Origin of the sequence: Coprococcus hominis (ex Arizal et al. 2022), assembly GCF_040094675.1 — a bacterium.
Taxonomy (GTDB): domain Bacteria; phylum Bacillota; class Clostridia; order Lachnospirales; family Lachnospiraceae; genus Coprococcus_C; species Coprococcus_C hominis.
The window spans coordinates 1-57,671 of record NZ_JBBNHG010000027.1; the positions used below are offsets into that span (position 1 = coordinate 1).

Here is a 57,671-nt window from a genome sequence, read left to right on the forward strand (position 1 = left end):
TTTCTACCCAACCTGCTTGCTTCTCTTTACCTTCCGGTTGGGGATTTTCTCCCGCTCTGCCATTTTCTACCCAACCTACTTGCTTCTCGGCAACTTCCGATTGGGGATTTTCTCCCGCTCTGCCATTTTCTACCCAACCTGCTTGCTTCTTCTCAGCTTCCGGTTGGGGACTTTCTCCCGTTCTGCCATTTTCTACCCAATCCACCCCAATATCCACAGAGACAAGATGCGCTCTGCGCATCTTGCTCTGATTAGCGGTCATCAAATGCACCGCATAAATGCGGGAGTTTTCCCACTCCACCACATTCTACCCATTCCACCCCAATGTACTCCAAAAAAGGCTGCCACCAAACAGTGACAGCCCTCTCCCATATAACCGGCATATGCACGCACAGCCGCTCATATATTCCTATCTATAAAATTACAAAAATTACAATGTAACTTCTACTTTCTCAAGCTTCCAGATCTCCTGTGCATACTCTTCGATTGTTCTATCAGAAGAGAACTTACCTGCACAAGCAGTGTTGAGCATAACCATCTTAGCCCAGTTAGCCTTATCCTTGTATGCCTTATTTACACGCTTCTGTGCATCTGCATAAGAATCGAAATCCTTCAATGTGAAGTATACGTCCTTCATTACAAGAGAATCATATAAGTCACGGAACAATTCCTTATCGCCATTTGAGTAAGTGCCATCTACCAGCTGGTCAAGAACCTTCTTAACCTTTGGATTTGAATTGTAGATGTCCATTGGATAGTAACCGCCATCCTTCTCGTACTTCATTACTTCCTCAGCTGAAAGTCCAAAGATAAATGCGTTCTCCTTACCAACTTCCTCTACGATCTCTACGTTTGCACCATCCATCGTACCAAGTGTAACAGCACCGTTCAACATGAACTTCATGTTACCTGTACCGGAAGCCTCACGGGAAGCTGTTGAGATCTGCTCCGATACATCTGCTGCAGCGAAGATAATCTCTGCGTTTGATACACGGTAGTTCTCGATGAATACAACTTTGATCTTGCCCTTGATAGACTTATCATTATTGATCACGTCTGCTACAGAGTTGATCAACTTAATTGTAAGCTTTGCTGTCTTGTAACCGGCAGCTGCCTTTGCACCGAAGATGAATGTTGTTGGCTCAAAATCCATATCCGGATTTGCCTTCAACTCATTGTACAGATGCATAACATGAAGGATGTTAAGCTGCTGTCTCTTGTACTCATGAAGTCTCTTAACCTGAACATCGAAGATAGAGTTCGGATCTACATCGATACCATTGTGCTCCTTGATGTACTCAGCCAGACGAACCTTATTCTTGTACTTAATGTCCATGAACTCCTTCTGAGCCTTCTTGTCTGTTGCGTACTTCTTCAGACCTTCAAGCACCGGAAGATCCGTGATCCAGCCGTCGCCGACCTTCTTTGTAGCCCAGTCAGCAAGCAATGGGTTTGCATGGAGAAGGAATCTTCTCTGTGTAATACCGTTTGTCTTGTTGTTGAACTGCTCCGGACGCATCTCGTAGAAATCACGAAGCTCACGCTTCTTCAAGATCTCTGTATGAAGTTTAGCAACACCATTTACGGAGTAAGATCCGGCGATCGCAAGGTGTGCCATCTTAACCTGACCATCATAGAGGATAGCCATGCTGCGTACCTTATCCTGGTTGCCCGGATACATATCTTCGATCTTAAGAACGAATCTACGGTTGATCTCATCTACGATCTGATATACTCTAGGAAGAAGCTTCTGGAAGAGGTCGATTGGCCACTTCTCAAGTGCCTCAGCCATGATTGTATGGTTTGTATATGCGCATGTTCTGCATGTGATATCCCAAGCATCATCCCACTCAAGATTCTCCTCATCAACAAGGATTCTCATAAGCTCTGCTACTGTTACAGTTGGATGTGTATCATTCAGCTGGAATGTAACCTTGTTTGGAAGATCATGGATATCTGCGTTGTTCTCCTTGAACTTCAGGATGGCTCTCTGTACAGAAGCAGATACGAAGAAGTACTGCTGCTTCAGACGAAGCTCCTTACCTGAATAATGGTTATCGTTTGGATAAAGTACCTCAACGATGTTACGGGCAAGGTTTGCCTGCTCCACTGCGTTCTGATACTCACCCTTATCAAATGAATTAAGATTGAACTCCTGTACCGGCTCTGCATCCCAGATACGGAGTGTATTTACAACATTATTGCCATATCCAATGATTGGAAGATCATATGGAATCGCACGAACTGCCTGATAATCCTTGTGTACGAAGTAATTCTTTCCCTCTCTGCATTCTGTCGCTACATAGCCACCGAACTTAACCTCTACTTCATACTCCGGACGCTTTACCTCAAATGGATTGCCGTTCTTCAACCAGTTATCCGGCTTCTCAATCTGATAACCATTCTCGATTGCCTGCTTGAACATACCGTAACGATAACGGATACCACAGCCATATGCCGGGTAGTTTAATGTAGCAAGGGAATCCAGGAAACATGCAGCCAGTCTGCCAAGACCACCATTACCAAGTGCTGCATCCGGCTCCTGATCCTCGATCACATTCAAGTCAAAGCCAAGCTCTGCCAATGCTTCCTTCACCTGCTCATAGCATGTGAGGTTGATCATATTATTACCAAGTGCACGGCCCATAAGGAACTCCATAGACAGGTAGTAAACAGTCTTTGCATTCTTCTCCTCGTATGCCTTCTGCGTAGCGATCCAGCGATCAATGATATGATCCTTCACTGCGTAGGACACTGCCTGAAATACCTGTTCCTGTGTTGCTTCATCGATAGTCTTACGGAAAAGGTTTTTGACGTTGTTAATGACGTCCTTCTTGAAGCTTTCCTTATCGAAATCAGCCATCTTCTTCATAGAATTAATCCTCCTTGTTTATGTGCGTATGTGCATCCGAAAATGCCCACACTTATCTTACGTAACATGTCCATATCATCCCCGTTGCTAATCCTCTCATTACCGTTATCGTAGCTTATCCGGCAGCACACCATCATCCGGCATACAATCCTAATTCTCTACGCGATACTCTCCCGTCGCAGACATGTCATTTCAGGGCATCCCAGCCCCATTCCAACACATTCAGTGTAGCAGACATAATTACACGATACAATGAAAAATGTATTTTTCGTTACATCTGCCCATGAATGTGTGAATTAACAAAAAATTTTATACAATTTGCTTGCAAATCCTCTGTTTGATTTGCAGAACTTTACTTATTATTTTATTTACTTACTTCCACGCCGATCGTAACTTTCTCGCCGTTGATGTTCCACTCTTTTGAGTTGTCACACGCTGCATCCATCACAAATGCATCGCCAAGTACGACTCGCTTGATCTCATCTGCGTTCTTCTCCATAACCTCTGCGATCTTCGCATTGCCGGTTACATAGACCTTGATGCGGTCTGTTACCTGGAAGTCAGAATCCTTACGCATCGTCTGGATCTTGGAGATCACCTCACGCACATAGCCTTCCTCGATCAGCTCCGGTGTCAGGGTTGTGTCGATAACAACCGTTACATAGTTATCGCCCTCTGTCACATATCCGTCCATCTTCGCTACTTCGATCAGCAGATCTTCCTCAGCGAGTGCAATCTCTGTATCATCGGCTGTGAACTTGATCACACCGTCTGCCTTGAGCTCGCTCATCGCTTTGTTGCCATCGACATTTGCAAGGTACTCCTTGATTGCATTCAGATGCTTGCCATACTTTGGTCCGACTGTACGAAGCTGTGGCTTGAACGAGTATGCGGTAAATGCAGACAGGTCTTCCTTGAACTCTACATTCTTCACATTCAGCTCGTCACGCAGGATATCTACGAAATAATCATCCAGTGTCTTTGCAGCCTTGATGTACATATTTGCAATCGGCTGACGGGACTTGATGTTCGCAGTATTTCTTGCGGCACGACCAAATACAACGACCTTCAGTACTTCATCCATGCTTGCTTCAAGCTCCGGATCGATCATGGACTCATTTACCTCCGGGAAGTCACACAGGTGGATAGATTCCGGTGCATTCTTATCTACCGTGCGAACTAAGTTCTGATAGATATCCTCTGTCAAAAACGGAATCATCGGTGCTGCAGCCTTGCAGAGTGTCACAAGTGCTGTATACAGTGTCATGTACGCATTGATCTTATCCTGTGGCATATCCTTTGCCCAGTAACGCTCACGACAACGTCTGACATACCAGTTACTCATATCATCGACAAACTCAGCAAGTGCCTTGGTTGCCTCCGGAATACGGTAGTTGCCCAGATTATCATCTACGGACTTCACCATAGAATTAAGCTTGGAGAGCAGCCACTTGTCCATCACGGACAGCTTGTCATACTCCAATGTATACTTCGTTGGATCAAACTCGTCAATATTTGCATACAGTACATAGAATGCATATGTGTTCCAGAGCGTACCCATGAACTTTCTCTGGCCTTCGACCACTGCATCCTCATGGAAGCGGTTTGGAAGCCAAGGTGCGGAGTTGCTGTAGAAGTACCAGCGGATTGCATCTGCGCCGTATTTGTTCAGGGCATCCATCGGATCAACCGCGTTACCCTTGGACTTACTCATCTTCTGTCCGTCCTTATCCTGTACGTGACCAAGCACGATAACATTCTTGTAAGGCGCCTTGTCAAAGAGCAATGTGGAGATTGCCATCAGGGAATAGAACCATCCTCTTGTCTGGTCAACCGCCTCACTGATGAAGTCAGCCGGGAAGTTGTCCTCGAAGATATCCTGATTCTCAAACGGATAATGCCACTGTGCAAATGGCATCGCACCGGAATCGAACCAGCAGTCGATAACCTCCGGCACACGCTTCATCTCGCCGCCACAGTCCGGACACTTGATCGTCACTGCATCAATGTATGGACGATGCAGCTCGATATCATCCGGGCAGTTGTCGCTCATGGATTTCAGTTCCTCGATCGAACCGATCGCGTGACGCTTGCCACACGAGCACTCCCAGATATTCAGTGGAGTTCCCCAGTAACGGTTACGGGACAGCCCCCAGTCCTGAACATTTTCCAGCCATGCGCCGAAACGTCCCTTACCGATACCTTCCGGAATCCAGTTTACGGTGTTATTATTCTTCACCAGTCTGTCCTTCACTGCGGACATCTTGATGAACCATGTATCTCTTGCATAGTAGATAAGCGGTGTGTCACATCTCCAGCAGTGTGGATACTCATGCTCAAACTTCGGAGCGTCGAACAGAAGTCCTGCCTTCTCCAGATCAACGAGTACCGGCTTATCTGCATCCTTTACGAACAATCCTGCGTAAGGTGTTTCCTTTGTCATATCACCCTTGCCATCGACAAACTGAACGAATGGAAGGTCGTATTTTCTTCCGACGTTTGCATCGTCCTCACCAAATGCCGGTGCGATATGAACGATACCGGTACCATCGGACATCGTTACATAGGAATCGCATGTAATGTAATGTCCTTTCTGTGGAAGCTTTGCCACATACGCCTTTGTGCACTCAAAAAGCGGCTCGTATTCCTTGCCCTCTAATTCCTTACCCTTGTAGGTCTCAAGGATTTCATATGCAGGTGTTCCCTCTGTAATCTTCTCTTCCTTGACAAGCTTCTCTGCCATGCCGCCAAGTACCTTGTCAAGCAGAGCCTCTGCCATGTAGTAAGTATAGCCGTCTGCTGCCTTTACCTTGCAGTAGTTCTCATCCGGATTCACACAGAGTGCCACATTACTTGGAAGTGTCCAAGGTGTTGTCGTCCATGCAAGGAAATACGCATCCTCGCCGATTACCTTGAAACGTACCACAGCGGAACGTTCCTTGACTGTCTTATAGCCCTGTGCTACCTCATGTGACGAAAGCGGTGTTCCACAACGTGGACAATAAGGCACGATCTTGAATCCCTTGTAGAGAAGTCCGTCGTCCCAGATCTTCTTCAATGCCCACCATTCGGACTCGATAAATGTATTGTGATATGTGACATACGGATTATCCATATCTGCCCAGAATCCTACCTTGTTGGAGAATTCTTCCCACATACCTTTGTATTTCCATACGGACTCTTTACATTTGCGGATAAACGGATCTAAGCCATACGCCTCGATCTGCTCCTTGCCATCGATACCAAGCTCCTTCTCGATTTCAAGCTCAACCGGAAGACCATGTGTATCCCATCCAGCCTTACGAATGATCTTATGTCCCTTCATTGTCTGATAACGTGGAATCATATCCTTGATCACACGTGTCAGCACATGGCCGATATGCGGCTTGCCGTTTGCAGTTGGAGGGCCGTCATAAAATGTATAAGTCGGCAGGTCTTTCTTCTCTTCGATACTCTTCTCGAAGATCTCGTTCTCTTTCCAGAACTTGAGTACTTTTTCTTCCCGGCTGGTGAAGTCCAGCTTTGTAGAAACCTTTTCGTACATACTTCTATATTTCCTTTCTTATTATGTTTGATTTTCATGCATATCTGTATCTGTCATAAAAATAGATTTCCGTCTGATTCACAGACCTATCCAAGTTTTCAGTATAACGCATAACCCAAGGAAATGTCAATAAAACCCTGCCATGTCACTTTCGCCAGTTATAAATATATTTTGTTATCCATTCCGTGAAAACTTGCTCCTTCATTTTTGTAAAAAGGAAATGACATACGACTGTAATTTTGGTATAATAGACGCAGATTGTCAAAAGCTGACACGGAAGGAGTTTCATATGATTAATTTTAAAGTTGGAATTATGGGTGCCGGAAAGATTGCCGGTGTGATTGCAGATACACTCAGAGATTTAGATGCATTTGAAGCATATGCCATTGCATCCCGTGATACAGAGAAAGCAGAAGCTTTTGCCAAAGAGCATGGTGTTACAAAATATTATGGTTCTTATGAGGAACTAGTGGCAGATCCGGATGTCGAACTCATCTACATCGCAACCCCGCATTCCCATCACGCAGAACATGCAAAGCTTTGTTTAAATGCCGGAAAGCCGGTGCTTGTCGAGAAAGCATTTTCTTATAATGCAGCTACTACCGAAGAAGTCCTGAAGCTTGCCAGAGAGAAGAATCTGTTCTGCGGCGAAGCAATGTGGATCCGTTTCATGCCGATGTACCGTCTGATGGCAGAGTACATCCAGAAGGGTGCAATCGGGCGTGTCAATAATATCACCTGTTCCCTTGGCTACTCTCTTCTGAAGGAAGAACGACTGACCAAGCCGGAGCTTGCCGGTGGTGCACTGCTTGATCTTGGTGTATATCCGCTCAATCTGATCTCCATGATCTATGGCAGCGAACCTCCGATGATCGGTTCTACCTGTGCCAAGCTTGACACAGGCGTGGATGCGCAGGAAGCATTGCAGATTTCATACAAAGGTGGCAGATGTGCAAACGCATTTGTCACAATGATGTACCAGCCTGACAACAATGCAAAAATCTATGGTGACCGCGGATATATCGAGATTGACAACATCAACTGTCCGGAGACATTCCGTATTTACAATCAGGATCACAAGCTTGTGCTTGAGACAAAGAAACCGGACAAGCAGACAACCGGTTATGAATTCGAGTTTATCGCTGCCAGAGATGCCATCATCGTTGGTCAGACCGAATGCCCGGAGATGCCGCATGCAGAGACACTCCGCATCATGCAGATCTGCGACTCACTGAGAAATACATGGCAGATCAAATATCCGATGGAATAATCATTTCCGTTAGTAACGCACGCTGCCAGGCGCACATTTAACAAACACCGGACAGAGAGAACGCTTCTCCTTGTCCGGTGTTTTAATTTCCATTCATATATATGTTTGCCGGTTCATTCAAAAAACATACAACGATTCTGTCTCCGCTGCCATAACTCCTGCATCGTCGGAAACTGTTCATGCAGCGACCTCACATACGTCGATCCAATTGCAATCTGATCCGAATTGCACATCGTAATAACGCGGTTTGTATAATCAATATTGCGTACATAGTTTGCATTAATGATTCCACTGCGGGAACATTGCAGGAAATACCATACATCGGCAGCCTCCAGAAGCTGTTGCAGGGTAACATATCTCACAGGATATTTCCCACCATTATTCAGACAGACCTCCATCGATCGGTTAGATGCCAGTATATGACTGACCTTGGCACATTGGATCGGGTATATCACATTCTGGTTCTGGATATACAGCATGCGTGCCTCTATTTTATCCTGCCGCAGCATCGGACATGTGTGCGGACTCGTGCACCAGAGTTCCTCCAGAGCCTGTACAAGTGTTTCACACAACCGATGTTCGAGCGACAAAGTATCAATTACCGCAAAACAACACAGTACCCGATCACAATAACCATTCGGATCTTCCACGTCAGATATCAATATCATAGGCGTATCCCGATAACGCTTCAACCTGCGCGCGGACTCCATAAACCGGTATGCATCTACAATATTCTGGTGAAACTGCTCCTCCGCTGGCCCGCACACCATTACATCAACCTGATGCTCTACAATAATCTTATAGGCCGCACTATAATTTCTGACAATCTTCACAGAATATTCCAGCGCTAACTGACTTACAACCATACGACTACGTTCTAATATCTCTTCATCCCCCATGACAAACAACACAATTTTTCTTTCCCTCAACACATTCTCCCCCTCGTAAATAAAAAGCAGAAAAACCTCCTCCTGTCTTTCTGCTTTCTTGTCCCCTAGTTACAATATTTCTCTATCAATGTAAGTGCTTCGTCCATCTTGTCAACCGGAATCTGCCCGGGTGCCGATGCCTCCGCAAAGCTTGCAAATGTGATTGCACTGCCGAACACCTGACCGCTGATCCGGCTGATTGCCCCCATCTTCCCCATCGACATCGTGACAACCGGTACCTCTGCATACGCTTCCTGCATCATAGCCGTTGCAGCAAGCAGATTCACCACATGCATTTTATTCTCCGGCATCACAGCAATCTTTGCAACATCCGCGCCAAGATCCTGCATACTGCGCAGCCGGTTCACGATCGTGGATGCATCCGGTGTGGTCTGGAAATCATGATTTGACATGATGATCTTTACCCCTTTTTCCTTTGCGATCCCGATCATTTCCTCTGCCTGCTCTGCCCCGGAGAATAATTCGATGTCTACCATATCCGCCAGATGCCCTTCGATCACGTGCCGGTTGATCTCGTAGATCGTCGGCGTGGTAAAGGCAAGCTTCTCGCCGCCCTCCGCTTCACTCCGGATCGTAAATAACAACACTTTTTCTGGCAGAATCTCTGCTACCTTCGCAAGCAATCTATCTAACACTTCATAGTCAGGCAAAATATCCAGATAATCGCCACGAAGCTCCACCATATCAATGGCAGAGCTTCTCTGTGACTGTCTTATCTGATCCGCCTGCGCTATGATCTCCTCCGCCGACCGTCCGACCAGCGGCACACAGATCTTCGGCCGGTCAAAGCCGATGATACAATGTTTGATCTTACAATAACGAATCATATAATTTTCCTCTATTTTTACTGTATCTTCTCATAGTACTTGGATTCCAGTGCCTGCAACAGCTGCTCCACAGTATAGTCATCGTCATCCAGATAGATGCTTGCTTCCATACTCAGGAACACACCCGGTTCTACTTCGATCACGGCTGTAACATCCATACATTTCATCTGGAATGCGTTATAAGTCTGTACGTTATAAAGCACATCCTTGTCTTCTACTTTCGCTGTCTGGTTTAACTGTGTATCCAGAATCTCGTAGCTGTCGATGTTGGACATATCATAATAGACAGAATCCAATGCGTCGGATGCAGATTCTGCAGTATATAACCCATACTGTATCGTAGATACCTGCTCTGTCTCAAACATAACACCATACTCATTCGCATACTCGAAGTTAAATCCATCGATACATCCCTTGATCTTGTATTTCGCACTTCCATCATAGGTCATAACTGATGCATTATCGAGGGTAATCTCATCTGTATTATCGTCGCTGAAATCTGCATCGCTATAGGTAGCTGTGTCTTCGTCGATATCCTCTTCCACCTGATTAAGCAGATCGGAATTTGTTCCAAACAGACTGTTCAATGCATCTATCAGATTTACAAATGCTGTATTGTCAGATAAACGCTCTACCCAAGCACCCATCAGCTTCTGGCTTTCTTCACCAAATGTCTGCAAATCGTCCTCTGTCATGGTTGCAAGATCATACACCTTTTTGCTTGCATCCATCTCCTGTACAGAAATCTTCGATGTATCGATCGTTGTATCAATACTTCCATTGCAGAGCGTCTGGTTGGCTGCCTTCAGCTCGAACGAATCAATCGCCACAGTATAGCCGACACCCTTGTTGATGTCTTTGTAAGCACCCTTGTAATTAAACACATAGGTATCTGCGCCTACAATATTGGCATTAACCGTATTCTCAAATGTATTGTCCGCCTTGTTAAATGTCTTCTCCCAGTCAACAGACAGGTACGAAGAAGCGGAGATCTTTACCTTTGTCGTAACTGTATCACCAGACTCTACAACATCCTTTGTGAAATCCAGTCCAATCTCCTTGTCACCGGCAAATGCCTTTACATTTCCATATGTATTTCCGCTGATATCATGTGCCTCGAACTTCACGCCAACGGAAGTGTCTGACACATCAAAACTTAAGTTTCCTGACAGATCATCCTTACCAGCATCCAGCCAAAAATCATAATCGATCTTCACCATATTCAAGATGTTGATCTTATCGCTACATGTGATCTTAACAGCTCTCTTGCCCTTCACATATACTTTCACACACAGATCATGCTTAATGACACTTGGCACAGCCGCTTTCAACTGATCCATATAATATGTATAGTCGTCTGCACTCATACCAAGCTGATCAAGCGTATCCTGCGAACCTGTTACCGCTTCTGTCAAACCATCGATCGCAGATACACACGCATCCTGCAGATCTTCCTTTGCCCATGTCACATAATATTCCTTGGCTGTTACATTCTCGCCATTGACTGTGATCTTGGCACTTCCCTGCTTCTTAAATTCTGCAGCATCCCAGATTGTCTCCAGCGCACTCACATATCCACTTGTAAGACCTGATCCATCAGAACCAGATGCAAATGCGTTTAAACTGTATCCGGCAAGTGCCGATGCGTCCAGACCAAGTGACTGTCCAGCTGGTGAATTCGCAAGCGCGCCCATCGGATCGTCCGCCGGGTATACAAGATAACCTGCAAGCAACTCCGGTATACCGACTGTCATCGTATCTTCATCGCCAAAAACCTCATACGACAGAAGATCATCGCCTCCGATCGTTATCGCGCCATCTGCAGAAAGCTTCTTATTTTTCTGATCCACTGCGTTATTCTGATTCCAACCGATTGCGTAAGCATTTTCACCTTCACCAGCGTTAAATGTCAGGTTGAGACTGCTATCTCCACCTTTCTCATTATACGCCTTCATCACCTCATCGAATCCGACTACATCGTTTCTCTCTCCGCCAGTGCTGTAGGAAGAAAATGTCTCTTCCATCGCATCTAATACGACTTCCTTGTCCGACTTAAAAAGCTTTGGAAGGAAAATGACGCCACATACAACCAGTGCAACGATTGCAACGCCAGCACCGATCAATGCGCCCAGCTTGCCCTTTGTCATTGGCTTCTTCGGTTTCTTACCGCCTGTCTGTGGTTGCATCGGCTGCTGTCCGTAATATCCAGTCATGTCCGGCTGTCCCGGCTGCTGCCCGTAATATCCAGTCATGTCCGGCTGTCCCGGCTGCTGTCCGTAGTATCCAGTCATGTCCGGCTGTCCCGGCTGCTGTCCGTAGTATCCAGTCATGTCCGGCTGTCCCGGCTGTTGTCCGTAATATCCAGTCATATCCGGCTGTCGCGGATTTGCATATCCAGTCATGTCTGACTGTGGTGGATTCGTATATCCGGTCGTATCCGGCTGCTGTGGATTCACATATCCAGTCGTATCCGGGAATCCCCCCGGCTGCTGTGTGTTATTTTCGTCCATTCTATCCCTCCAACTATATGTCTACGCTTAGTAAACCTTTGCTTCTTCCTCGCCATTTAATACACGAAGTGCGCCCTGTGCCAGAGCAAGAAGCTCGTCCTCGCCACCGTATACGGTAACCGGTGCGATGAACTGTACTCTCTTTGTGATCTCTTCGGTTGCATACTTGCCATATGCGATACCACCTGTCAGGATGATCTGATCAACCTTACCAGAAAGAACCGCTGCCTGTGCTCCGATATCCTTCGATACCTGATATAAGAATGCATCAAATACAAGCTGTGCATGCTTGTCACCATTCTTTGCCATAGCCTCGATATCTCTTGCATCGTTGGAACCGCAGTATGCATTGAAGCCTGCTTTACCGACGAGCTGCTTGATCATTTCCTTCTCTGTGTACTTTCCTGAATAGCACAGACGAACCAACTCACCATTTGGAACACCACCGGCACGCTCCGGAGAGAATGCCCCATCGCCATCCAATGCATTGAATACATCTACAACCTTACCGCCTGTATGGGCACCTACGGAAACACCGCCACCCATATGAACAACGATGAGGTTCAAATCCTCGTACTTCTTACCAACTTCCTTTGCATAACGCTTTGCAACTGCCTTCTGATTTAATGCATGGAAGATACTTGTTCTAGGAAGCTCCGGATGTCCGGAAAGTCTTGCAACATCCTGTAACTCGTCAACAACAACCGGGTCTACGATATAAGCAGGGATTCCAAGCTCATCAGCGAAATCCTTTGCCAGGATACCACCGAGGTTTGATGCATGCTCACCACGCTTTGCCTCTACTAAGTCCTTTACCAGCTCATCGGTAACTGTGTATGTACCACCCGGAATTGGCTTAAGCAGACCACCACGGCCTACAACAACATCCAGTGTCTTAATATCGAAATTATTCTCAGCTAAAACCTTAGCGATGACATCCTTACGGAAATCCTTCTGTGCAACGATCGAATCGTACTGTGCAATCTCCTCAGTCGAATGACGCAGTGTCTCCTCGAACAACAATGTCTCATCCTCAAATACACCAATCTTTGTAGATGTAGAACCTGGATTGATGATCAATGACTTATAACTCATTTTATTATCCTCCTGCTTATTTATGCTTATAATTTATTTGTTTTTCTTTAAGTTCTCAGCTACGATTGCTGCAAGGGCAATCGAATTTACCTTTGTCTCAAATGTATCGGAACGGGATGTCAGGATAACCGGTGCCTTTGTACCTGTTAAGATACAGCCATTCTTAACCTTTGCTGTGTGAACCAGTGTCTTGTATGTGATATTACCTGCGTGAATGTCCGGGAACAGTAAGATATCTGCATCACCGACAATCTTACGGTTCGTTGCTCCCTTATGCTTTGCAGCTTCCGGATCAATTGCAAGGTCCATGGAAAGCGGTCCGTCCACGATACAGCCTGTAATCTTACCCTCTTCATTCATCTTTGTAAGCTCAGCTGCGTCTACTGTAACAGGCATCTTCGGATTTACTACCTCTACCGCTGCAAGCGGAGCTACCTTTGGACACTCGATACCACATGCATGTGCAACTGCAACTGTGTTGCTGATAATATCCACCTTGTCCTCCAATGTTGGGTATGGAATAAATGCAACATCAGTCAGGAAGAACATCTTCTCGAAGCCTTCAATCTCAAACAGACATACATGTGACAAAGCCTTACCGGTTCTAAGTCCCACTTCCTTATTGAGTACACTCTTCAGGAATCCCTTTGTGTCAATGAGACCCTTCATGTACATATCTGCCTCTCCATCATGTACAAGCTTGACTGCTGTCAGGGCTGCTTCTGTCGGATCCTTCACGTCAATAATCTCAAAACCCTCTAAACTCATATCCATGCTTGCAGCGATTTCCTTGATCTTATCAGCATCTCCGACCAGAATCGCATCTGCAATATCCTTGTCCTTCGCTGCCTTTACTGCTTCAAGAACTGCATCATCCTGTGCAACTGCAACGGCAAGCTTCTTCTTGCTGCATGATTTAATCTGCTCAAGTAATCCTTCAAAATTCTTCATTGTTCTGTTCTCTTCCTTTCCTCTTCCATCCTCTTTTTATGAGTCTTTGTTGTTCTTTACGTCCAAGATTGCTGAAACGGTGCATAAAGCAATTGCTATAAATCCCATAGCATGATCAATATGCTTATTTATCTGCTTTCTTCGTTTTTCCTTAAGCTTCCGCTCTTTGCGCGACATACGCTTTGCAGGTTCTCTGTAAAGTGATTTCGCAGGCTTTGCCTTCTTCGGTTTTTTCGGAGTCTTCAGTCTTGACATCTGTTTCACCTTCTTTGACGAATTTATAATGTGTTTTCCGCATTATTCCGGCTTGTGTGAACACAGCCTATATAATGCTTATTATACCATTTTAAGCGGACTTTCGCAACATCTGTTCCGGCGGCTTCGCGAAATAAGCCACCGTCAGCAGAATCGTCATGCAGACCCAGCTGATCGGTTCCGTAAGTGCCACACCGAAATAAGCAAGCCGCGGCACCAGAATCGTTGCAGAAAGTACCTTGATTGTCATCTCAACAACGCTCGAGCACACCGGTATTACCTTCCGCCCCATCCCCTGCAGACTGCACCGCAGAATAAATAGCGGTCCGAGCACATAGAAAAACACAATACTGATCCGGGAATACATCACCGCAGAATCTACAATTGTCGGATTATCGGTAGACGCAAGCCATGTAAATACCGGTCTGCCAAATGCAAAGCAGATAATTACAAGTACCGTTGTTATTCCCGTTGCTATAACAACGGCATGACGAATCCCTCTGCGAATACGTGCCGGTTCCCCGGCTCCCATATTCTGACTTACAAAGGTTGTCATTGCATTTCCCAGACAATAAAGTGATACCGTAAATATATCGAACACTTTTCTTGCCGCTGTATGCGCCGCAACGATTGCCGTTCCCAATCCATTGATTGCGCCTTGCAGCACAATCGTTCCGAAATTCACAACAAGCGACATAAATCCCATTGCAAGCCCCGTCGTAAGAAGCTCACTGTACTGTCCTTCCACCGGTTTCCACTCGTCCTTCTCCGGTATAATATCCCGGAACTTAAGCAGGATATAACCAAGGCAAAGCACTGCCGAAAGTGCCTGCGAGATGATTGTCGCCCAGGCAGCACCCTGAATCCCCATATGAAATCCATTCACAAACAGCAGATCCAGTCCAATATTCACGAACACGGAAATAATCAGACAATAAAGCGGCGTCCGGCTGTCGCCAACCGCGCGCAGTACATTTGCACACATGTTATAAACAGACACAAATATAATGCCATATAAAATGATTCGCACATACGCAAGTGCCGGGCTCATAATATCTTCCGGTGTTGCCAGAAGTTTCAGGATCGCAGGAATCAAAAGCAAGATTAACACGGTAAGCACAACTGCCCCTGCCAGCGTCAGCAACACAGTACCTGCCACCATGCGGCGCATCCGCTTATAATCCTTTCCTCCAAAACTGTTCGCAATCGGAATCGCAAATCCAAGTGTCAGGGAATTCAAAAATCCGATTAAAGTGTTCGATACAACACTTGTGGCACCGACAGCCGCAAACGCTTCGGTGCCAACAAATGTACTTACAATCTTACTGTCCGCAATATTATATAATTGTTGAAATATGCTGCCGAATATCATCGGGATGGCAAATAAAATTATCACCTTTGCCGGGTAGCCTTTTGTCAAATCTTTCATCCTGTTTCTTCATTCCTTACAATACAAATATTCTCTGGTATAAACACAACACCCCATTCTGCACAAGAAGTACGAATGGGGGTTGTATATATGTAGCATTAATTACTCTACCGTTACAGACTTCGCCAGATTTCTCGGTTTATCCACATCCAGTCCCTTTGCCTCGGATGTATAATATGCAACTAACTGCAATACAACCGCTGTTGCAAAGGATGTAAACTCACTATCCATCTTCGGAAGGCGGATATGCTGGTCACAGATACTTGGATCATTCACTTCCTCATCCATGCTGACAAGCACAACATACGCACCTCTTGCCTTTACCTCACGGATATTCGAGATGACCTTCGCATAGACATCCTCCTGGGTCGCCAGCGCGATAACCGGAACATTCTCAGAGATTAATGCGATTGTTCCATGCTTGAGCTCTCCTGCCGCATATGCTTCGGCGTGCACATAAGAAATCTCCTTTAACTTCAATGCCGCCTCTAAGCTCATCGTGTAGTCCAAACCTCTTCCGATATAGAACGTATCGGTTGCAAACTTGATATGATCTGCCACTCGCTTGATATCATCCGCGCATTTCAGAGTTTCCTCAACAATATTCGATGCATTTGTAAGCTTTGTCATAAAGCGTTTTGCATCATGCTCTGTGATAAGTCCCTTCACCAATCCGATCCGGCATGCGATCAGATACATCGCTGCGACCTGTACCGTATATGCCTTCGTCGATGCAACCGCAATCTCCGGACCTGCATGTGTATATAATACATAATCGCTTTCTCTTGCGATTGTGCTTCCCTTCACATTGACGATAGAAAGCACCTTGGAACCGCGATTTTTCGCAAGCTTCAATGCCTCTAACGTATCAATCGTCTCGCCCGACTGGGAAAGCACGATTGTCAAAGTCTCCTCATCGATAATCGGATCTTTATACCGGAACTCGGAAGCACAATCTACATGCACCGGAATCCGAAGCTTCTTCTCGATCAGATGCTTTCCTACCATACCTGCATGCATCGCTGTACCACATGCCACAATAGAAATACGCTTGCAATCCTTAAATATTGCATCGTCAATTCCATCCTCTGTGAAATCCGGAAGTTCCTGATTGATACGTGGTGCAATCGTATTGCGGATTGCATCCGGCTGCTCATAGATTTCCTTGAGCATAAAGAATGGGTAACCACCCTTCTGTGCACTTGTGATATCCCAGTTTACAGTCAACATCTGTGGGGTTACTTTGTTTCCCTTCAGATCCTGAATATCAATACCGTCCTTTTTGAGTGTCAGAATGTGATACTCCGGTACTACGAAATACTCCTTCGAGAACTCGATCAGCGCAGTCAGATCGGAAGCGATAACCGAACCTCTCTCACAGGACGTTGCAACCATCGGGCTGACGTTCCGGATCGCGTAGATTGTATCCGGGATATCCTGGAACATAATACAAAGTGCAAATGCACCGGAAAGTACCTTCACTGTCTTCTTGATTGCCTTGACCGGATCACCCTCATAAAACTTGTTCAAAAGCGCCGCAACGACCTCAGAATCTGTCTCTGATACAAGCTGGTCAGCCAGTCCGTACTCTGTCACAATCTGACGGTAATTCTCGATGATACCATTGTGAATCAGTACGACCTTTCCGACACGGTGTGGGTGTGCATTCACGTCCGTTACCCCGCCGTGGGTTGCCCATCTTGTATGACCGATTCCGCAGGTAGCAGGCATTTTCTCTGCCTCGCAGAGCTTCCGTAACTCCTCTACCTTGCCGGTACGCTTGCGCACCTGAATCTGATCGTTCGACAATAGTGCTAATCCTGCGCTGTCATATCCGCGGTACTCCAACCGTTCCAGACCGCCGATGATAATATCCTTCGCTGGTTCATTCCCCGTAAAACCAATAATTCCACACATAATATCTACCTCTATTCTATTTTTAATTTTCTATGATTCCATTACTGATTACAGAACTTTGTTTTGCAGTTACCCGCATATTTTTTTCTGTATACGCACTCAGCTTGTGCGGAAACGCATCCGCCGAATCTTTCGATCACGTTTCTCCTCGTCATCCTGAGTTTTTTCCGTCCCCTCAGGACCAGGCGCTAAGGTTCTTACCTTTCGAGTTCTGTGTCCTCCCATATCACACAGTTGCCTTATTCTATCATACCAATATTTAAAATGCAAACGAAAAGAAAGGGCAGATGCACCTGAACATCTACCCTTTCTTCTCTGCGTGCTTCTTACTTAGAAGCTTCCTTGAGCAGGCTTGCGCGTGCGGCTGCCGGCTCCTTTACCTGATGGCTGTGCCATGCAGATGCGCTATTTACAGTCTTCTTTGCAGTGTTGTAACCGATCTTTGCTACAAGTTTCTCAATCTTCTTCATACCTTGTACCTACCTTTCTTTTTCCTATCATTGCCAACACTGCTACAAAGGTTACAGTTCCAATATACACAGTGCCAACAATCACACATGATCTCCAAAGAAATGCCAGCAAAGAGCCAATCCCTAAAACGAGAAATCCGTTTCGTTTGTTCCGCTTTTTCTGCACTGCGGTCAGTGGCTTATTGGCATGTGCAACCGGACCGAGTATCGCAAATACACACAGATCTGCGGCGAGCACAATCCAAAGCACGAGTGGTACTTCCGCATATGCTTCCATGTACCGTGAAAGTATCATGACCGCACCCCAGCCACCATAGCTGACGAGCATGCAGACCAGCGACGTCTCCGCATGATACCCACCGAATGCACTGCGAATCAGGTAAAATGTTCCCAAAAAAAGAGCGGTCTGTAACAGGTTCTTCGTGACTATCCCAAGCAGAATAAATCCGATTACCTGACACATCTGTTCAAGAAACACTGCGTATCCATATACATAGATATCGTAGTCCTCTTTCTGGATCACATCTCTTCGCAGCAGATGATCTGTGATTGCATATGCAAGACGTTCCATGGACTTCCTCCTCACTTCATTTCCTGCTACTACAATACCTGATTTTTGACATTTTACAACCTGTCTGGCAAAGTTGGTTGTTTTTTGAGCATACTTTTTACTTTTTCGACGTTATACGACAATGTTCGAGATGAAGAACCCGTTTCGTTCTTCCTCATAGAAAGAACCTTCCATATCCCGGATCAGCTTCTTTACACTCTTTCTTCCAAGTCCGTGCAGACTTGCATCTGCCTTCCGCGTGCGAAGCTCCGGGTTGTTCTCCATAACCGACTGACTGATCCGGTTCCGGACAGTTACCAACAGCAAGCCCGCACTCTCGTAGATCTGCAGCTCAATCAGTTTGTCTTCCTCCAGCTCCTCTGCTTCAATCGCATTTTCCAACAGATTCAGCAGTGCAATCGCAAACTCCATCTGTCCTTCCGGCAAATGTGCACTGATTTCTGTCCGAAACGTGATCTGTTTCTGCCGGCAGATTCCATCGCAATGATTGAGCACAGCATCTAAGATTTCATCGCCTGTCATATAGACACCTTCTGGCTGGAGCTTCGTGTTTAAGACGTCCTCCACATATTTCTGTGCTTCTTCCACATTTCCATTCGCAAGCATTTCCTGAAAGAGCGTGAAATAATGGCGCAGGTCATGCCGGAGCATCCGGTTCTTCTCCTGCAGACGCATCATGCGCTCCATTCCCTCTTTCTGCTCTTCCTGCGACATACGGAGAAGCTGATTTTCCATCAGCAGCTTCTGGCTTTTATTTAATTGATAGGTTGCCACGTACACAAACACATTGATCGCCAGAATTCCGACCATCGCGATACCGATCGCAATCTTTCCCTTTTTGTCAAGATACGGGTAATCCAGCATAATATCTAAGATAATACCGATCAAAATACTGATTACGAACACGACAGCATTCATGACCGGCATCGCGGATTTCATCTTCGTTTTCTTCAGGATCACCATGACCAGAAGCGTGCACAGGATCAGATTCAGCTTCGAACCCATGATGTAATGCAGCCGATGTATCGCATCCATCTCCCATTCCATGCCATTTGTCCCGCGCACGACATACCCGTAAACTGACGCAAAGATCAGTCCACATGCCATAAGCAGGATATTCCAGATTGCGACATAGATGATCTTCTCTGAGATTTTTCCATTCGTGCATACAAAACCAAAGAATATGGTAAGTAAAATATAGACAATATTATTCTCCGGACTATCCGGAAATACTTTCTGCAACACAACATTTGCCACAGGGACGATCAACGCCAGAACGACAAACAACCAGTTCGGCATGCTCTTCTTTTTCCCAAGTATCATCGTCAGAAACACGATACCTAATATAGCATCCAATGTATTTGCAAATATTTCAACGAGATTCTCCATACCTGATCCTCTCCAATAACATCTTATAATTCTTCATCGTCTCTTCCTTATAGCTTCCACTGATCGGCAATACAGTTTCATCTCTCAGAATCAGTTCCTTTTTGCCAATCTGCTTGATGTACCGTATGTTTACCACATACGCGACATGCACGCGTATAAAGCCATATTCCCACAGCTCTTTTACGATCTTTGCCATGCTCCCCTTCGAGACGATCGCTTCATCCTCCGTATGATAGATGATCTGATGTTTGGCTGCCTCTATGTACATAATCTCTTCCACCGAAGCATCCATCACTTCATTCTTTGCTTTTTCGATCAGAACGTGTCCATCCGTCATCCGCTGTTTTGACAGATTCATCAATGCCGTATCAATCTTCCACGGTTCCGCCTTCTGAATAAACCGGAATGGTTTGTATTTGAGCATATCATAAACCATCTCGCCCCGGTTCGTAAAAAATATAATCTGGATTGACGGATACTTTTCCGTCAGTGCACTGGCAATCGCATCACCCGATATATGTGGCATGTCGATATCCAGAAATGCGACATCCATCTCATGTTTTTCCGCCATTGCCATTATCTCCGCCGAAGATTTTGGATTCCACAGCGTATAAATACTCACATCGATCTGCTGATCTTTGCCAAACTGCTCCACATGCAGTCGGACCATCTGCAGGTCGCGTCTTTCATCATCACATATCAATACATTCATATCGTTTCTCCTGTCTCATCATTCATCCCCCTGTTTTCTAAATGCCCCGGATATGCAGCCCTGCTGCTTGATATGCGCAAAGCTTCTCCACGGTCTCTGCCGTAATGATCTCCCCGGTATTCACGATGTAACTTCCGGGCGGATATACATAGATTGGTGCTCTTGCCAGCGTTCCCGCCAGTTTTTGCAATTCCTCCTGCCCGGCACATCGCTCCTTCTCATGATCCCCTTCTTTCGTCAGAGCGACATCGCACATCTGCAGTGTCCGGTATAACTGTTCAAAATCTTCCTGCCCGTCCCGCACCGTCGAGATCAGTACCACATGTTTTCTGCCTGCCATCTCACAGACGACATCCCCTTTATCCGCAAGCATCGCAAGCAGCTCCGGTCCCGGCACAGCTGCATAATATACAAGCCGTGTCTCGTCATATCCATATGCACCTGCTGCACATACGGCTTCTTTCTCTATCATTGTGATCTGCGGAAGCTTCGCACAATTCTCCCGGAATTCCCGCAGATTGTTTTCATATTCCGTAAAATCATGGTCTGCCATATAGCAGATTGCCGCTTCCATATTCATCATGAAAATATACGACGGCGAAGAACTTAAGAATATCTCCAATGCCTGCTCCACCGGTTTCACCAGTTCTTCTGTACAGACATGAATCACCGCTGTCTGCGTCATCGCTGGAAGTGTCTTGTGCAGACTCTGTACAACGACATCGGCACCCATGCGGATCGCAGAATATTCCGGTTTTAAAAATGGCAGATGTGCCCCATGTGCTTCGTCCACGATCACCCGAACATGATGTGCATGTGCCACACGTGCAATCTGCGCAATGTCGGATATGACGCCCTCGTATGTCGGCGATGTCACTACAACCGCCGCGATCTCCGGATGAGACTCACACAGCCTTTCAACATCATCGGCATCGACATACCCATCAATAAATGATGTAAATGCAAAGGCATCTTCTGCCTCTTTCTTCCATGTCGGCTCCACATAAATCGTCTGTCGCTGCAGCATCGCCGCCGCATTGTAGACCGATTTGTGGCAGTTTTTTGCAATCAGGATCGCATCGCCCGGCTTCGTGCATGCCGCGATTGCCGTAAAAATCCCTCCCGTCGCACCATTTACCACGTAATACGTGCCACAGGTCTGGTAGATTTCCTTCAGCATGGCAAGTGAATCCCCGATAAATCCCTCCGGCAGATACAGATCATCTGTCCCCGGCACCTCCGTCACATCCCATGCGAGAAATGCGTCCTGAAAATTTCCATAGCAGGCTTTCCGCTTATGCCCCGGCATATGCCACACCGCATGCGCATCACTCAGATATTCACTTAGCCCATCCTTGATCCATTGTTTATGCATGTTATTCCAGCGTCTCTGACTGCACATCCGCAAGCGTGAGCTTCGTCAGATCTTCCTCTTTAAAATTATTCTCCGCGATCAGGCGGTTAGCCTGATTGTGAATCACGCGATCCAGATAATTACGCACCGAACGCGCATTACCGAAATTCTCCGGCGGACATGCAAGTATCCTAGTAAATGTATCCTGCACATACTGCACCGCGTCGTCCGTCAATGTATAATCGAGTGATTTTGCCCGGTTGGTCATGATCTCCAACAACTCTGCCGCATCATAATTCGGAAATTCAATCGTCCGGTTGAAACGGGAACGAAGTCCCGGATTTGCATCCAAGAAATCCTGCATCTCATCATGATATCCTGCCGCAATGACGATCAGATCTTCCCGGTTATCTTCCATCGCTTTATTCAGGATGTCGATTGCCTCCTGTCCGAAATCACCCTGCTGTCCATTTGCAAGGGCATACGCCTCATCAATAAATAAGATGCCACCCTTGGCTTTCTCGATTACTTCCGTAACCTTCTCACTCGTCTGTCCCATATATCCAGCGACCAGACCAGACCGGTCTACCTCCACCAGATGTCCTTTGGAAAGCACGCCCAGCCCATGATAGATCTTCGCAAGGATTCTTGCCACGGTCGTCTTACCAGTTCCGGGATTGCCAAGGAACACCATGTGATTTGTAACCGGCGGCGTCTGCAATCCATTCTCCTGACGGATCTTACAGATCTTCAACAGATTGATCATATTGTTGATCTCCGTCTTCACGCTCTGCATGCCGGTCAGCTCGTTCAACTGCTTAAGTAATGCCTGTATATCCATCTCCGTATTAAATTCTTTTTTACGCTCTTTCTGATCCGGCAGCGTCTGTGCATCCGGTTGTTCCACCCGCATACGGAATGGCTTTCCAGTTTCTTCTGTATCTGCTGCCCGTACATACTCCGGTGTGTCCATATCTCTCCGGCTGTCTGTATCACTTACTGCCGGCGAATCTTCCTCCTTACGCTCCGGTGTAGAGATCTTCGTCCGCCGCATCTCAAGCGTATCGGACCAATACGAATAATCCGGCTTATCCTCCTGCTTAACCTTGCTTCCGGGCTTAAATGCGATCGTCGGCTTGTAATCCTCCATATCCCCACGTACACGATTGATTTCCTCTGTGATCAATTCAATATACGAGGACAATGCCTGAACCTCTGATGACGCAACCTCCTCGTTGCATGCAATCAGATCATTTCCAATATAATTAAAGGTTGTAACATACAACTGTAACAGATCATAATAACCGTCTGATATCTCCCCGGTTTCTGCTCCGATATTTGAGCGCACAAACGAATTTAACGACCGTGGCGCATGATCCCGGATGCTCTCACTCCGAAGTCCCCAACGGTCTGCATAATCACGGATCATCTTCTCATCAAACTGTGTTCCGAATAACAGATTGATATATTTGATTTCTTCTTTGTTGACGGAACCATCCGAATATGCGAGATATATCAGGAAATGCAGCATATCTGTACGGAAGGTATGTGCCAGATCCATCCGTCCATTTGTCCGTACATAATCCGCACGCCCGATACTCTGTGCCCGACGCATACATAGATCAAACATGCGTCGACTATTATCTTTCACTTTTACGGTATGAAAACTCCACATTTCTACATCCTTACCCTCTCTGTCAATTTCACCATACTTATCTATATTATACGCACAGATTCTTTTCTCTGCAAGAAAAAAGAGGCTGCCAAGCAACCTCTTTTCGTAACCACCTTGGATGATATTCCCTTATGTAACACCCTCTCTTTTGTCACATAAGGAAATACCACTGCTACACGTAACAAGACCTTCACATAACTTCGAGCTCTGATGCTCACGTGTATATTACAACATCACACTCCGTATCCCTTCCCCCTGTACGAAGCTATGACGCTGATATGCAAAAATCAAGCAACAACCCAACTTGTTGCTACATGTATTAGTGTAGCACTTTTAAATATTTTTTCAATGGCAAAATAGACAAATTTTATCTCTGTTTTTAGTCATAATGACAGTTTTTTCGTCTAATTTCTTTATTTCCGTTTATTTTCATTCAGTTTCAATCACATTTTTATTGTGAGATTTATTAATTTCTCACGCAAAACGTGATAAATTTTTGACAACGGCAATCCAACCACGTTCAGGTAATCGCCTTCGATGCCCTGGATATACTTCGCGGCTCCGCTCTGGATACCATAGGCACCTGCCTTGTCCATACAGTCACCCGTAGCGACATAGTTGTCAATTTCTTCCTCCGTCATCGGATAAAATGTCACCTTCGTATGACAGTGGAAGGTATTTCCATGTATCTCTTCCTGCGTATCGGAATCTGTCCACAGAATACACACACCGGTGAATACATCATGCGTCCGCCCGGACAATCGTGCGAGCATCTGCTTCGCCTCATCCTCTGTCTTTGGTTTTCCAAGCACACATCCATCGACAGCAACGACAGTATCCGCACCGATCACCGTGATTTCTTCCACGGAATCTGCTGCCTGATTATCTGTCGTTGATTTTTCCATATTCTTACTGCAGTTTCTGCGGTACACATCTTCCGCTTTCACACGCGCCAGTTTTTCAACCAGCTCCTGCGGTGTCAGATTCTCCAATTCTTCTGGTGGAATCTGTTCCTCTGCCGAAGATACGCACACTTCATATTCATATCCACCCAGCGACAGAATCTCCTGTCTGCGTGGAGACTGTGATGCTAAAATGATTTTCTCCATTGGTTCTCCCCTTTAAATTTCATTATCAACAAGGCGTGCAGCAATTACAGAGCAAATTTAACAGGCACATATCCATGCACCAGTTATCGGAACGCACATCCGGCATTCCATATCCCATGCCACGCTGCACATACCAGTTGCTGCCACCCTGCATACGCTGCTTCATCTGTTTGTATTCCATGTTGTTCGGCTCCATCGCGATTGCACGATCGATATGTTCCATCGCTGTTGCCTGATTGCCAGCACCTAAGTTCGCAGCCGCACTCAGATAATACCATCTGCCCGTCCGGTCGTCTATATCCTCCAGCGTGCGAAGTGCCTCTGTAAACATCCGGTTCATAATAAAATTCTGTGCCGCGGCCAGATGGGACTCATCCTGACTCATGCCACCACCTTCATTTCTGGCACGACGGAATGCATCCGCTCCAAATCCGCCGAATCCATCGAACCCGCCATAGCTGTTGCTACCATACGAGGAACCTGTATTTCCGTCCATGATGCTCTTATATGCCGCCTGCACTTCCTTGAATTTTTCTTCTGCCTGCGCTGCGTTTGGGTTGTTGATATTTGCATCCGGGTGGTATTTCCGGCTCAGATTTCGATATGCTTTTTTCACTTCTTCTTCCGAGGCACCATGTGGAAGCCCCAGAACTTCATAAGGATCTTTCATGCTAATTCCTTTCTTTCTCCCATAATTACGAAACAACCAATTCATAGTAAACGTATATTTCCATATCTATTCATTCTATATACAATGTATTGAAACTAAGAAGTTCTAAATATTCTGATTTACGTGCTCATATTTTACGCCACCGTCGCCAATTCGCCGTCCCTGGCTCACTGGCGACTTGTTTGAACATCGTGTTCAAACATGGCTGGTGTTCTTGCAGAATATTAAGAACTTCTAAGTCTCAAACATATCGTATATATTCATGAATAAATATGGAAATATACGATTTACCATTGAAACTTGTTTCGCAATTATTGTTTACCGTTTTCTGTGTCATTTTGTTTCGTCATAAACCTTACCCAGATCCCGGAATAGATAATGTTGCGGAGGATGGCTGTCTCTTCGACGATTGGCAGGCATTCATAGATTTTCGCCATATCGGTGGCGATCATCATAAGGATTTCCTTCACGTAACAGTCGAACTGCTCTTTCGATAATTTATGGTATAACTCCTTCAAGGGATTGAACCGGTTCTTCTCGATATCCTCCTGCACATCATCATATGCGTCGAGAATATAAATGAATTTGCCAAGCTGGTAACCGAGTCTCCGCAGTTCCTCCGACCAGTCAATCCCGCGTGTCGACTTATATGCAAGGATCTCTGCCATGATATCACCAAAGGTTCCGGCAAGCAAATCCAGGTTCGTCACATTCTTTCTCTCACAGGCAGATAATGTCCGCAGAGATTCCCGGATCTTCGCCAGCTTCTCCGGATAGACCTGACCGATCTTGCGCACACGCTTCCGTATAAAACTGCTGTAACAAAGTCTGGTAAATTTGCGGTCATCCTCCCAGTCATCAAGGCATTTGTAATAGGTCAGAATAAGATTCATATCCGCGATATACTGTATGACCTCATTCTCCAGATATTTTTTCTTCCCAACCGGATGCACCATGCACGTTGCTTCCTTCATCTTCGTATCCGGTTCATATAAAGCGGTCAGAAGCACCGCGGCAAACGTCGAATCATACGTAAGTGACATCTGTCCCATCGCACCGTCCGTATTTCGGAGTGCATGGCAGACGCCGCAATAATACATGCGATACCGCTCATAATCTTTGACTTTCATTTCCGGCTTGTTCACCGTCACATATCCAAACATCGTTCCACCTCCGAGTTAAACGGCTTTCTTATTTCTATTTTATACATTAGCTGTTCTTTATAAACCGTGCGCTACACTTCGGACAACGTATCTCGATCTTTCCTTTTCCCTTTGGGATACGAATTTTCTGCTTACACTCCGGGCAACGGTAGATGTGATGCGTCTTACGCATCGTCATGTGGTTTCTCTCTTTCCGTCCCCACATGCGTAGTTTATACGTCTTATTTAGGAACCATGTATTTTCATCCCGACGCTTGCCAATATTTCTGGAGAACACACGGAAATATGCAAATGCAAAGGTCACAAATGCAATCGTGCTGAGTATATTGCTTCTTACAAACATATCGATAAAAACCAAGATACACGCTGCCCACATCATACACATGGAAAGCTGATCCGTTCCATTTCTACCGCGCATAAAATCCATCAATTTCTGTCTCATAAACATCCTCCATAACTATATCCAATCCTGATATTCATTATTCTTCTTCAATTTTTCGAATTGTCAAGTATTTTAACACGCGGGCAGGCTCCGTCAATGGCTTTCACAGAGATTTCACAAAATAAAAAAATCCCTGATACATCTTGTATCAAGGATTTAAGAGAGGCGCGAGCCGGATTTGAACCGGCGGTGAAGGTGTTGCAGACCTCTGCCTTACCACTTGGCTATCACGCCATATATCATAAGAAGAACCCGCTTGCGGGAGATCTCTTATGATTAGTAAGTAGCTTTGCTACTTACAATATCAAACTCCCCGAGTAGGGCTCGAACCTACAACAACTCGGTTAACAGCCGAGTGCTCTACCATTGAGCTATCGAGGAATATATCGTTGCATTTAACTAAACGCAAAGTAGATTATATGAAATATTTCCAATCAAGTCAAGACTTATTTTCAATATTTTATCCGTAATCTACAAACGGAGATGGAGGGATTTGAACCCTCGCGCCGCGCGAACGACCTACACCCTTAGCAGGGGCGCCTCTTCAGCCACTTGAGTACATCTCCAATGCCTAAAAAACACATTTTACCAATCGGTGTTATTTAGTTCCGCGTCAACACGCTAAATTAGAATAACAAATATTGTACTAAATGTCAAGAGGTAATTATATACCCTTAGTATAATCCTATTTTTTATTATTTTATTCCAATAAATTATTCATACGAAAGAAGCGTATTCACGCCATCGTCACTTTCCATATAATGAACTGTGATTACATCACCTTCCTCAATCTTGATCAGGCTTTCATTTTCGGCAAAATTCTGTTTGTAGACAGAACGATCTTTCGCTGTGATATACACATATGTCTCATTCTCTACCGTGATGTACCGGATCTGTGTGACTGTAATCTTCTTACTCAACGTATCTTCGCTGACATCATTTCCACTTGTTGCAATGCTGTTTTCGGCAAGCAGCTTTCGGTAACTTGCAAGTGCTTCCTTCTGTGTCGCGCCAGTTGCCACGATGCTGTATTTTTCCACATTGACAAGTGCATACATCTTCACAAGTCCTGCATTATCTTTGAGTACCATGATATAGGTTGGTACATTCCCGATGTTGATCAGAGATGGGAATGATGACGTGTACCCGAGGTTTTGTACCTGTCCTTCCGCAGAGGACATCGCGGAATGTTCTTCCGCACCTGCAATTGCAAAATATTTACTCTCTGCAGTTCTTGAATTCATCAACACAAATCCGATGTTCGACTGGTCGCCATTGACGGATGTCACACCTGTGTATACCCACACATCGCCATCCATCACCTTGTAACCATAATCATCGGTCGTCACCTTGCAGCCTTTGTTTCCAATCTTGCTGTTAATGAATCCACCTGACAGCATACCATACCAGTTATACCGGTCACATAAGAGATCACCATCATACACGCGATCTACCCAGTTTGGAATATCACCCAGATCCATATATTCACAATCACCGCTGCATGGATCACAGAGCACGATTCCCTTTACGTCCTTCGCTCCAAATAACCCTGCATTCGGCTTTAATACCGGACAGATATAATATGGATTTCCTTCGTTATCGAGTTCAAAATAATATCCGTTGAAATCATAAGTCGGATATGAAAGCTGTACATGCCGCTGCAGATTCTTGCCAAAATACGCAGAGGAAGAATACTGAATCGGCTTTTCAAGCTTCACATAATCTGCCTCATTTTTGACCGGATCAACAAGCACGTATCCCGGAATTCCGGCATCTTTATTATTCAGATATTTGATAAATCCCGCATATTCAAGCGGAGCCACCTTCATCGGCACACCATTATAATCAATCGTGCTGTATGTCTCGCTCACCTGATACTGGCTGACAACGTCAGACAGGGAACCAATCGAACGATCACCGATGATTCTCGCACTGTCCGTATCCATCAGTGCTATGTTATTGATATTCTCACTTTCCGGTACATCCGTTGCAAAATCACCATCTTCAACCTTGATGATTCCTGCATATTTCGATGCACGGAACAATTTGGAAGATGCCAACCCGCCTATAATCAATCCTACAATCAACACAAGAATTGCTGTAAATGAAACCATTACCACCTTTGTCGAACCAACGGCTTCTTTGATATTGCCTTTTTTAGTAATGCGTGTTCCCTTGAAATCAAAGGAGCAGAATCCGATTGCCGCAAGCGTAAGTATCACCCATGTCCAGAATCCAGAGGTATGTACATTGATTGCCGGTGTCAGAAAATAATAAAACAACACTTCCACAACGAGCAGCAACCCATACAGAAGAATGTTTGATCTGCGGATAGCAAATCCTGGTTTTCCGTTTTTCTGCTGTTTCTTCCTGCGCTCCTTTTCCATATCTACATCATATTCGACTTTAACCTTGTTTTTTGCCATATTAACACCTGCCTTTTTCATTATATTTGTTACATACTGTTAGTCAGAAAGATGGTCAAATGACCATCTTCCTGACCAAGTCTATGAATAATATTTCTGATTTTTACTTTTAGGTTTATCTGGTTCTGTCCTTTTTAACTCTCCTATTTTAAGCATTCTATCCAGATAGTGCCTTCTAAAATAAGATCGTTCCAGATTAAATTCTTTCAGAATTTCACTTGCTGATTTTGGTATTCTGCAAAATTCAATAATTTTGTTTTTCATATCTTGGTCACTATCTTGGTCATTATGACCAAGATAATCGTAATTATCCAATAGTTTCAAATACCTATCACAAGCCTGACACAACACCATAATTCCAGACTCATTAATATCATATTCCGGCAATGATCCATCATAAAGTGCACAACCTTCTTTAATCTTTTCAAAGCCTCTTCCCCAAGCCTCAATCATTCCGCTTTTAAAAAATACATTTGCTAAATTCGGATTATATGGTTTGGAAGAATGCTTCATAAACAACTTGTCCGTTGTATCCAAATTAGGAGGCATTTCACCATCATTCCAAACATATATCTTATCCTCATAAACACTAATTTGAATAGGATTACAACTGCTATAGTCTTTATGAACAATTGCATTTAAAAGAATCTCTCGAAATGCATCTTTATGAAACATAAACTGTTCAATCCTCTGAATACCTTCATAAGCAATACGTGCTTTCATATATTTCGTGTACACTAAATCTATGGTTTTATCCACTTGCTCAAGCAATGGACCATGCACTTCATCCTGATATTTCAAATCGGAATCCGATTTTCCAAAGAAACCAATTTTAACATAGGCTCCTGTAACCCATTTTTCTGGATCATTATAAAATGCTAACATAGCTGCCCTTATTAAATATCCATTTTCATCTATCAGATGCAAATTATCCATAAGCACTTCATCAGACACATTTACATCTTCCTGAGTCAATCTGCCACGTCTAACCGACTTTTCCTTAAATAACTGTATTGCATCCTGTTTCAAATCTGTTACCGAAAGTTTAGGCAATGGTACTCCATCCCACGTTCTTCCTTGTGTTTTTAACAATGTCCTTTCTAATTCCTTTCCAGTAATCTCACGCATAGTACTACCAGAACGATAATAATATTTTCCTCGAAAACTGATTAATGAGGGATATTTATCAACAATTATTTCCAAATATTCTAAGCCATCTTTATACAATAAATTTACATCCGCAATAATTCCCATTGTATCTGTAATTTTGCTTGGAATCAGTTCTAACAATTCTTTCGCATTATCAATTCCAATAACATTACCATCATCATCCGTTCCGATATATATTGTTCCACCATATGCATTTGCATATCCGCAAATCCACTTCAAATATTCATCACGCCATGCCTGTTTCCATTCTACCGACTGATGTTCTTTTTCTTTCATCTACTACCCCAACTTTCATATTCATATTTTTAATTATGCTCCTTCAGATAATCTGCAACCGCCGTCTCATACAGATTGTGTCCCTCGCTGTCGATCACGACGATTACCGGAAGATTCTCCACGCGCATCTTACGGATTGCCTCGGTTCCAAGGTCATCATAAGCGATTACCTCGGACTCCTTGATACATTTGGATAAAAGTGCACCCGCTCCGCCGACGGCTGCCATATATACGGCTTTTTCCTTCACGATTGCATCAATGACTGCCTGACTGCGCTTGCCTTTTCCAATCATGCCCTTCAACCCTTTTGAAAGCAGAAGCGGTGTATATTTATCCATACGGCTGCTTGTTGTAGGTCCGGCAGAACCGATGACCTGTCCCGGCTTCGCCGGTGTCGGTCCGAGATAATAGATTGTATTTCCTGTAATATCCAGTGGCAGAATCTGATCCTCATACAGCTTTGCTCCGCTATACTCTACTTCCGGATGTTTCTCCTGCTCCACGCAGATAGCATCATACATCCGCTTGTGTGCAGCATCTCTGGCACTGTAAATCGTGCCGGTCAGATAGATATAATCTCCTGCATGAAGCTCCTTTAATTCCTCTTCGCTAAATGGTACTGCAATATGTCGTTCCATGTTCTAGTCCTCCACTACTATTTTTTATTGTACTTACTTTGTCAACATATATCCCTTCATAAACATCCTGTTTATCTTATCTTGCTTTTCGTCTATTTCGAAGCTGATATACGTTATAATCAGCTTTTCCGTATCACTGACTTGTATTTCATAGACTATGTCTTTTTCGTTTATCTTCTGATTTTCTCTTTTATCCTCCAGATTCTTATAATATGAAATACAGGAAGTAAAATCTACATTCTTATATTCGCTGTCTCCGACTGTAATCGTTTTATTCTCATAGTTTTCGATTGTGCTTTCCTCGTTCCAATGTGCAGTCATCGTATAGATTTTTGCATATCCATCAATGATGATTCCTTTCTCTTCAATTGGATCTGCATAAAAATATACAGATTCCCATTGTTCACTGTCATGCGTATCTCCACCATACATCATACTATGTAATTCATCCTGCTCCGCTTCCGTGAGATTGGTCTTTATGTATCGTCTGCCATACGCATTTCCACGCAAATAATCATACGCTTCCGCAGCCACTTCCTTATCCGAAGTTTGATTCTTTACAAACCTGTTTTTCTGTGACTGATAAGACAGGTAAGATGCATTTCCAAATGGAAGCAGAAGTCCTATTAATAAACATCCCACGAATACAAGGATCAGATTTTCATAATGCCGGTTCCACAGAATATAGATGATCTGAAGCAGTATAAACATGATTGCCACATATCGCTGCTCCGTCAGTCCATATGCTTTGACACGCACTGACATAGAATAGATTTCAAGCAGGATAAACGGTGCATAGATATATTTCGTAATATGGATCAGTTTCTTATAACGTGAAGACTTCTCCTCCACGAACCCGGATGCCATCATCCAGATTGGCATACCAATTGCAAAAAGACTTGCACAGATACTGAAGATTTCGTTGCTCGGAACCTCCTGCGTCACGAAGATTTTTACCACATAGAGATAGATTACGAACATCGCAATCCACACGCATGGAAGTAGCACATACGATACAAATTTCTTCGTAAATGCCGCGTTATCTTCGCTTGTGTCCGAGACAGCAAGCAGGCAGGTTGGAAAATACGCAAGTGCACTCAGCAATAACTGGATATTCAACTCCACTCTGAACGTATCTATATCCACAAGCAATGCATCTATAATTTCAAGAATCAGGATAACCGCAATATTTAACACCAGATAGACACCAACTGCCCGGAGCAATGCGAATATAATCCGTCCGATACAATGTGGCAGATCCAGTTTCTGCTGCCGGAGCAATACATAGATTGCAAGAAGCACCGTGCATGCAATGTAAAAATACAAGATACTTTCAAATATCAGATTCGGTATATCCGCTTTCTGTGCTTTAAGAATCTCTGACAAATTCTCAAATACGATTGCAATCACAAACGTTACGCCATATCCGATCAGCCATTTCTGTTTGTTTTTCTGTGCTTCTTCTGCTGTTTTCTTCCACAGACTCTCAACCAGAAAATTCCCGGCAAGCCAGATAGAACACACAGTCACGATAGATTCTATGTCAAACCCTTTTTTCTGATTTGCTATGATACTCACAACCGCTATGATAAACGCGCAGAAAATACTCGCAGCATAACGTATGTAAATCTGCTTGAATTTCGCCATATTCTGGTTGATATAATTTGAAACCTTTCCCAAGTACATATCTCCTTTCTTTCGGGCACGCATGATTCTCGTTTATAACCTACACATGCATCCATCCAATCTCCTGTACATCTTACTCTATCATTTCTTCCATATTATTTATATTTCTACAACACAACTGTCTTGTGACGATTGACATGACAGCACATATTGACTGCAAGCGGCATACCTGCGATATGCGTTGCGTAGGTTTCAATATTGACGGCGAGCGCCGTTGTCTTTCCTCCAAGTCCACCCGGTCCGATTCCCGTCTTATTCACAAGCTCCAATATCTCGTCTTCGAGCTTCGCAATATGTGCCTTCTCCGAATGTGATCCTGCTGGTCTTGTGAGTGCTTTCTTCGCAAGCTTTGCCGCAAGCTCAAAATCACCGCCAAGTCCGACACCGACTACCATCGGCGGACAGGCATTTGGTCCGGCATCCTTGACTGCTGCAAGTACGGACTGACGGATTCCTTCTTCTCCATCTGCCGGCTTCAGCATATACACCTTGCTCATATTCTCACTTCCAAAGCCCTTCGGTGCAATCGTGATTTCCAGCTTATCACCCGGCACGATATCGTAGTGAATGATTGCCGGTGTATTATCTCCTGTATTCTCACGCTGCAACGGATCTTTCACGACAGATTTTCGCAGATATCCTTCCGTATATCCTCTTCTCACACCTTCGTTGATGGCATCTGTGAGATTCATTCCTTCAATGTGCAGATTCTGTCCAACATTCACGAAGAACACTGCCATTCCTGTATCCTGACAGATTGGTGTTTTATCTTCTCCTGCAATCTCCATATTCTCGATCAACTGATTCAAGATCTGCTTGCCGAGTGTGCTGTCTTCCTCTTTTGCCGCCTGACGTATCTTTCCATCCATATCATCTGCCAGATACAGATTGGCCGAGATACACATTTCTTTCACTGCTTCAATGATTTTGTCTGTGTGTAATGTTCGCATGGTTTACTCCTTTTTAACATACTAAGGCTGCTACATGATTTCTCATATAGCAGCCCTTTTCTTAATCATCCAAATAGTCGTCTTTATCTTTCGTATCAATTCCACGTTTCTTATTCTGTGCACGCACATAAATCGAAACAAAAATGTATGTCACAAATAACAATACAAATATGACACCTACCCAATACATAAGTGCATATAAGAAATTGGATACGCCATCCATCTTGGAAAGACCTTCCAAGCCCTCTTTAATACTATCGTTCATCGCTTTTCCCTCTTTTCACGATTTACTTATCTTCCGGACTCTCCGGCTCTTCTACATTACCTTCTTCATTGTCTGCCTCGTTCATCTCGCGTTCCATCATCTCTAAAGACTCGGATTCATCTGCAGATTTCTGACGAACCTTTGCAATACTTGCAACGGTAATATCGCTTTCCAGATCCATGTTGATGAGCTTCACACCGGTTGTAATTCTGCCTAATATAGAGATATCCTTACACAGGAGTCTTATTACAATACCCTGGTTGGTAATCAGCATGATCTCGTTATCATCATTGACCGCCTTAAATCCTACAACGGTTCCGGACTTGTCTGTGATCTTGTAACACTTCACACCCTTACCGCCACGGTGCTGTGGTGTAAATTCTTCGACAAGAGTACGCTTACCAAGACCATTCTCGGATACGATCAGAAGTGCTTCGCCCTGTGTATCAAGCTGCATGCCGATAACCTCATCATCACCGGCAACACTCATACCGATGACACCCATCGATGTACGTCCGGTTGAACGAACCTCCTTCTCATTGAAGCGGATACACATACCCTGCTTTGTAATCAGGATGATATCCTTCGTATTGTTCGTTGCCTTTACTTCGATCAGCTCATCGCCCTCTTTCAGGGTGATTGCTGCAAGTCCGGACTTACGAACATTTGCATACTCGGTAATCTTTGTCTTCTTGATCATACCATTCTTTGTAGCCATGATCAGGTATCTTCCCTCATGGTACTCACGAATTGGAATGACTGCTGTGATCACTTCATCCGGCTGGAGCTGTAAGAGGTTTACGATTGCCGTTCCTCTTGCAGTACGTCCGGATTCCGGAATCTCATACGTCTTCAGACGATATACACGTCCCTGATTCGTGAAGAACATGATGTAATGATGCGTCGTTGTCATGAACAGATTCTCGATGAAATCATCCTCGATTGTCTGCATGCCCTTGATGCCCTTACCACCACGGTTCTGACTCTTGAAGTTATTGATTGTCATACGCTTTACATAGCCAAGCTTTGTCATAGCGATTACAACATTTTCCTTCGGAATCAGATCTTCAACTGTGATATCATCATCCATATCAATGCCGATAGAAGTTCTTCTGTCATCGCCATATTTTGTTGCGATGATCAGGATTTCCTCCTTGATTACACCAAGGAGCAGCTTCTCATCTGCGAGAATTGCCTTCAACTCTTTGATGAGTTCCATCAATTCTCTGTATTCTTTCTCAAGCTTCTCTCTTTCCAAACCGGTCAGAGCACGCAGACGCATATCTACGATAGCCTGTGCCTGTGCATCGGACAAACCGAAGCGCTCGATCAATGCAAGCTTTGCATCGGCAACGGATTTGGAACTACGGATGATTTGAATAACCTCATCAATATTATCGAGGGCTATCAATAATCCCTCTAATATATGAGCACGATCTTCCGCTTTATTCAAGTCGAACTTCGTTCTTCTAGTTACAACCTCTTCCTGATGCTTGATATAATATCCAAGCATTTGAAGGAGATTTAATACCATAGGCTGTCCATCAACCAACGCCAGCATAATCACACCAAATGTATCCTGCATCTGTGTGTGCTTGTATAACTGGTTCAGCACGATATTCGCATTGCAGTCTTTTCGAAGCTCAATAACGATACGCATACCCTCACGGGAACTCTCATCACGGAGGGCTGTGATACCCTCAATCTTCTTCTCCTTGACAAGCTCTGCAATCTTCTGAATCAGCTTTGCTTTATTTACCATATATGGAAGCTCAGTCACAACGATTCTCTGCTTTCCGTTTGCCATCGGCTCGATCTCGGATACCGCACGTACTTTAATCTTGCCACGACCGGTTCTATATGCTTCATTGATACCGGCTGTACCAAGGATAGAAGCACCCGTTGGGAAATCCGGTCCCTTGATGATTTCCATCACTTCCTCGATGCTTGTCTCCCGGTCTTCATTCACGCGGTTGTCAATGATTTTGACAACTGCATTTATGACTTCACGCAGATTGTGTGGTGGAATATTTGTCGCCATACCTACTGCAATACCGGTTGTACCGTTTACGAGCAGGTTTGGATAACGGCTTGGAAGTACGACCGGTTCTTTCTCTGTCTCATCAAAGTTTGGTACAAAATCAACCGTATCTTTGTTGATATCCGCAACCATCTCCATGGAAATCTTGGAGAGACGTGCCTCTGTATATCGCATCGCAGCCGCGCCATCCCCATCGACGGAACCGAAGTTTCCGTGTCCATCAACCAGTGGATATCTTGTATTCCATTCCTGTGCCAGTTTTACAAGTGCTTCATAGATAGAACTGTCACCATGTGGATGGTATTTACCCATTGTATCACCGACGATACGGGCACATTTACGATGTGGCTTATCCGGACCGTTGTTCAGTTCTACCATGGAATGCAAAATTCTTCGCTGTACAGGCTTTAAACCATCCCGCACATCCGGAAGAGCTCTTGCAGCGATAACGCTCATGGCATAATCGATATACGATTCTTCCATGGTTTTCTTCAAATCCACTTCATGGATTTTATCAAAAATTGTACTATCGTCCATTGTTCTCCTCCTACTTAAATGTCAAGATTCTTAACGAATTTTGCATTTGCCTCAATAAATTCACGTCTTGGCTCTACTCTCTCACCCATCAATGTATCGAAGGTTAAGTCAAGCTCAGACTCACTATTCTCATCAATTGCTACACGCAATAAAATCCGCTTTTCCGGATCCATCGTCGTATCCCACAACTGTTCGGCATCCATCTCACCAAGTCCTTTGTATCGCTGGATCTTGTTATTCTGGTCACGACCAACTTCATTTAAGATATCTGCCAGCTCTTCGTCACTGTATGCATACCATGTCTTCTTGTTTTTCTCCAGCTTGTACAGCGGTGGCTGTGCCAGATATACATGTCCTTCCTTGATCAGATCCGGCATGAACCGGAAGAAGAAGGTTAACATCAAGGTTGCAATATGTGCACCATCGACATCGGCATCGGTCATGATAATGATCTTGTCATAACGAAGCTTTTCAATATTGAAATTTTCACGAATACCGGTACCAAATGCAGTAATCATGGCTTTAATCTCTGCATTTTCCAGAATCCGGTCGATTCTTGCTTTCTCTACATTCAGAATCTTACCACGCAGCGGAAGGATTGCCTGTGTTGCACGGGATCTGGCAGTCTTTGCAGAACCGCCGGCGGAATCTCCCTCTACGATATAGATTTCACAGTTCTTTGGATTTGGATCTGAACAATCGGCAAGTTTACCGGGAAGCGCCATGTTCGTCTCAAGTGTACTCTTACGGGCAACATCTCTTGCTTTTCTGGCTGCCATGCGGGCACGCTGTGCGACAACTGCTTTTCCTACGATAGCCTTTGCCACCTGAGGATTCTGCTCTAAGAAATACGTAAGTTTCTCTGTCACAAGTCCTTCGACTGCAGTTCTCGCTTCTGCATTACCAAGCTTCTGCTTTGTCTGTCCTTCAAACTGTGGCTCCGGAATCTTGATACTTACGATAGCGGTCAGACCTTCTCGTAAGTCATCACCGGACAGGTTTTCTTCTTTGTCACGCAGAATCTTATTGCTTCTTGCATAATCATTGAAGACTTTCGTGATAGCACTCTTAAATCCTGTCAGATGCATACCACCTTCCGGTGTGTTGATATTATTTACAAAGCTCAAAGTAAGCTCGTTGTAAGAATCGTTGTGCTGCATTGCCACTTCGACATAAATATCATCTTTGTTACCTTCGATATAGATAATTTTGTCGTAAAGCGCAGTCTTTGTCTTGTTCAAATAAGCGATGAACTCCTTGATACCACCCTCATAGTGGAAGGATTCTCTCTGTTCCTTGCCCTCACGCTTATCTTCAAGATTAATCTTCAATCCCTTTGTCAGGAAAGCCATCTCACGAAGTCTTGTACGAAGCACCTTATAATCAAAGATTGTATCATCAAAGATCGTATCATCCGGCATAAATGTAACCTTCGTTCCGGTCTTATCGGTCTTGCCAATCTCTTTTAACTTATACACGACATTTCCACGTTCATAACGCTGCTTATAGACCTTTCCATCTCTGGAAATCTCAACTTCCAGCCAGTTCGAAAGCGCATTTACAACCGATGCACCTACACCATGCAGACCACCGGATACCTTGTATCCGCCACCGCCGAACTTACCGCCGGCATGCAGGATTGTAAATACAACCTCAACTGCAGGAATTCCAGCCTTCTTGTGGATACCTGTCGGGATACCACGTCCATTATCGATAACGGTGACAGAACCATCTTCATTGATTGATACATCGATTTCTGTACAGAATCCTGCCAATGCCTCATCGACTGCATTGTCTACGATTTCGTATACAAGATGATGAAGTCCTCTTGTCGAGGTACTACCGATATACATACCTGGTCTTTTACGAACCGCCTGCAAACCTTCCAAAATCTGGATTTGATTCGCATCATAATTGCTTTCATTTTGATTACCCATCTAACTCCTCCTGTATCGTTCCGGCAACAACCTTATAGACTTTATCGATTGTCAGCCGTTCCTTTATAAAATCATCATATCCTGTACATGTAAGAATCGTTTGGATTCCTCGAATAGACTCTAATAACGCATCTTGCCGGCTTCGATCCAGCTCAGACATTACATCGTCTAACAGTAATATGGGATTATCCTGTATCAGTCTCTTTACCAGCTCGATTTCTGCAAGCTTCAATGACAGCGCCACTGTACGCTGCTGTCCCTGCGAACCGAACTTTCTCACATCCATACCGTCGATCAAAAACGCGATATCATCGCGGTGAGGACCGGTCTGTGTTGTCTGATAACGTAAGTCCATCTCCTGTTTTTCTGCAAGCATCGATGCAAAGCTTTCCTCTTCTGCATTTTTCTCATATACCAGACACAAATGTTCTTTTCCCGACGTTAAATTGCTATGTATATCAGGAATTATCTCATTTATCAAATCAATAAAATGATTCCTTTTTTTAATGATTTCTATACCATATTTTACCAGTTGGTCATCCCAGACTGGCAGCATATCCATTTTACTTTTATCAAAGCTAATCTGCCTTAACAGATTATTTCTCTGATCTAACACTTTTTTATAATTTGCCAGCAGACTCACATAAATCTTATCCAACTGGCATAATTCCATATCCATGAAATTTCTTCGCTCTGCCGGACTGTTTTTGATGATAGAAAGATCCTCCGGGGAAAAGAAAACCATATTCATCGTGCCAAGCAACTCAGAACTTCTGCGGATTGGTACCATATCAATCGCAATTCCTTTTGATTTGCTCTTTTTCAGATGCATATCAATCCGTCGATGCATACCATCTTTTTTTATTTCTGCGCGGATATGACTTTCATCTGCATCAAACCGTATGATTTCCCGATCCTTGCTTCCTCTGTGACTCTTTGTCGTTCCAATCAGGTAGATAGCTTCCAATATGTTGGTCTTTCCCTGTGCGTTATCCCCATATAAAATGTTGATACCATCGGAAAATGTAATCTCGGCACGCGCATAATTTCTGTAATTTTGCAGTGCCAGATTTTCAATATACATGCCTACACCTCATTTGCACAGAAATTATTTCTGAATACTAATCTTATTATCATCAAACACGACTTCATCACCATCATAGAGCTTTCTTCCACGACGTTCATCAATCTCACCATTGACTAAAACCAGTCCCTGCTGAATGATTTCCTTTGCATCAATTCCAGAATCTGCAAGACCAGTCGCTTTAAGTGCCTGTCCTAATTTGATATATTCCTCGCCCTCGCGAAGCTTTAAAATATGCATCTCACCCATGATTAATAAGCCCCCGCATTGATATTGACTGGTAATACAACATAGATATAAGTTCCTGCATCATCCCGGATGATACATGGTGATTTTGCATCACGCATGTAGATAAAGATGTCTTCATCGTCAATAACCTTCAACACATCTGTTAGGAATCTTGGATTAAATCCAATGATGATTTCCTCTCCATCCTTTGTGATTTCTATTTCTTCATTCATGGAACCCATCATCGTATCGACTTTGAGATACATACGGTTATCATTTTTGATACTGACAACGATTGGCTTCTTATCTGACTCACGCATAAGGATAGAAGCACGATCGATACAATCAAACAACTCTCTGTTATTTACGCGAACCTTGATCTTATGATCCATAGAAAGCATCTGTACGATCTTGAAATATTCTCCCTCAAGCAGACGGGATACTACTATTGTATTCTCAAACTCAAATAAAATATGTCTGTCTGTAAAGTAAACCGTTACCATATCATCGACACCACCTGTGATGATCTTTGACAGATCATTGAGTGTCTTTCCCGGTACAACAACGCTTACATTCGAAGCATTTCCCTTCAATGCCAGATTACGAAGTGAAATACGATGTCCATCCAGAGATACGACCTGAAGCACACCATCCTTTACCTCAAACAACTCACCAGTCATCAGCTTGTTATTCTCATTATCTGAGATAGAGAATATTGTCTGTCGGATAATCTCCTTCAAAGAAAACTGGGAAAGTTCAATACTCTTTTCCTTCTCAATCTGAGGAAGTTCTGTAAAGTCCTCACCAGATTTGGATGGAATGACAAACTTTGATTTTTCACAACGGATGATTGTATTATAATCCGGTGTTGTTTCGATAAAGATTTCACTGTTTGGAAGCTTACGAACGATATCATTGAACAGCTTTGCTTCAATCGCAATGCGTCCCATCTCGATTACTTCACCATCTAAGATTGTTTCAATACCAATCTCAAGGTCATTTGCTGTCAGCTTAATGCTGTCTGCATATACATCAATTAAGATACATTCCAAGATTGGTAATGTTGTTTTTGTAGAAACTGCTTTTGAAACGATGTTAAGAGAATTTAACAGGTTTACTTTTGAACATTTTATCTTCATGTTAGTTGAAACTCCTTTCGAGGCTGTGCCTGAGTCATAAATATAGAATATAAATTAGTAGTAGTAATAGTAGTAGCTGTGGATATGTATATAACCCTCAAAAACATTGATGGCTGCTGGTTAAATCCACCTTTATAACCATGTTGAAATGCATTTCACTCTCTGTGGAAGCATCTGGATAACTTCACACATTAAAGTTAACATAAGAATGGTTCAAAAAAGTGTCAACAGGTTATATTCAATCAAATCACAAATTTATGTGTAAATCTATGCGTTTGTATCCAGCTTTTTGATGATCGTCTCAATCGTATTGTTGAATGCCGGATCTTCTTTCCGTTTCGCCTCAACACGGTTAATGCCGTTGATGACTGTCGTATGGTCACGACCGCCGACGATATTGCCCGCAGATTGCAGAGACATGACGGTAAGCTTTCTACATAAGTACATAACGACCTGTCTGGCTGTCGCGATATCTTGACTACGCTTCTTGGAGCGAATATCATCTGGAGAGATATTCATATGCTCGGATACTGTCTTGAGAATTGTCTCACCGGTAATTGTTTCATTCTTCTCTTTGTTGATCAGATCCTTTAGAGATTCCTTGGCTGTCTCCAGTGTAACTTCTTCTTTCATAAGCTTGGAGAAAATGCCTATCTTATGAAGAGCACCTTCGAGCTCCCGGATGTTGTTGGTTACATTCTCAGCGATATACTGGAACACTTCTTCCGGAATATCATTTAAATGATCCATCTCCGCTTTCGTCTTGAGGATTGCCATACGTGTTTCATAGTCAGGCTCGTGAATATCAATCGGGATACCACATTCAAAACGGGAACGGATTCTTTCATTCAAAGACTGCAGCTCCTTTGGAGGCTGGTCGGAAGAAAGAATAATCTGTTTCTTATTATTATAAAGTTCATTAAACGTATTGAAAAATTCCGTCTGTGTACTCTCTTTTTTGATGATAAACTGAATGTCATCAATCAACAGGACGTCCACATTTCTGTATTTTTCACGGAATTCATTTGTTGTATGATTCTTGATTGCGTCGATAATCTCATGTGTAAATGTCTCAGATGGTACATACAAAACTTTCGTCTTATCATCCTTCTGCAGGATGTAATGTGCGATGGACTGCATGAGATGCGTCTTTCCAAGTCCGGAGTTTCCATATAAGAACAATGGATTGAAATTATCCTGTCCCGGAAGATCGGCAACTGCCAGACATGTCGCGTGAGCGTGTCGGTTTCCTTCTCCGACAATGAACGTATCAAATGTATATTTTGGATTCAGATTGCTGCGGCTGACTGCTTCCTTGTAAGAGTCGGATTTTTGTACAGACTCTTTTCTGGCTTCTTCGTCGCTTTCAATCAGATTTTTCTTTTCGTCAATCACAATATCAATCGTACTGTCATTTAATGTCTCGCGAATAGAGGAAAGTAAAAAAATGTCAAACTCTTTGCGCTTTAAAAACTTGAGCGCATTCTCACCGAGCTTTTCATCTACATAAAAATAAACCGTATTGTTTTTAACCTCATATATTTTGAGGGAACGAATCCATGTATTGATCATGATACTGGAAATGTCATATTCAGTTTCCAGAAGAGACAGGATCTCTTCCCATTTTGATTCGATTAATTCTTTCATATCATAACTCCTAAATACCGTGCTTCCTTTATCCGCACACTTGGATTCTATTTTACAATAAATTCAGAATTTTAGCAAGTTTTGGGCGTGGATTTCGGAGATTTTTACTACATAATTATAGGAAGAAAAATAATAATGAGTGATATAAGATGTTATGTAAAGTAAAATTAGGTTTACTTGGAAAATTGTGTATATCCAAAATGACGTAAAATAGGCATTTTGAGGATAAATGAACATGAAATATACAAGTTTTCCACAAGTTAATAACAATTTGTGGATAACATTATGTAAATTAGGTGGGTATATCCCTATATATTTGTGGATAACTTCTATTGACGGAAGCTTATTTTTTCAATATAATAGGCGAGTATGCAGTTTTCGGGCATAACTATATAGAAAAGGAGGACTTTCATTATGAAAATGACATTTCAGCCAAAGAAGAGACAGCGTTCTAAAGTTCACGGCTTCAGAAAGAGAATGAGCACAGCGAACGGAAGAAAGGTATTGGCCGCAAGACGTGCTAAGGGCAGAAAGCAGTTATCAGCGTAGGTCACAGGTACTGTGACCTTTTTCATTAAGTGGAGAATTGTATGAGACATATAGTTACACTTAAAAATAACAGAGAGTTCGGCAAGGTGTATAACCAAAAAGAATCGTTTGCCAATAAGTATTTAGTGATGTATCTGAGGGCCAACAACTTGGATTACAGTAGAATTGGAATCTCTGTTAGTAAGAAAGTTGGTAATAGTGTGGTCAGGCATCGTTTGACCAGACTGATCAGGGAAACGTATCGTTTGAATCAATATCGGATAAAACCGGGATATGATCTTGTGGTTGTCGCGAGAATGAATGCAAAAGGTAAATCTTTTCATGAGATAGATTCTGCTTTTTTGCATCTGGCGAAAAAACATGAGATTTTGATGCAGGATACTGTTCCGGAGGTGATGGAATGAAAAAGGCATGTATTAAGATGATACGTCTGTATCAGAAATACATTTCACCCTGGAAACGTTATGGTCACTGCAAATATTATCCAACCTGTTCCAATTATGCGATTGAAGCATATCAGAAATATGGTTTTTTCAAAGGAACAGCCCTGACAGTATGGAGAATCCTTCGATGCAATCCATTTTCAAAAGGTGGATATGATCCAGTTCCTTAATATGTAAGACAGGGTCTTACACGACTAATTGGAGGACAGTATGTTTTTAACACAGTCAGGTGGCTTTATTATTAAGCCAATTTCGAGGCTTTTAGGAGCTATTCTTAGTTTGCTCTATCGCGGGTTGAATGCAATTGGTGTGGAATCAATCGGTATTGCGATTATTCTTTTTACGCTGATCGTACGTTTGATCATATTCCCGTTGATGTATAAGCAGAATCGTTCAAGCAAGATTATGTCAATGATTCAGCCGGAAATCAACAAGGCAACTAAGAAGTACAGAGGTAAGACAGATCAGCAGTCAATGATGGAAGTACAGCGAATCACGAAAGAGATTCAGAGTAAGTATGGTGTAAGCATGACAAGTGGATGTTTGACATCTTTGATTCAGCTTCCAATCTTTTTAGCACTTTATCGTGTAATTCAGAATATACCTGCTTATGTACCAAAGGTATATGACATGTATAAGCCGATTGCTGTTGCAATTCAGAATAACACAAAAGCGCAGGAAGCATTAACAACTGTAACCGCAGATGCTGGTAAGCAGGTTGCATTGGCAATGAATTCCATTGATTATAACAATACAAATACCGTTATTGACGTGCTTGCTAATTTTTCCGAGAAAATGTGGAATAATCTGGCAAATGCGCTTGGAAATACAGGTGATGTTGTAAATGCAATGTTCGTAAATAATAACGTTGACAACATCAATCATGTAAATAACTTCTTTGGATTAAATCTTACAGAAGTTCCAGGTTTTGCATTTCGTGCAGCTATTATTATTCCGATATTATCACTCATCTTCCAGTTTTTGAGTATGAAGGTAACGAATGTTCAGACTTCTGATGATCCGACACAGCAGGCAACAATGGGAACTATGAAAACCATGATGTATATCATGCCAATCTTCTCATTCTTTGTCTGTGTCAATGTACCTTGTGGTGTTGGTCTTTACTGGGCAGTTGGTGCATTTATCTCATTCATAACAACGATTTGTACAAATGCTTACTTTAAGCATTGTGATATGGATAAGATACTGGAAAAGAGTATGGCAAAAGCTGCAAAGAAGAATGCAAAAAAGAAGAAGAAAAACAAGAAATCCTTTATGGAGAAAATGCAGGAGGCTGCTTATGGACAGGCATCTTCTTCCTCTTCAGATGAAAGAAAGGTTGAAAACGGCGTAAAGAATGCAAGTTTAAAGAGTTATTCTTCTAACACAATGAAGTCTGGCAATGATGCCGGAACAAAATATCGTGCAGGATCGCTTGCTTCCAAAGCAAATATCATGCAGAATTATAACAATGACAAGGATAAGTAATATTTAGGAGTTAAGATGGAATATAGAGAGTTTAAGGCCAAGACTGTTGATGAGGCAATTACACTCGCATCTACAGAGTTCGGTTGTACAAGCACAGAGCTTGATTATGAGGTAATCGAGAAGGGTTCCTCAGGATTCCTTGGAATCGGTGCAAAGCAGGCAGTCATTAAGGCAAAGAAAAAGGAAAGCTTTTTAGATGATATTCAGGAATACCTTGATAACTTATTCAAGGCTATGGATATCGAAGCAAAGGTTACAATCGATTACGATGAAGCAGAAGCAACGATGGATATTGACGTGGAAGGTCCGGATATGGGTATTCTGATTGGTAAGCGTGGACAGACATTGGATTCTCTGCAGTATCTGATCAGTCTGTTTGTAAATAAGAAGAGTGAATCTTATATCCGTGTCAAGCTCGATACAGAAAATTATCGTGCAAGAAGAAAGGATACGCTCGAGAATCTTGCAAAGAATATTTCATTCAAGGTTAAGAGAACAAGAAGACCTTTTACTTTAGAGCCTATGAATCCTTATGAGAGAAGAATTATCCATTCTGCTCTTCAGAATGATAAATATGTAGCTACCAGAAGTGAGGGTGAAGAGCCTTATCGTAAGGTTGTTATCTACTTGAAGAAAAATGCTTAATTAAAGTTAAAAGAAAAGGATACTCTTTTACGAGTATCCTTTTTTAGTGTGTTGAAATAACTGCAAAACACAGTAGTAATTGAACATATATTTCAATATGGTTCATTCTATATACAATGTATTGAATCTAAGAAGTTCTAAATGTTCTGATTTATATATTGATATAATACGCCACCGCCGCCAATTCGCCATCCATGGCTCAGTGGCGGCTTGTTTGAACATCGTGTTCAAACATGGCTAGTCTAATTACAGAACATTAAGAACTTCTAGGATTCAAACATATTGTATATTAGAATGAATTCATATTGAAATATATGAATTCAAGTATTGATTGTTTTTTGCAATTATTAATTTATATTAAGAATATAATTGAATTTTTATTATTTTCCTTATGAATTTATTTTTTATATTATAATTTTCTTCTGCGAGATAAGTGACCTTTATTTACCCATACAGAATTCGGCGAATATTTTGTTGACGAGATCGTCTTCAAGTTCTTCTCCAATGATTTTGCCAAGCGATGTGTAGGCGGACATCAGATCAATCGTGAAGAAGTCCTCTCCCATTCCCATGTCGATACTTTCTAAGACTTTGTTCAGGCTCTCTCTTGTGTCATAGAGTAATGATTTGTGGCGCAGGTTGGTAATGTAAAGTTCGTCGTTATAGGTGAGCTCCTGATTGAAGAACATGGACTTCAACAGGTCGTGAAGCTGTTCTTTGCCAGTGCCCTCTTTCGCTGATATTTCCAGTATTTTAGTCTCTAATTTTGAAGTTATCCCCAACTTATCCACAACCAGATTCTGATCGTTTTTATTGATCAAAGTGATGACTTTTTTGCCCTGTAAAGCGTCCATAATACGGTAATCATCATCATTTAGAGCGCATGTTCCATCCACGATATAAAGAATCAGATCCGCGTCAGAAATCGTTGTCATAGCCTTGGTTACACCGATTTTTTCTACGATATCTTCTGTATCATGAATACCCGCTGTATCCACGATATTTAGCGTAATTCCATCGATATTGACCAGTTCCTCCAGCGTATCTCTCGTTGTACCGGCAACCTCTGTAACAATCGCACGTTCCTCGCCTAACAGCATGTTCAAAACAGAGGATTTACCTGCATTTGGACGTCCAGCAATAACTGTACGGATTCCCTCTTTGATAATACGTCCATTCTCACTGGTTGACAGTAAATGATTCACAGTTATCAACATGTTATCCACAGTGGTGTGTAATTGCTGTGGAAAGTTATCTAATGAATAATTTTCAGGGTCATCTAAGGCGGATTCAATATATGCGATGTTATAAAGTAAAGTATCACGCAAGTCTGTAATCACAGTCTTTAATTCACCACGAAGCTGAATCAGGGATGATTTTGCTGCCATATCATTTTTGGCATGAATGAGATCCATGACAGATTCTGCCTGTGACATATCAATCCGTCCACCTAAGAATGCACGCTTCGTAAATTCACCCGGTTCAGCTGGTCTTGCACCAAGCCGGATCACGAGATCTAACACACGTTTTAATACGGTGATACCACCATGACAATCAAGTTCCACAACATCTTCGGTTGTGTATGTCTTTGGGGCACGCATGACGAGTGCAACTGCTTCATCATAGATTTCATCTTCGTAGATGATCTTTCCATAAGCAGCGGTATAGCTATCCATATTTAAAATTGTTTTCTTTTTATTCACCGGTTGAAATATCTGATCTACAATCTGTAACGCTGTATCTCCACTGATTCGTATAATGCCTATGCCGGAATCTCCCATCCCGGTTGCAATCGCAGCAATCGTCTCACCCATAATCAAACACCTTTCTTTCAATAAGGTACCCGCATGTGAATGCACCAACATACGGGAAAATCACAATTTCCTCTATTATACCTTTTCTTTTTTTATTCAACAAGGTATAATTAATAAGTTAAAATTGTAGTTACAACATAATTAAATATACAATGATTCAATTAAAGAAGAATATGTAGATTGATAATTCAAACCAGTCATATATGTGAATTGAGATTTCTAATATTACAAATTCGAAAGCAGACCGTCGAAGCACGCTGGTACTTAATGAGCAGGGATACTAATTCGTTGAATTAGTGTTACTGCGAATTTAGTACCATTGCGTGATGAGCCGAACGGGAGTGTGTCTGCGAAGAATTTGGTAATTTAGAAATCTCGTTTATAGAAGTAAATAGGTTTGAATTATCTTTAAGAGGATTTTATCGTGGAGAAAAAATATATAGAGGAAGAATATGATATTATCGTCGTTGGTGCCGGCCATGCGGGCTGTGAAGCCGCCCTTGCAGCATCTCGACTCGGTCTTGAAACCATCCTGTTCACTATCAGCATGGACAGCGTTGCCCTGATGCCATGCAACCCAAATGTCGGTGGAAGCTCCAAAGGACATCTGGTGCGTGAAATTGATGCCTTAGGCGGTGAGATGGGTAAAAATATTGATAAGACCTATATTCAGAGCAAGATGCTGAATGTATCCAAAGGTCCTGCCGTACACTCTTTACGTGCACAGGCAGACAAGGGCGAATATACAAAGCAGATGCGTTTAACACTTCAGAATCAGGAACATCTGACACTCCGTCAGGGTGAGGTCGCTGAGCTTTTATATGATACGAAAATTACCGATGAAATGAAAGACCAGAAAATCATCTGTGGCGTCCGTATGTATTCAGGTGCAGTGTATCATGCAAAGGCAGTTATCTTATGTACTGGAACGTATTTGAAGGCAAGATGCATCTATGGTGATGTTGTGAATTATACGGGTCCAAATGGTCTTTCAGCAGCAAATCACTTGTCTGATTCCATGCGGGATGCAGGTATCTTTATCCGGCGATTTAAGACAGGTACACCAGCAAGACTAGATAAAAAGACGATTGATTTTACCAAGATGCAGGAGCAAAAAGGTGATGAGCATATCGTTCCATTTTCCTTTACGAATAAAGAGGAAGATATCAAGCGGGATCAGATTTCCTGCTGGCTGACTTATACGAACGAGGAAACACATAAGATTATCAAGGATAATATTGACCGTTCTCCGCTCTTCTCTGGATTTATTGAGGGAACCGGACCGAGATACTGTCCTTCTATTGAGGATAAGGTCATGAAGTTCCCGGACAAAGACCGCCATCAGTTGTTTATTGAGCCGGAGGGTGAATTTACAAATGAGATGTATATGGGTGGTATGTCTTCTTCTCTGCCGGAAGATGTGCAGTATGCGATGATTCATACAGTACCGGGACTGGAGCATGTAGCAATTGTTCGAAATGCATATGCGATTGAATATGATTGTATTGATGCGACAAACCTGAAGGCAAATCTGGAATTTAAAGATATGGATGGACTGTTCAGTGCAGGACAGATCAATGGCAGCTCTGGATATGAGGAAGCAGCTGCACAGGGTATCATGGCTGGTATCAATGCAGCGCGGAAGCTGCAGAATAAACCACCAGTGATCTTGGATCGTTCCCAGGCATACATCGGTGTTTTGATTGATGATCTTGTAACAAAGGAGACACAGGAACCATACCGTATGATGACGAGCCGTGCAGAGTATCGACTGCTTTTAAGGCAGGATAATGCAGATCTGAGACTGACAGATATCGGACATGAGATTGGTCTGATTGATGAAGCCCGTTATGAGAAATTCTGCGAGAAGCGTAGACAGATTGATGCGGAAATTGCACGTATGAACGAGATATCAGTTGGCGCAAATAAGCATGTACAGGATTTTCTGACAAAGCATGGAAGCTCTTCACTTGGAACAGCCGCAACGCTGGCAGAACTTATCCGCAGACCAGAGCTTTCTTATGAAGCACTGGAAGAATTGGATACTGGCAGACAGGAAGCATATCGGGTATTGCTTGGCGTTGATACAACAGATAAGATTACTTTGGATAATGAAGTGGTAGAACAAATCAACATTGCAATTAAGTATGATGGTTATATCAGTCGCCAGAAACAGCAGGTAGAACATTTTCAGAAAATGGAGAAAAAACAGATTCCAGATGACATCAATTATGACGATGTTGCAAATCTTCGAAAAGAGGCGCGGCAGAAGTTATCAAATATCCGACCGACTTCGCTCGGACAGGCGTCACGTATCTCTGGTGTATCGCCAGCAGATGTGTCGGTGTTGATGATTTATCTGGAGACAAAGAAACAGGCATAGGAATATAGAAAATGGAAAAAGTTAGAATATATGTAGAACAGATCACAGAGGGACAGGTGCTTTTGACCGATGCACAGCTTGCACAATTCGAGCAGTATTATGATATGCTGATTGAGAAAAACAAGGTGATGAATCTGACGGCTATTACAGAGCGGGAAGAAGTAATTCTGAAACATTTTATTGACAGTCTTGCACTTGCCGGATATGTGAAGATGTGGGAAAAACCGTATAAGATCATTGATGTGGGAACAGGAGCTGGATTTCCGGGTATTCCGTTAAAAATTGCATTTCCAAATCTGCAGGTAACGTTGTTTGATTCTCTGAATAAACGCATTAAATTCTTACAGGAAGTGATTGATGCGTTAAACCTGAATGAGATATCAGCGGTGCATGGACGTGCAGAGGAAGGTGCCAGAGATAAGGCAATGCGTGAAAAATATGATTTTGTAGTTTCGCGTGCTGTTGCGAATATGGCAGTGCTTTCGGAATATTGTATTCCATTTGTGAAGGCTGGTGGATATTTTATCCCATATAAGACAGGAACGGTAGAGGAAGAAATCACACAGGGAAAAAAGGCAATCCAGATTCTCGGTGGTAAGATTGAAAAAGTAGAAAAACTCATGCTTCCGGATTCGGATATCAGCCGGAGCTTTGTATTTATCAGAAAAGAAAAACAGACACCAAAAGCATATCCGCGGAAAGCAGGAACTGCAAGCAAACAACCCCTCGGCTAATAGCCAAGGGGTTTGTTTTAATTATGACGCTTTGTCTGACGTCTTATCCGGAGTTCGTCCTGTCGCTCTTTCATTGCTTCCAGACCTTTTTTATCGGTTGGAATCATCGTTTTAATGACAAATATATTGTTGTTTCTCGATTGTTTGAATCGAATCTTACCGCTCACCAATCCGTGGTGCCAGCATTTTCCAATACAGGTATAGGAGTTCGGTGTATTTGCAAACCATTTTACCTTTGGTGCTAATTTCTTACCACAGCGATAGCAGATCGGAGCCATCAGTTCTACGTCTGAAATCGCTTCCTCTTTGCAATGGTATTCTCTGGAGATATGCTCTAAATAATGCTTGTGATGGGAGATAATCTCATCTTTTTTATCCTTCGGGTTGTTATAGATATCGTAACAATACCGGTCTGCCAGATCTCTTGGAGACATTGCTTTCAGCACAAGTCCGGTATAGTATGCATCATTCACTGCACTGTGAAATGGTTTATCCTCTTCCACTTCTATCTTCAGATGTTCGACCGCTTTTTTCAGCTTTACAATCTTACCATCTTCGTCATACATATCTGCATAGATCTGCTGTACATTATAGAACTTTAATGGCACGGGCATCGGCTTTAAGTAGTAGTAGTCCATGTTTGTCTGAAGGATGTTCAAGTCCATTGAACCCCACGTGCCAAAGATATAATCATCCTGTCCACACCATTTGATGAATTCCCGATACACCATATCAAACGGTCGTCCCTTTCGAAGTGTGGATTCATCATAATTTAAAATCGTCTTGATATGTGGCTGCAGCTTCTTGTAGAGCTTTGGTTTTATAATACTGGAGTATGTGTCGATAATATTAAATTTTTTGTCCAGTTTTACTGCACCGATTTCTATGATTTCAAATGGCATGCGCGGGTTTTCCATATCTCTGCCACCACAGCACTGGTTCCATTCCAAATCAAATATGATATAGTTCATGTTTATTCTGCCTTATCCATTATGCGAAGATGGGAGTAGTCGTTCTCATCCTCTGTTTTTCCGTTACGCTGTTCCAGTTCTTTGCAGATATCATTGAGAATTTCAATGGTCTCATTGGAAGAACGTGAATTTGCGGTTGCCATTTTTGTAATCAAAACAGCCATCTTTTCCGTGCTGCTTACCACACGGTCGGTATTGTCTATATCCTTCTTCAACTGAATCTTTGTCATCAGCTTATCCTGTTCCATGAGATCTTTCATGTGCTTTGAATTATCATCCTTGATCTCAGACAACAGCTTGGAATTCTCGTCCTTCATTTCCAACATCATATCAAGAATGGCGGACATACTCTGGGTACGGGAAACCTCTTCTCTTTTTGCAACTGAGTAGATACCTTTCTCTACCTTGGTAAGCTCGTTCTGCTTATCGAGGTTCAGGTTTGCGATTTCATCGACCTTCGCAAGAATCCCATCCACTAAGAAATAGGTATCAACGACGACAATCAAAGAGACTGCAATGATAACCTGAATCATGGAAGGATATACCAATATTAAATATAAGTCAATCAGCAGTGCCGCTATAAAAGCGACAGCACTGATTGTAAGAGTTGTACTTGATTTGCGGTTCATGTAACACCCTCCGTTCTACACGTGAAACCGGTTTAATCTGTCAAATCTTCTCCATTTGTTTCGATGACCTTCTTGTACCAGTAGAAGGAATCTTTCTTGTATCTTGCCAGATCTTTCAGATCGAATTCATCCCGGTTTACATAGATAAATCCATAACGTTTAACAACACCTTCATGGGTTGATACAAGGTCAATCGCTGACCACGGACAATAGCCCATCATTTCTACACCTTCGGAACATGCAAGCTTGATCTGCTCGATATGCTTTCTCAAGTATTCAATACGATACTGGTCATGTACCTTGCCATCCTCTGTGAGCTTATCGTAAGCACCAAGACCGTTCTCTGTGACGATCATTGGCAGATGATAACGGCTGTAGATCTCACGCATCGTTGCGCGGAACCCATCCGGATCAATCTCCCAGCCAAACTCGGTACGAAGCAGATTTGGATTTGGATAAGCCTTAAATACGCCAGGCTCATCGCCACTGATCTGCTGATCTCCTCTGCCAGCAGGTTCTGTTCCATCGTTCCATTCTACCGTTGCTGTAGAGTAGTAATTAAATCCAATAAAGTCCGGATGCGCACTCGCCATGATATCCATGTCGCCATCTTCGATAACTGGTGTTGCATCGTGTTCCTCTAAGAATGCCCATACAAGATTGTTGTAACGACCAAAAACTGCCATATCAAGATACAGCCAGTTACGGATTGCATTTAAGTTTTGTGCTGCTAATACATCCTTTGGCTTGCAGCTTGCCGGATAGACAAGAGAAATGTTTGGTGCAGGACCAATCTTTCCGCCCGGTACCATCTCATGACACAGAGCCATAGCCTTTGCCTGAGCAAGCAGCATATGATGATTCTCCTGATACAGTTTCTTATATTTGTTATCCACACCCTTTAAATCACAGGTGCCAATCACTTCTCCATTTAAGGTTAATACGTTCTGCTCGTTGATCGTGAGCCAGTATTTTACACGATCACCATAGTTCTCGTAAAGAATCTTTGCGAAGTTTACGAATTCATCAACACTCTCTCTTCTTGACCATCCACCCTTCTTCTCAAGGGCTGCTGGAAGATCAAAATGGAACATCGTAACAAGTGGCTCAATGTTATATTTCAGACATTCGTCGATGACATTGTTGTAGAAATCGATACCTTCCTGATTGACTGCACCGGTTCCTTCCGGAAGAATACGGGACCATGCAACAGAAAAACGGAATGTCTTAAATCCCATCTCTGCCATCAGAGCAATATCTTCTTTGTAGTGATGATAGAAATCAGCACATACATCTAATTCACTGGTGCCTTCCGGTACCTTCTTGATATCCTGTACACTTGGTCCTTTTCCATGTGTCAGGTTTGCACCCTCTACTTGATATGCACTGGTAGATGCACCCCACAGAAAATCTTTTGGCATTGGTTTCAGCTTTTTTAAAATCATGGATATTGACCTCCTATCAAAAATATTATAAAATAGATAACGATTTGTTTCCGTAGCTCAGCAGGATAGAGCAACCGCCTCCTAAGCGGTAGGTCGGGCGTTCGAATCGCCTCGGGAACATTTTTTTATTGTCTAATTTTCCAGGTACATCTGTCGGAAGCTGTAAAGCGCACCGAGCAGATTTGAATCATTTCCGAACTTACATACATCAACCTTGATGAAATTTGTAATCATACTGATGGACTTTAACTTTTCTACATAGCGCTTTACACCTTCCACGAATGCAGGCTGCGCGCTGATTCCACCGCCGAGCAAGATGATATCCGGATCGACAATGGCAAAGATGTTGAACAGATATTTTGCAGTTGTAAAATAAAAATCTTCCAACATATCAAGGACAACCGGATCGCCTTCTTCTGCCATCTTATAAAGAAGTTCCCCGTTGAATTCTTTTGGATTGATGCCTTTTGCCACTGCAACCTGATAACAAAAAGCACGTGTAGAATACGAAGTAGACCAAAGATAAGGAAGCTTCTCGTATTCTTCTTCCATATCGCTGATTGAATCAATATCAAAGATTTTATCCACATCTTTTCTTGTCAGTGTATCTGCGAAGAAATAAGATAATTCTCCGGCAGACAGATCTTTTCCACGATGCACATGTCCGTTGATTACGATACCACCGCCGATGCCGGTTCCAAGGATGACTACAGCTGCATTCTTACAGCCTTTGGCATTACCCATCCAGACTTCTGCAAGGGCTGCACATTTTCCATCGTTTTCCATGGAAATTTTCACACCGTCACAGCGCGCACCAAGCAGTTCTGCCAGATGTGCGTCCTTCAGATATTTGATACCACCGCCGTTTCGGATGATACCATTTTCTGCGTCGATAAGTCCTGGCAAAGAAAGGGCGATTCCTTCTACACCCTGATCTTTGTATTTGTCATAAATCTGTCCGAGAGATTCCACGAATTCTGGTACAGATTCTCCTTCCTTGGTCGGGGTTGGGTATTTTCCTTTTTCCTGAATATTACCGTCCATACTCATCCAAGCGTATTTTACAAAAGTTCCACCTACGTCAAATACTAGATACATAAAATCTCCTTCCTGAAAGTATATTATATTGTCACGACACCCTGTAACCAGATTTCACCGCGGAACCGTCTGCCGACCTTTGGTTCTCCCTGTAAATCTGCTTCATTGATGCCGACGTTGATCATCAGTCCATTTGCTTCAATCAGTAAATTGTAGACAATCTCTTTACTGTATATATTTTGCAGTTTTTCCACTGCATAGATATTTCCGATAACCATGTAATGGTCGCATTCCACACCGCATGGCATAAAGCTTGTATCAATGATTGAAAGAACATCCTCCTTGATGACTCTGGAAGAAATAGAGGTGTAGGTGTTCATTTCGTCATAGGTCAGTTGTTCCATCGCGTCGGTATCACCGTTTCGCGCTGCATCGAGCAACTGGTTTCTGCGGTTCCGTCCCTTTGATTCAACGGCAATCTGGTGCTTGGAATGATGCATGCCGAGCAAAATCGTTCCCGCCACAGACAGGGCAGAAAACTTGACCTTCGTGATCTGCCGGTTGGAATAATTCAACCATTTAGATTTTGCATAATCTGCGATATTGATGACATAGAAGATAATCGTCATACCAAGATGGTAATCTTCGCAGACTCCCGCATAGCTTTCTTTGTCGGTCTGTTTCTGAATCGTGATGTTCTCAAACTGCATGAACCGGTCTCCCTTCAAATAAGGAAAATAATGTTCAATGGATAAAGAACCCTTGATGTCATATTCACCGACGAGCGAGAGTCCGAAATTCTTACCAAAATCTTTTTCAAACTGCAGCAGCGACGTATCGACGCTGATCGTCGTCATTATCTTGCGGTTTGGAGTATTCAACGTGTGACGATAAATATCTTCCAATTGCTGTCTATTTTTACATTCGCGAAAACCGATCGCACGTAGATAAGTATGCATACTACCTCCAGCATTTCCGCATGGGAAATGGATTAACAGATTTTTGTCTTACCGCCCATATATGGCTGAAGCACCTTTGGAATGTTGATGCTTCCATCTTCGTTCAGGTTGTTCTCTAAGAATGCAATCAGCATACGAGGTGGAGCAACAACAGTATTGTTCAATGTATGAGCAAAATATTTTCCATCCTTGCCCTTTACCTTGATGCCAAGACGACGTGCCTGAGCATCACCGAGGTTTGAACAGCTACCAACTTCGAAATATTTTTTCTGACGTGGAGACCATGCTTCAACGTCGTAAGATTTTACCTTTAAGTCTGCCAGATCACCAGAACAGCACTCGATTGTACGAACTGGAATATCCATAGAACGGAACAGATCAACTGTATTTTTCCACAGCTTGTCGAACCACATCTTGCTATCCTCTGGCTTGCAGACAACGATCATTTCCTGCTTCTCAAACTGGTGGATACGATAAACACCACGCTCCTCGATACCATGTGCACCCTTCTCTTTACGGAAGCATGGAGAGTAGCTTGTCAGAGTCTTAGGAAGCTCTTCCTCTGGTGTCATTGTATCGATGAACTTACCAATCATAGAGTGCTCACTTGTACCGATCAGATACAGATCCTCACCCTCAATCTTATACATCATGGCATCCATCTCAGCGAAACTCATAACACCGGTTACAACGTTGCTGCGGATCATGAAAGGTGGTACACAGTAAGTAAATCCACGGTCAATCATGAAATCTCTTGCATAGCTGATAACGGCTGAATGCAGTCTTGCAATGTCGCCCATCAGATAGTAGAAACCATTTCCGGCTACCTTTCTTGCACTGTCAAGATCAATACCGTTCAGCTTCTCCATGATGTCTGTATGATAAGGAACTTCAAAATCTGGAACAACTGGCTCGCCAAAACGCTCCAGCTCTACATTCTCAGAATCATCTTTACCGATTGGAACAGTCGGATCAATGATGTTCGGAATGACCATCATTTTCTTCTTTAACTCTTCACGCACCTGTGGCTCCTGCTTCTCCAGCTCTGCCAGACGGGCTGCGTTCTTTGCAACTTCCCTCTTAACTTCTTCTGCCTCTTCCTTCTTGCCCTGTGCCATCAATGCACCAATCTGCTTTGCAATAGCGTTCTTCTTTGCACGAAGCTCATCGGCTTCCTGCTGAAGGACTCTTGCCTGCTTGTCAAGCTCGATGACTTCATCTACTAATGGAAGCTTCGCATCCTGAAACTTCTTCTTGATATTCTCCTTTACAGCGTCTGGGTTTTCACGAACAAATTTAATGTCTAACATAATTGTCGTCCTTTCTTATTTATAATAGTAGTTTAAAATATTTGTTAAAAAATTGATATCAAAA

General features: G+C 43.2%; 48 protein-coding genes and 4 tRNA genes. 9 read left to right on the forward strand and 43 right to left on the reverse strand.

The annotated features are described in order from the left end of the window. The 3 genes from AAAT93_RS04745 to ileS all read right to left on the reverse strand — a co-directional run. A partial coding sequence (locus AAAT93_RS04745; protein ID WP_349095501.1) for a hypothetical protein occupies window positions 1–262 on the reverse strand: 262 nt, incomplete at its 3' end. A gap of 168 nt (window positions 263–430) precedes the next feature. Next, window positions 431–2,872, reverse strand: a complete 2,442-nt coding sequence (locus AAAT93_RS04750; RefSeq protein WP_021984050.1) for a glycogen/starch/alpha-glucan phosphorylase — start codon at window positions 2,870–2,872, stop codon at window positions 431–433. A 364-nt stretch (window positions 2,873–3,236) separates the two neighbouring features. Beyond that, complete coding sequence (ileS, locus tag AAAT93_RS04755) at window positions 3,237–6,416, reverse strand: isoleucine--tRNA ligase (protein WP_118671206.1); 3,180 nt, start codon at window positions 6,414–6,416, stop codon at window positions 3,237–3,239. Window positions 6,417–6,705: 289 nt separating this feature from the next. Between ileS and AAAT93_RS04760 the strand changes: the two genes are divergently transcribed. Further along, window positions 6,706–7,686, forward strand: coding sequence for a Gfo/Idh/MocA family protein (locus AAAT93_RS04760; protein WP_227573564.1), 981 nt, complete (start codon window positions 6,706–6,708; stop codon window positions 7,684–7,686). A gap of 113 nt (window positions 7,687–7,799) precedes the next feature. Here the strand turns inward: AAAT93_RS04760 and AAAT93_RS04765 are convergent, their stop codons facing one another. From AAAT93_RS04765 to dnaA, 33 genes are all read right to left on the reverse strand, one after another. Further along, window positions 7,800–8,615 carry a LytTR family transcriptional regulator DNA-binding domain-containing protein gene (locus AAAT93_RS04765; RefSeq protein WP_227573565.1) on the reverse strand — a complete coding sequence of 272 codons (816 nt, stop codon included), beginning with the start codon at window positions 8,613–8,615 and terminating at the stop codon, window positions 7,800–7,802. A 65-nt stretch (window positions 8,616–8,680) separates the two neighbouring features. Beyond that, window positions 8,681–9,463, reverse strand: coding sequence for a type I 3-dehydroquinate dehydratase (gene aroD / locus AAAT93_RS04770; protein WP_227573566.1), 783 nt, complete (start codon window positions 9,461–9,463; stop codon window positions 8,681–8,683). A 17-nt stretch (window positions 9,464–9,480) separates the two neighbouring features. Continuing rightward, on the reverse strand, window positions 9,481–11,973 hold the full coding sequence (locus tag AAAT93_RS04775) for a DUF1720 domain-containing protein (protein WP_227573567.1): 2,493 nt from the start codon (window positions 11,971–11,973) through the stop codon (window positions 9,481–9,483). A gap of 27 nt (window positions 11,974–12,000) precedes the next feature. Beyond that, window positions 12,001–13,068, reverse strand: coding sequence for a butyrate kinase (gene buk / locus AAAT93_RS04780; protein WP_021984056.1), 1,068 nt, complete (start codon window positions 13,066–13,068; stop codon window positions 12,001–12,003). A gap of 33 nt (window positions 13,069–13,101) precedes the next feature. Then, the gene (gene ptb, locus AAAT93_RS04785; protein ID WP_021984057.1) at window positions 13,102–14,019 is read right to left on the reverse strand and encodes a phosphate butyryltransferase; all 918 of its coding nucleotides are present in this window, start codon (window positions 14,017–14,019) and stop codon (window positions 13,102–13,104) included. 36 nt (window positions 14,020–14,055) lie between these two features. Continuing rightward, window positions 14,056–14,274 carry a hypothetical protein gene (locus AAAT93_RS04790; protein ID WP_021984058.1) on the reverse strand — a complete coding sequence of 73 codons (219 nt, stop codon included), beginning with the start codon at window positions 14,272–14,274 and terminating at the stop codon, window positions 14,056–14,058. Window positions 14,275–14,365: 91 nt separating this feature from the next. Then, a complete protein-coding gene (locus AAAT93_RS04795; protein WP_021984059.1) occupies window positions 14,366–15,703 on the reverse strand; it encodes an MATE family efflux transporter in 1,338 nt (445 codons plus the stop codon). Between the two features lie 102 nt (window positions 15,704–15,805). Then, on the reverse strand, window positions 15,806–17,620 hold the full coding sequence (glmS, locus tag AAAT93_RS04800) for a glutamine--fructose-6-phosphate transaminase (isomerizing) (protein ID WP_117780884.1): 1,815 nt from the start codon (window positions 17,618–17,620) through the stop codon (window positions 15,806–15,808). 326 nt (window positions 17,621–17,946) lie between these two features. Continuing rightward, window positions 17,947–18,090: an AgrD family cyclic lactone autoinducer peptide gene (locus AAAT93_RS04805; RefSeq protein WP_118671201.1), complete on the reverse strand. Its 144-nt coding sequence runs from the start codon at window positions 18,088–18,090 to the stop codon at window positions 17,947–17,949. After that, complete coding sequence (locus AAAT93_RS04810) at window positions 18,077–18,661, reverse strand: accessory gene regulator B family protein (RefSeq protein ID WP_117780885.1); 585 nt, start codon at window positions 18,659–18,661, stop codon at window positions 18,077–18,079. The genes AAAT93_RS04805 and AAAT93_RS04810 overlap by 14 nt, the downstream gene beginning before the upstream one ends. 111 nt (window positions 18,662–18,772) lie before the next feature. After that, on the reverse strand, window positions 18,773–20,050 hold the full coding sequence (locus tag AAAT93_RS04815) for a GHKL domain-containing protein (RefSeq protein ID WP_227573568.1): 1,278 nt from the start codon (window positions 20,048–20,050) through the stop codon (window positions 18,773–18,775). Continuing rightward, window positions 20,034–20,762, reverse strand: coding sequence for a LytR/AlgR family response regulator transcription factor (locus AAAT93_RS04820; protein WP_117780887.1), 729 nt, complete (start codon window positions 20,760–20,762; stop codon window positions 20,034–20,036). Before AAAT93_RS04820 ends, AAAT93_RS04815 begins: the two co-directional genes overlap by 17 nt. Window positions 20,763–20,799: 37 nt before the next feature. Beyond that, window positions 20,800–22,137, reverse strand: coding sequence for an aminotransferase class I/II-fold pyridoxal phosphate-dependent enzyme (locus AAAT93_RS04825; protein ID WP_227573569.1), 1,338 nt, complete (start codon window positions 22,135–22,137; stop codon window positions 20,800–20,802). A gap of 1 nt (window position 22,138) precedes the next feature. Continuing rightward, a complete protein-coding gene (locus AAAT93_RS04830) occupies window positions 22,139–23,746 on the reverse strand; it encodes an AAA family ATPase (protein ID WP_349095506.1) in 1,608 nt (535 codons plus the stop codon). Window positions 23,747–24,234: 488 nt separating this feature from the next. Further along, the gene (locus AAAT93_RS04835) at window positions 24,235–24,900 is read right to left on the reverse strand and encodes a Maf family protein (protein WP_118545184.1); all 666 of its coding nucleotides are present in this window, start codon (window positions 24,898–24,900) and stop codon (window positions 24,235–24,237) included. A gap of 25 nt (window positions 24,901–24,925) precedes the next feature. Further along, window positions 24,926–25,570 (reverse strand): DnaJ domain-containing protein, encoded by a 645-nt coding sequence (locus tag AAAT93_RS04840; RefSeq protein WP_118545185.1) that lies wholly within the window; start codon window positions 25,568–25,570, stop codon window positions 24,926–24,928. 311 nt (window positions 25,571–25,881) lie between these two features. Then, window positions 25,882–26,733 carry a DUF5685 family protein gene (locus AAAT93_RS04845; protein ID WP_227573571.1) on the reverse strand — a complete coding sequence of 284 codons (852 nt, stop codon included), beginning with the start codon at window positions 26,731–26,733 and terminating at the stop codon, window positions 25,882–25,884. A 46-nt stretch (window positions 26,734–26,779) separates the two neighbouring features. Beyond that, entirely contained in the window at window positions 26,780–27,175 is a 396-nt protein-coding gene (locus AAAT93_RS04850; RefSeq protein WP_117780893.1) for a hypothetical protein, read from the reverse strand. A 163-nt stretch (window positions 27,176–27,338) separates the two neighbouring features. Next, window positions 27,339–27,409: transfer RNA gene (locus AAAT93_RS04855), tRNA-Cys, on the reverse strand. A gap of 75 nt (window positions 27,410–27,484) precedes the next feature. Then, window positions 27,485–27,556, reverse strand: a tRNA-Asn gene (locus tag AAAT93_RS04860). A 97-nt stretch (window positions 27,557–27,653) separates the two neighbouring features. After that, window positions 27,654–27,741 (reverse strand) — tRNA-Ser (locus AAAT93_RS04865). A 147-nt stretch (window positions 27,742–27,888) separates the two neighbouring features. Next, window positions 27,889–29,601 carry a hypothetical protein gene (locus AAAT93_RS04870; RefSeq protein ID WP_227573572.1) on the reverse strand — a complete coding sequence of 571 codons (1,713 nt, stop codon included), beginning with the start codon at window positions 29,599–29,601 and terminating at the stop codon, window positions 27,889–27,891. Between the two features lie 81 nt (window positions 29,602–29,682). After that, a complete protein-coding gene (locus AAAT93_RS04875) occupies window positions 29,683–31,047 on the reverse strand; it encodes an ATP-binding protein (protein ID WP_227573573.1) in 1,365 nt (454 codons plus the stop codon). Window positions 31,048–31,076: 29 nt separating this feature from the next. Beyond that, window positions 31,077–31,685, reverse strand: a complete 609-nt coding sequence (locus AAAT93_RS04880; RefSeq protein WP_118374251.1) for a Fe-S-containing hydro-lyase — start codon at window positions 31,683–31,685, stop codon at window positions 31,077–31,079. A 33-nt stretch (window positions 31,686–31,718) separates the two neighbouring features. Then, window positions 31,719–33,365, reverse strand: coding sequence for a DUF4153 domain-containing protein (locus AAAT93_RS04885; protein ID WP_227573574.1), 1,647 nt, complete (start codon window positions 33,363–33,365; stop codon window positions 31,719–31,721). Between the two features lie 113 nt (window positions 33,366–33,478). After that, entirely contained in the window at window positions 33,479–34,321 is an 843-nt protein-coding gene (locus AAAT93_RS04890) for a fumarate hydratase (RefSeq protein ID WP_117780897.1), read from the reverse strand. A gap of 61 nt (window positions 34,322–34,382) precedes the next feature. Then, entirely contained in the window at window positions 34,383–34,586 is a 204-nt protein-coding gene (locus tag AAAT93_RS04895; protein ID WP_021984093.1) for a hypothetical protein, read from the reverse strand. A gap of 22 nt (window positions 34,587–34,608) precedes the next feature. Continuing rightward, a complete protein-coding gene (gene gyrA / locus AAAT93_RS04900) occupies window positions 34,609–37,164 on the reverse strand; it encodes a DNA gyrase subunit A (protein ID WP_227573575.1) in 2,556 nt (851 codons plus the stop codon). A gap of 14 nt (window positions 37,165–37,178) precedes the next feature. Next, window positions 37,179–39,101: a DNA topoisomerase (ATP-hydrolyzing) subunit B gene (gyrB, locus tag AAAT93_RS04905; RefSeq protein WP_227573576.1), complete on the reverse strand. Its 1,923-nt coding sequence runs from the start codon at window positions 39,099–39,101 to the stop codon at window positions 37,179–37,181. Further along, window positions 39,094–40,185 (reverse strand): DNA replication/repair protein RecF, encoded by a 1,092-nt coding sequence (recF, locus tag AAAT93_RS04910; protein ID WP_117780900.1) that lies wholly within the window; start codon window positions 40,183–40,185, stop codon window positions 39,094–39,096. Before recF ends, gyrB begins: the two co-directional genes overlap by 8 nt. Before the next feature lie 24 nt (window positions 40,186–40,209). Further along, a complete protein-coding gene (locus AAAT93_RS04915) occupies window positions 40,210–40,425 on the reverse strand; it encodes an RNA-binding S4 domain-containing protein (protein ID WP_117780903.1) in 216 nt (71 codons plus the stop codon). Between the two features lie 11 nt (window positions 40,426–40,436). Further along, on the reverse strand, window positions 40,437–41,552 hold the full coding sequence (gene dnaN / locus AAAT93_RS04920; protein WP_021984098.1) for a DNA polymerase III subunit beta: 1,116 nt from the start codon (window positions 41,550–41,552) through the stop codon (window positions 40,437–40,439). Between the two features lie 267 nt (window positions 41,553–41,819). Continuing rightward, a complete protein-coding gene (dnaA, locus tag AAAT93_RS04925) occupies window positions 41,820–43,199 on the reverse strand; it encodes a chromosomal replication initiator protein DnaA (protein ID WP_021984099.1) in 1,380 nt (459 codons plus the stop codon). 414 nt (window positions 43,200–43,613) lie between these two features. On the opposite strand from dnaA, the gene rpmH reads away from it, so the two are divergent. Genes rpmH through jag form a run of 5 tightly spaced genes read left to right on the forward strand, consistent with a single transcriptional unit; the run spans window position 43,614 to window position 46,324 of the window. Next, on the forward strand, window positions 43,614–43,748 hold the full coding sequence (rpmH, locus tag AAAT93_RS04930) for a 50S ribosomal protein L34 (protein ID WP_021984100.1): 135 nt from the start codon (window positions 43,614–43,616) through the stop codon (window positions 43,746–43,748). 41 nt (window positions 43,749–43,789) lie between these two features. Continuing rightward, window positions 43,790–44,152 (forward strand): ribonuclease P protein component, encoded by a 363-nt coding sequence (gene rnpA / locus AAAT93_RS04935; protein ID WP_021984101.1) that lies wholly within the window; start codon window positions 43,790–43,792, stop codon window positions 44,150–44,152. Then, complete coding sequence (yidD, locus tag AAAT93_RS04940) at window positions 44,149–44,361, forward strand: membrane protein insertion efficiency factor YidD (protein ID WP_021984102.1); 213 nt, start codon at window positions 44,149–44,151, stop codon at window positions 44,359–44,361. Before rnpA ends, yidD begins: the two co-directional genes overlap by 4 nt. 40 nt (window positions 44,362–44,401) lie before the next feature. Then, window positions 44,402–45,679, forward strand: a complete 1,278-nt coding sequence (locus AAAT93_RS04945; protein WP_021984103.1) for a YidC/Oxa1 family membrane protein insertase — start codon at window positions 44,402–44,404, stop codon at window positions 45,677–45,679. Window positions 45,680–45,694: 15 nt separating this feature from the next. After that, window positions 45,695–46,324 carry an RNA-binding cell elongation regulator Jag/EloR gene (gene jag, locus AAAT93_RS04950; RefSeq protein ID WP_227573577.1) on the forward strand — a complete coding sequence of 210 codons (630 nt, stop codon included), beginning with the start codon at window positions 45,695–45,697 and terminating at the stop codon, window positions 46,322–46,324. Between the two features lie 440 nt (window positions 46,325–46,764). Here the strand turns inward: jag and mnmE are convergent, their stop codons facing one another. Continuing rightward, a complete protein-coding gene (mnmE, locus tag AAAT93_RS04955; RefSeq protein WP_227573587.1) occupies window positions 46,765–48,141 on the reverse strand; it encodes a tRNA uridine-5-carboxymethylaminomethyl(34) synthesis GTPase MnmE in 1,377 nt (458 codons plus the stop codon). A 418-nt stretch (window positions 48,142–48,559) separates the two neighbouring features. On the opposite strand from mnmE, the gene mnmG reads away from it, so the two are divergent. Together mnmG and rsmG are read left to right on the forward strand one after the other, a co-directional pair. Beyond that, entirely contained in the window at window positions 48,560–50,521 is a 1,962-nt protein-coding gene (gene mnmG, locus AAAT93_RS04960) for a tRNA uridine-5-carboxymethylaminomethyl(34) synthesis enzyme MnmG (RefSeq protein WP_227573588.1), read from the forward strand. A gap of 11 nt (window positions 50,522–50,532) precedes the next feature. Further along, complete coding sequence (gene rsmG / locus AAAT93_RS04965; RefSeq protein ID WP_118374736.1) at window positions 50,533–51,255, forward strand: 16S rRNA (guanine(527)-N(7))-methyltransferase RsmG; 723 nt, start codon at window positions 50,533–50,535, stop codon at window positions 51,253–51,255. 17 nt (window positions 51,256–51,272) lie between these two features. On the opposite strand, the gene AAAT93_RS04970 is transcribed toward rsmG, so the two are convergent. From AAAT93_RS04970 to AAAT93_RS04980, 3 genes are read right to left on the reverse strand one after another with little or no spacing between them, the layout of a single operon-like run. Further along, window positions 51,273–52,226, reverse strand: a complete 954-nt coding sequence (locus AAAT93_RS04970; RefSeq protein ID WP_118545193.1) for a 3'-5' exonuclease — start codon at window positions 52,224–52,226, stop codon at window positions 51,273–51,275. Between the two features lie 2 nt (window positions 52,227–52,228). Then, a complete protein-coding gene (locus AAAT93_RS04975; protein WP_196020631.1) occupies window positions 52,229–52,855 on the reverse strand; it encodes a hypothetical protein in 627 nt (208 codons plus the stop codon). 32 nt (window positions 52,856–52,887) lie between these two features. After that, entirely contained in the window at window positions 52,888–54,300 is a 1,413-nt protein-coding gene (locus tag AAAT93_RS04980) for a glycoside hydrolase family 1 protein (protein ID WP_021984218.1), read from the reverse strand. Between the two features lie 46 nt (window positions 54,301–54,346). On the opposite strand from AAAT93_RS04980, the gene AAAT93_RS04985 reads away from it, so the two are divergent. Further along, window positions 54,347–54,420, forward strand: a tRNA-Arg gene (locus tag AAAT93_RS04985). Between the two features lie 12 nt (window positions 54,421–54,432). Here the strand turns inward: AAAT93_RS04985 and AAAT93_RS04990 are convergent. Genes AAAT93_RS04990 through serS form a run of 3 tightly spaced genes read right to left on the reverse strand, consistent with a single transcriptional unit; the run spans window position 54,433 to window position 57,607 of the window. After that, window positions 54,433–55,398 (reverse strand): ROK family protein, encoded by a 966-nt coding sequence (locus AAAT93_RS04990; protein ID WP_021984219.1) that lies wholly within the window; start codon window positions 55,396–55,398, stop codon window positions 54,433–54,435. A gap of 23 nt (window positions 55,399–55,421) precedes the next feature. Further along, complete coding sequence (locus AAAT93_RS04995; protein ID WP_118671186.1) at window positions 55,422–56,297, reverse strand: DUF3881 family protein; 876 nt, start codon at window positions 56,295–56,297, stop codon at window positions 55,422–55,424. A gap of 32 nt (window positions 56,298–56,329) precedes the next feature. Continuing rightward, window positions 56,330–57,607, reverse strand: a complete 1,278-nt coding sequence (gene serS, locus AAAT93_RS05000) for a serine--tRNA ligase (protein ID WP_118545196.1) — start codon at window positions 57,605–57,607, stop codon at window positions 56,330–56,332. Between the last annotated feature and the right edge of the window lie 64 nt (window positions 57,608–57,671).

Coding starts and splice junctions, on each gene's coding strand:
- AAAT93_RS04750 (WP_021984050.1), bottom strand. CDS start 2,872: ATGAAGAAGATGGCTGATTTCGATAAGGAAAGCTTCAAGAAGGACGTC.
- ileS (WP_118671206.1), bottom strand. CDS start 6,416: ATGTACGAAAAGGTTTCTACAAAGCTGGACTTCACCAGCCGGGAAGAA.
- AAAT93_RS04760 (WP_227573564.1), top strand. CDS start 6,706: ATGATTAATTTTAAAGTTGGAATTATGGGTGCCGGAAAGATTGCCGGT.
- aroD (WP_227573566.1), bottom strand. CDS start 9,463: ATGATTCGTTATTGTAAGATCAAACATTGTATCATCGGCTTTGACCGG.
- AAAT93_RS04775 (WP_227573567.1), bottom strand. CDS start 11,973: ATGGACGAAAATAACACACAGCAGCCGGGGGGATTCCCGGATACGACT.
- buk (WP_021984056.1), bottom strand. CDS start 13,068: ATGAGTTATAAGTCATTGATCATCAATCCAGGTTCTACATCTACAAAG.
- ptb (WP_021984057.1), bottom strand. CDS start 14,019: ATGAAGAATTTTGAAGGATTACTTGAGCAGATTAAATCATGCAGCAAG.
- AAAT93_RS04790 (WP_021984058.1), bottom strand. CDS start 14,274: ATGTCAAGACTGAAGACTCCGAAAAAACCGAAGAAGGCAAAGCCTGCG.
- AAAT93_RS04795 (WP_021984059.1), bottom strand. CDS start 15,703: ATGAAAGATTTGACAAAAGGCTACCCGGCAAAGGTGATAATTTTATTT.
- glmS (WP_117780884.1), bottom strand. CDS start 17,620: ATGTGTGGAATTATTGGTTTTACGGGGAATGAACCAGCGAAGGATATT.
- AAAT93_RS04805 (WP_118671201.1), bottom strand. CDS start 18,090: ATGAAGAAGATTGAGAAACTTGTAGCAAAGATCGGTTACAACACTGCA.
- AAAT93_RS04810 (WP_117780885.1), bottom strand. CDS start 18,661: ATGGAACGTCTTGCATATGCAATCACAGATCATCTGCTGCGAAGAGAT.
- AAAT93_RS04815 (WP_227573568.1), bottom strand. CDS start 20,050: ATGGAGAATCTCGTTGAAATATTTGCAAATACATTGGATGCTATATTA.
- AAAT93_RS04820 (WP_117780887.1), bottom strand. CDS start 20,762: ATGAATGTATTGATATGTGATGATGAAAGACGCGACCTGCAGATGGTC.
- AAAT93_RS04825 (WP_227573569.1), bottom strand. CDS start 22,137: ATGCATAAACAATGGATCAAGGATGGGCTAAGTGAATATCTGAGTGAT.
- AAAT93_RS04830 (WP_349095506.1), bottom strand. CDS start 23,746: ATGTTTGATCTATGTATGCGTCGGGCACAGAGTATCGGGCGTGCGGAT.
- AAAT93_RS04835 (WP_118545184.1), bottom strand. CDS start 24,900: ATGGAGAAAATCATTTTAGCATCACAGTCTCCACGCAGACAGGAGATT.
- AAAT93_RS04840 (WP_118545185.1), bottom strand. CDS start 25,570: ATGAAAGATCCTTATGAAGTTCTGGGGCTTCCACATGGTGCCTCGGAA.
- AAAT93_RS04845 (WP_227573571.1), bottom strand. CDS start 26,733: ATGTTTGGATATGTGACGGTGAACAAGCCGGAAATGAAAGTCAAAGAT.
- AAAT93_RS04850 (WP_117780893.1), bottom strand. CDS start 27,175: ATGAGACAGAAATTGATGGATTTTATGCGCGGTAGAAATGGAACGGAT.
- AAAT93_RS04870 (WP_227573572.1), bottom strand. CDS start 29,601: ATGGCAAAAAACAAGGTTAAAGTCGAATATGATGTAGATATGGAAAAG.
- AAAT93_RS04875 (WP_227573573.1), bottom strand. CDS start 31,047: ATGAAAGAAAAAGAACATCAGTCGGTAGAATGGAAACAGGCATGGCGT.
- AAAT93_RS04880 (WP_118374251.1), bottom strand. CDS start 31,685: ATGGAACGACATATTGCAGTACCATTTAGCGAAGAGGAATTAAAGGAG.
- AAAT93_RS04890 (WP_117780897.1), bottom strand. CDS start 34,321: ATGCGAACATTACACACAGACAAAATCATTGAAGCAGTGAAAGAAATG.
- AAAT93_RS04895 (WP_021984093.1), bottom strand. CDS start 34,586: ATGAACGATAGTATTAAAGAGGGCTTGGAAGGTCTTTCCAAGATGGAT.
- gyrA (WP_227573575.1), bottom strand. CDS start 37,164: ATGGACGATAGTACAATTTTTGATAAAATCCATGAAGTGGATTTGAAG.
- gyrB (WP_227573576.1), bottom strand. CDS start 39,101: ATGGGTAATCAAAATGAAAGCAATTATGATGCGAATCAAATCCAGATT.
- recF (WP_117780900.1), bottom strand. CDS start 40,185: ATGTATATTGAAAATCTGGCACTGCAAAATTACAGAAATTATGCGCGT.
- AAAT93_RS04915 (WP_117780903.1), bottom strand. CDS start 40,425: ATGCATATTTTAAAGCTTCGCGAGGGCGAGGAATATATCAAATTAGGA.
- dnaN (WP_021984098.1), bottom strand. CDS start 41,552: ATGAAGATAAAATGTTCAAAAGTAAACCTGTTAAATTCTCTTAACATC.
- dnaA (WP_021984099.1), bottom strand. CDS start 43,199: ATGAAAGAATTAATCGAATCAAAATGGGAAGAGATCCTGTCTCTTCTG.
- rpmH (WP_021984100.1), top strand. CDS start 43,614: ATGAAAATGACATTTCAGCCAAAGAAGAGACAGCGTTCTAAAGTTCAC.
- rnpA (WP_021984101.1), top strand. CDS start 43,790: ATGAGACATATAGTTACACTTAAAAATAACAGAGAGTTCGGCAAGGTG.
- yidD (WP_021984102.1), top strand. CDS start 44,149: ATGAAAAAGGCATGTATTAAGATGATACGTCTGTATCAGAAATACATT.
- AAAT93_RS04945 (WP_021984103.1), top strand. CDS start 44,402: ATGTTTTTAACACAGTCAGGTGGCTTTATTATTAAGCCAATTTCGAGG.
- jag (WP_227573577.1), top strand. CDS start 45,695: ATGGAATATAGAGAGTTTAAGGCCAAGACTGTTGATGAGGCAATTACA.
- rsmG (WP_118374736.1), top strand. CDS start 50,533: ATGGAAAAAGTTAGAATATATGTAGAACAGATCACAGAGGGACAGGTG.
- AAAT93_RS04970 (WP_118545193.1), bottom strand. CDS start 52,226: ATGAACTATATCATATTTGATTTGGAATGGAACCAGTGCTGTGGTGGC.
- AAAT93_RS04975 (WP_196020631.1), bottom strand. CDS start 52,855: ATGAACCGCAAATCAAGTACAACTCTTACAATCAGTGCTGTCGCTTTT.
- AAAT93_RS04980 (WP_021984218.1), bottom strand. CDS start 54,300: ATGATTTTAAAAAAGCTGAAACCAATGCCAAAAGATTTTCTGTGGGGT.
- AAAT93_RS04990 (WP_021984219.1), bottom strand. CDS start 55,398: ATGTATCTAGTATTTGACGTAGGTGGAACTTTTGTAAAATACGCTTGG.
- AAAT93_RS04995 (WP_118671186.1), bottom strand. CDS start 56,297: ATGCATACTTATCTACGTGCGATCGGTTTTCGCGAATGTAAAAATAGA.
- serS (WP_118545196.1), bottom strand. CDS start 57,607: ATGTTAGACATTAAATTTGTTCGTGAAAACCCAGACGCTGTAAAGGAG.